Origin of the sequence: Nitratireductor aquibiodomus NL21 = JCM 21793, from assembly GCF_000615975.1 — a bacterium.
GTDB classification, from domain to species: domain Bacteria; phylum Pseudomonadota; class Alphaproteobacteria; order Rhizobiales; family Rhizobiaceae; genus Nitratireductor; species Nitratireductor aquibiodomus.
Genome location: NZ_BAMP01000010.1, coordinates 1 through 55624, shown reverse-complemented (window position 1 = coordinate 55624; position 55624 = coordinate 1). Strand labels below are relative to the sequence as shown.

At 61.1% G+C, this 55624-nt stretch carries 51 protein-coding genes, 13 pseudogenes and 1 riboswitch (1 of these 65 cut by a window edge); of the genes and pseudogenes, 28 read left to right on the top strand and 36 right to left on the bottom strand.

What is annotated here, in order from left to right; translation table 11 throughout:
* Positions 1 to 141, top strand: partial view of a CaiB/BaiF CoA transferase family protein gene (locus tag JCM21793_RS04800; protein WP_025029635.1) — the 3' portion only. It extends 1035 nt beyond the left edge of the window; 141 of the gene's 1176 nt are visible here — the last part of the coding sequence; its start codon lies off the left edge, out of view; the stop codon is at positions 139 to 141.
* Positions 138 to 1784, top strand: a complete 1647-nt coding sequence (locus tag JCM21793_RS04795; RefSeq protein ID WP_025029634.1) for a thiamine pyrophosphate-binding protein — start codon at positions 138 to 140, stop codon at positions 1782 to 1784. Before JCM21793_RS04800 ends, JCM21793_RS04795 begins: the two co-directional genes overlap by 4 nt.
* A 414-nt stretch (positions 1785 to 2198) precedes the next feature.
* Here JCM21793_RS04795 and JCM21793_RS30060 read toward each other — a convergent pair whose 3' ends face one another.
* The 6 genes and pseudogenes from JCM21793_RS30060 to paaA form a co-directional block, all read right to left on the bottom strand.
* Positions 2199 to 2651: a 2Fe-2S iron-sulfur cluster-binding protein gene (locus JCM21793_RS30060; protein WP_244439664.1), complete on the bottom strand. Its 453-nt coding sequence runs from the start codon at positions 2649 to 2651 to the stop codon at positions 2199 to 2201.
* A complete protein-coding gene (locus JCM21793_RS30055) occupies positions 2615 to 3277 on the bottom strand; it encodes an FAD-binding oxidoreductase (RefSeq protein ID WP_244439663.1) in 663 nt (220 codons plus the stop codon). Before JCM21793_RS30055 ends, JCM21793_RS30060 begins: the two co-directional genes overlap by 37 nt.
* Positions 3278 to 3299: 22 nt before the next feature.
* Positions 3300 to 3836: a 1,2-phenylacetyl-CoA epoxidase subunit PaaD gene (gene paaD / locus JCM21793_RS04785; protein ID WP_025029633.1), complete on the bottom strand. Its 537-nt coding sequence runs from the start codon at positions 3834 to 3836 to the stop codon at positions 3300 to 3302.
* Positions 3833 to 4606: a 1,2-phenylacetyl-CoA epoxidase subunit PaaC gene (gene paaC, locus JCM21793_RS04780; protein ID WP_025029632.1), complete on the bottom strand. Its 774-nt coding sequence runs from the start codon at positions 4604 to 4606 to the stop codon at positions 3833 to 3835. Before paaC ends, paaD begins: the two co-directional genes overlap by 4 nt.
* A complete protein-coding gene (paaB, locus tag JCM21793_RS04775; protein WP_007008364.1) occupies positions 4606 to 4893 on the bottom strand; it encodes a 1,2-phenylacetyl-CoA epoxidase subunit PaaB in 288 nt (95 codons plus the stop codon). The genes paaC and paaB overlap by 1 nt, the downstream gene beginning before the upstream one ends.
* A gap of 5 nt (positions 4894 to 4898) precedes the next feature.
* A pseudogene (gene paaA, locus JCM21793_RS24190) lies at positions 4899 to 5893 on the bottom strand (1,2-phenylacetyl-CoA epoxidase subunit PaaA).
* A gap of 117 nt (positions 5894 to 6010) precedes the next feature.
* Here paaA and JCM21793_RS04765 point away from each other — a divergent pair.
* Positions 6011 to 6445: a PaaI family thioesterase gene (locus tag JCM21793_RS04765; protein ID WP_025029631.1), complete on the top strand. Its 435-nt coding sequence runs from the start codon at positions 6011 to 6013 to the stop codon at positions 6443 to 6445.
* 100 nt (positions 6446 to 6545) lie between these two features.
* Positions 6546 to 6881, top strand: a complete 336-nt coding sequence (locus JCM21793_RS04760; protein WP_007008360.1) for a hypothetical protein — start codon at positions 6546 to 6548, stop codon at positions 6879 to 6881.
* A gap of 51 nt (positions 6882 to 6932) precedes the next feature.
* Here JCM21793_RS04760 and JCM21793_RS04755 read toward each other — a convergent pair whose 3' ends face one another.
* The 9 genes from JCM21793_RS04755 to JCM21793_RS04705 form a co-directional block, all read right to left on the bottom strand.
* Positions 6933 to 7421 carry a CreA family protein gene (locus tag JCM21793_RS04755; protein ID WP_025029630.1) on the bottom strand — a complete coding sequence of 163 codons (489 nt, stop codon included), beginning with the start codon at positions 7419 to 7421 and terminating at the stop codon, positions 6933 to 6935.
* A 100-nt stretch (positions 7422 to 7521) separates the two neighbouring features.
* Complete coding sequence (locus JCM21793_RS04750) at positions 7522 to 7740, bottom strand: DUF6500 family protein (RefSeq protein WP_025029629.1); 219 nt, start codon at positions 7738 to 7740, stop codon at positions 7522 to 7524.
* Positions 7741 to 7822: 82 nt separating this feature from the next.
* Positions 7823 to 8200 carry a DUF2019 domain-containing protein gene (locus tag JCM21793_RS04745; protein WP_025029628.1) on the bottom strand — a complete coding sequence of 126 codons (378 nt, stop codon included), beginning with the start codon at positions 8198 to 8200 and terminating at the stop codon, positions 7823 to 7825.
* A gap of 93 nt (positions 8201 to 8293) precedes the next feature.
* Positions 8294 to 8638: a DUF2019 domain-containing protein gene (locus tag JCM21793_RS04740; protein ID WP_025029627.1), complete on the bottom strand. Its 345-nt coding sequence runs from the start codon at positions 8636 to 8638 to the stop codon at positions 8294 to 8296.
* A gap of 207 nt (positions 8639 to 8845) precedes the next feature.
* Positions 8846 to 9217: a DUF2019 domain-containing protein gene (locus tag JCM21793_RS04730; protein WP_025029626.1), complete on the bottom strand. Its 372-nt coding sequence runs from the start codon at positions 9215 to 9217 to the stop codon at positions 8846 to 8848.
* Between the two features lie 700 nt (positions 9218 to 9917).
* Positions 9918 to 10286: a DUF2019 domain-containing protein gene (locus tag JCM21793_RS24185; protein WP_025029624.1), complete on the bottom strand. Its 369-nt coding sequence runs from the start codon at positions 10284 to 10286 to the stop codon at positions 9918 to 9920.
* Positions 10287 to 10324: 38 nt separating this feature from the next.
* Positions 10325 to 10702 carry a DUF2019 domain-containing protein gene (locus tag JCM21793_RS04715; protein ID WP_025029623.1) on the bottom strand — a complete coding sequence of 126 codons (378 nt, stop codon included), beginning with the start codon at positions 10700 to 10702 and terminating at the stop codon, positions 10325 to 10327.
* Entirely contained in the window at positions 10699 to 11433 is a 735-nt protein-coding gene (locus JCM21793_RS04710; RefSeq protein WP_155983377.1) for a hypothetical protein, read from the bottom strand. The genes JCM21793_RS04715 and JCM21793_RS04710 overlap by 4 nt, the downstream gene beginning before the upstream one ends.
* 231 nt (positions 11434 to 11664) lie before the next feature.
* A complete protein-coding gene (locus JCM21793_RS04705) occupies positions 11665 to 12159 on the bottom strand; it encodes a hypothetical protein (protein WP_155983376.1) in 495 nt (164 codons plus the stop codon).
* A 142-nt stretch (positions 12160 to 12301) separates the two neighbouring features.
* Here JCM21793_RS04705 and JCM21793_RS29125 point away from each other — a divergent pair, with 142 nt between their 5' ends.
* Positions 12302 to 12469, top strand: a complete 168-nt coding sequence (locus JCM21793_RS29125) for a hypothetical protein (protein WP_155983375.1) — start codon at positions 12302 to 12304, stop codon at positions 12467 to 12469.
* A 398-nt stretch (positions 12470 to 12867) separates the two neighbouring features.
* Here JCM21793_RS29125 and JCM21793_RS24180 read toward each other — a convergent pair.
* Positions 12868 to 13841, bottom strand: a pseudogene (locus tag JCM21793_RS24180) (IS1595 family transposase).
* 252 nt (positions 13842 to 14093) lie between these two features.
* A pseudogene (locus JCM21793_RS04695) lies at positions 14094 to 14710 on the bottom strand (TetR family transcriptional regulator C-terminal domain-containing protein).
* 245 nt (positions 14711 to 14955) lie between these two features.
* Between JCM21793_RS04695 and aptA the strand changes: the two are divergent.
* The 8 genes and pseudogenes from aptA (at position 14956) to JCM21793_RS04655 (ending at position 23154) form a co-directional block, all read left to right on the top strand.
* Complete coding sequence (gene aptA, locus JCM21793_RS04690) at positions 14956 to 16284, top strand: omega-aminotransferase AptA (RefSeq protein WP_025029619.1); 1329 nt, start codon at positions 14956 to 14958, stop codon at positions 16282 to 16284.
* A gap of 1 nt (position 16285) precedes the next feature.
* Positions 16286 to 16579 (top strand): cupin domain-containing protein, encoded by a 294-nt coding sequence (locus JCM21793_RS04685; RefSeq protein WP_025029618.1) that lies wholly within the window; start codon positions 16286 to 16288, stop codon positions 16577 to 16579.
* Positions 16580 to 16592: 13 nt separating this feature from the next.
* Positions 16593 to 17843 (top strand): Zn-dependent hydrolase, encoded by a 1251-nt coding sequence (locus tag JCM21793_RS04680; protein WP_025029617.1) that lies wholly within the window; start codon positions 16593 to 16595, stop codon positions 17841 to 17843.
* A gap of 51 nt (positions 17844 to 17894) precedes the next feature.
* Positions 17895 to 19346 carry a dihydropyrimidinase gene (hydA, locus tag JCM21793_RS04675; protein ID WP_025029616.1) on the top strand — a complete coding sequence of 484 codons (1452 nt, stop codon included), beginning with the start codon at positions 17895 to 17897 and terminating at the stop codon, positions 19344 to 19346.
* Between the two features lie 14 nt (positions 19347 to 19360).
* Entirely contained in the window at positions 19361 to 20185 is an 825-nt protein-coding gene (locus tag JCM21793_RS04670) for an ABC transporter ATP-binding protein (protein ID WP_025029615.1), read from the top strand.
* Positions 20186 to 20344: 159 nt separating this feature from the next.
* Positions 20345 to 21270, top strand: a pseudogene (locus JCM21793_RS24175) (ABC transporter permease).
* Positions 21267 to 22127: an ABC transporter permease gene (locus JCM21793_RS04660; protein WP_007010901.1), complete on the top strand. Its 861-nt coding sequence runs from the start codon at positions 21267 to 21269 to the stop codon at positions 22125 to 22127. Before JCM21793_RS24175 ends, JCM21793_RS04660 begins: the two are co-directional and overlap by 4 nt.
* Positions 22128 to 22170: 43 nt before the next feature.
* The gene (locus JCM21793_RS04655) at positions 22171 to 23154 is read left to right on the top strand and encodes an ABC transporter substrate-binding protein (RefSeq protein WP_025029614.1); all 984 of its coding nucleotides are present in this window, start codon (positions 22171 to 22173) and stop codon (positions 23152 to 23154) included.
* Positions 23155 to 23163: 9 nt separating this feature from the next.
* Here JCM21793_RS04655 and JCM21793_RS30050 read toward each other — a convergent pair whose 3' ends face one another.
* Together JCM21793_RS30050 and JCM21793_RS30045 are read right to left on the bottom strand one after the other, a co-directional pair.
* Positions 23164 to 23679: a helix-turn-helix domain-containing protein gene (locus tag JCM21793_RS30050; protein ID WP_244439662.1), complete on the bottom strand. Its 516-nt coding sequence runs from the start codon at positions 23677 to 23679 to the stop codon at positions 23164 to 23166.
* 227 nt (positions 23680 to 23906) lie between these two features.
* A complete protein-coding gene (locus tag JCM21793_RS30045) occupies positions 23907 to 24146 on the bottom strand; it encodes a hypothetical protein (RefSeq protein ID WP_244439661.1) in 240 nt (79 codons plus the stop codon).
* A gap of 29 nt (positions 24147 to 24175) precedes the next feature.
* Here JCM21793_RS30045 and pobA point away from each other — a divergent pair, with 29 nt between their 5' ends.
* The 5 genes and pseudogenes from pobA to JCM21793_RS31375 all read left to right on the top strand — a co-directional run bounded on the left by pobA (position 24176) and on the right by JCM21793_RS31375 (position 28225).
* A complete protein-coding gene (pobA, locus tag JCM21793_RS04645) occupies positions 24176 to 25348 on the top strand; it encodes a 4-hydroxybenzoate 3-monooxygenase (protein WP_025029612.1) in 1173 nt (390 codons plus the stop codon).
* A gap of 18 nt (positions 25349 to 25366) precedes the next feature.
* Positions 25367 to 25765: a 4-carboxymuconolactone decarboxylase gene (pcaC, locus tag JCM21793_RS04640; RefSeq protein ID WP_007007528.1), complete on the top strand. Its 399-nt coding sequence runs from the start codon at positions 25367 to 25369 to the stop codon at positions 25763 to 25765.
* Positions 25762 to 26501: pseudogene (gene pcaH, locus JCM21793_RS24170) on the top strand (protocatechuate 3,4-dioxygenase subunit beta). The gene pcaC and the pseudogene pcaH overlap by 4 nt, the downstream one beginning before the upstream one ends.
* Positions 26501 to 27115, top strand: coding sequence for a protocatechuate 3,4-dioxygenase subunit alpha (gene pcaG, locus JCM21793_RS04630; RefSeq protein ID WP_025029611.1), 615 nt, complete (start codon positions 26501 to 26503; stop codon positions 27113 to 27115). The pseudogene pcaH and the gene pcaG overlap by 1 nt, the downstream one beginning before the upstream one ends.
* A 142-nt stretch (positions 27116 to 27257) precedes the next feature.
* A pseudogene (locus JCM21793_RS31375) lies at positions 27258 to 28225 on the top strand (3-carboxy-cis,cis-muconate cycloisomerase).
* A gap of 110 nt (positions 28226 to 28335) precedes the next feature.
* Here JCM21793_RS31375 and paaZ read toward each other — a convergent pair.
* Positions 28336 to 30366, bottom strand: coding sequence for a phenylacetic acid degradation bifunctional protein PaaZ (gene paaZ / locus JCM21793_RS04615; RefSeq protein WP_025029608.1), 2031 nt, complete (start codon positions 30364 to 30366; stop codon positions 28336 to 28338).
* An 18-nt stretch (positions 30367 to 30384) separates the two neighbouring features.
* Entirely contained in the window at positions 30385 to 31623 is a 1239-nt protein-coding gene (locus tag JCM21793_RS04610; RefSeq protein WP_025029607.1) for a cytochrome P450, read from the bottom strand.
* Positions 31624 to 31738: 115 nt separating this feature from the next.
* On the opposite strand from JCM21793_RS04610, the gene paaI reads away from it, so the two are divergent.
* The 4 genes and pseudogenes from paaI to JCM21793_RS24155 all read left to right on the top strand — a co-directional run bounded on the left by paaI (position 31739) and on the right by JCM21793_RS24155 (position 34989).
* The gene (gene paaI, locus JCM21793_RS04605) at positions 31739 to 32176 is read left to right on the top strand and encodes a hydroxyphenylacetyl-CoA thioesterase PaaI (protein ID WP_025029606.1); all 438 of its coding nucleotides are present in this window, start codon (positions 31739 to 31741) and stop codon (positions 32174 to 32176) included.
* Positions 32177 to 32195: 19 nt separating this feature from the next.
* A pseudogene (paaK, locus tag JCM21793_RS24160) lies at positions 32196 to 33505 on the top strand (phenylacetate--CoA ligase PaaK).
* Between the two features lie 43 nt (positions 33506 to 33548).
* The gene (locus tag JCM21793_RS04595) at positions 33549 to 34145 is read left to right on the top strand and encodes a TetR/AcrR family transcriptional regulator (RefSeq protein WP_025029605.1); all 597 of its coding nucleotides are present in this window, start codon (positions 33549 to 33551) and stop codon (positions 34143 to 34145) included.
* A 40-nt stretch (positions 34146 to 34185) separates the two neighbouring features.
* Entirely contained in the window at positions 34186 to 34989 is an 804-nt protein-coding gene (locus JCM21793_RS24155) for a PaaX family transcriptional regulator (protein ID WP_244439660.1), read from the top strand.
* Between the two features lie 120 nt (positions 34990 to 35109).
* Here JCM21793_RS24155 and JCM21793_RS04585 read toward each other — a convergent pair whose 3' ends face one another.
* From JCM21793_RS04585 to JCM21793_RS04565, 5 genes and pseudogenes are all read right to left on the bottom strand, one after another.
* Positions 35110 to 36054, bottom strand: a complete 945-nt coding sequence (locus tag JCM21793_RS04585) for a DMT family transporter (RefSeq protein WP_244439659.1) — start codon at positions 36052 to 36054, stop codon at positions 35110 to 35112.
* Between the two features lie 92 nt (positions 36055 to 36146).
* Positions 36147 to 36521, bottom strand: coding sequence for a DoxX family protein (locus JCM21793_RS04580; RefSeq protein ID WP_025029603.1), 375 nt, complete (start codon positions 36519 to 36521; stop codon positions 36147 to 36149).
* A 57-nt stretch (positions 36522 to 36578) separates the two neighbouring features.
* Positions 36579 to 37046 (bottom strand): carboxymuconolactone decarboxylase family protein, encoded by a 468-nt coding sequence (locus tag JCM21793_RS04575; protein WP_025029602.1) that lies wholly within the window; start codon positions 37044 to 37046, stop codon positions 36579 to 36581.
* Positions 37047 to 37096: 50 nt separating this feature from the next.
* A pseudogene (locus JCM21793_RS24150) lies at positions 37097 to 37587 on the bottom strand (RrF2 family transcriptional regulator).
* A gap of 103 nt (positions 37588 to 37690) precedes the next feature.
* Positions 37691 to 38125 carry a MarR family winged helix-turn-helix transcriptional regulator gene (locus JCM21793_RS04565; RefSeq protein WP_025029601.1) on the bottom strand — a complete coding sequence of 145 codons (435 nt, stop codon included), beginning with the start codon at positions 38123 to 38125 and terminating at the stop codon, positions 37691 to 37693.
* Positions 38126 to 38228: 103 nt separating this feature from the next.
* Here JCM21793_RS04565 and JCM21793_RS04560 point away from each other — a divergent pair, with 103 nt between their 5' ends.
* Entirely contained in the window at positions 38229 to 38900 is a 672-nt protein-coding gene (locus tag JCM21793_RS04560) for a glutathione S-transferase family protein (protein WP_025029600.1), read from the top strand.
* Positions 38901 to 38942: 42 nt separating this feature from the next.
* Here JCM21793_RS04560 and preA read toward each other — a convergent pair whose 3' ends face one another.
* The 8 genes and pseudogenes from preA to JCM21793_RS24135 form a co-directional block, all read right to left on the bottom strand.
* Positions 38943 to 40253 carry an NAD-dependent dihydropyrimidine dehydrogenase subunit PreA gene (preA, locus tag JCM21793_RS04555; RefSeq protein WP_025029599.1) on the bottom strand — a complete coding sequence of 437 codons (1311 nt, stop codon included), beginning with the start codon at positions 40251 to 40253 and terminating at the stop codon, positions 38943 to 38945.
* A gap of 14 nt (positions 40254 to 40267) precedes the next feature.
* Positions 40268 to 41620, bottom strand: a complete 1353-nt coding sequence (locus JCM21793_RS04550; RefSeq protein WP_025029598.1) for an NAD(P)-dependent oxidoreductase — start codon at positions 41618 to 41620, stop codon at positions 40268 to 40270.
* 195 nt (positions 41621 to 41815) lie between these two features.
* The gene (locus JCM21793_RS04545; RefSeq protein ID WP_025029597.1) at positions 41816 to 42763 is read right to left on the bottom strand and encodes an SH3 domain-containing protein; all 948 of its coding nucleotides are present in this window, start codon (positions 42761 to 42763) and stop codon (positions 41816 to 41818) included.
* A gap of 97 nt (positions 42764 to 42860) precedes the next feature.
* Positions 42861 to 43118, bottom strand: coding sequence for a helix-hairpin-helix domain-containing protein (locus JCM21793_RS31690; protein ID WP_502685573.1), 258 nt, complete (start codon positions 43116 to 43118; stop codon positions 42861 to 42863).
* A gap of 261 nt (positions 43119 to 43379) precedes the next feature.
* Positions 43380 to 45478, bottom strand: a pseudogene (locus JCM21793_RS24145) (dipeptide ABC transporter ATP-binding protein); the annotation flags it as partial.
* Positions 45479 to 45500: 22 nt separating this feature from the next.
* Positions 45501 to 46658, bottom strand: a complete 1158-nt coding sequence (locus JCM21793_RS04535; RefSeq protein WP_025029596.1) for an ABC transporter permease — start codon at positions 46656 to 46658, stop codon at positions 45501 to 45503.
* A 12-nt stretch (positions 46659 to 46670) separates the two neighbouring features.
* Positions 46671 to 47707 (bottom strand): annotated as a pseudogene (locus JCM21793_RS24140) (ABC transporter permease).
* An 81-nt stretch (positions 47708 to 47788) separates the two neighbouring features.
* Positions 47789 to 49440, bottom strand: a pseudogene (locus JCM21793_RS24135) (ABC transporter substrate-binding protein).
* A 275-nt stretch (positions 49441 to 49715) separates the two neighbouring features.
* A riboswitch (cobalamin riboswitch) is annotated at positions 49716 to 49927 on the top strand.
* Between the two features lie 127 nt (positions 49928 to 50054).
* Between JCM21793_RS24135 and JCM21793_RS30040 the strand changes: the two are divergent.
* Positions 50055 to 50459 (top strand): annotated as a pseudogene (locus JCM21793_RS30040) (TonB-dependent receptor plug domain-containing protein); the annotation flags it as partial.
* A gap of 149 nt (positions 50460 to 50608) precedes the next feature.
* Here the strand turns inward: JCM21793_RS30040 and JCM21793_RS30035 are convergent.
* Positions 50609 to 50749, bottom strand: a complete 141-nt coding sequence (locus tag JCM21793_RS30035; protein ID WP_244439666.1) for a hypothetical protein — start codon at positions 50747 to 50749, stop codon at positions 50609 to 50611.
* Here JCM21793_RS30035 and JCM21793_RS31370 point away from each other — a divergent pair.
* The 4 genes and pseudogenes from JCM21793_RS31370 (at position 50723) to JCM21793_RS04495 (ending at position 54546) form a co-directional block, all read left to right on the top strand.
* A pseudogene (locus tag JCM21793_RS31370) lies at positions 50723 to 51915 on the top strand (TonB-dependent receptor plug domain-containing protein). The gene JCM21793_RS30035 and the pseudogene JCM21793_RS31370 sit on opposite strands and share 27 nt — an antisense overlap.
* Complete coding sequence (locus JCM21793_RS04505) at positions 51915 to 52784, top strand: ABC transporter substrate-binding protein (protein ID WP_025029592.1); 870 nt, start codon at positions 51915 to 51917, stop codon at positions 52782 to 52784. Before JCM21793_RS31370 ends, JCM21793_RS04505 begins: the two are co-directional and overlap by 1 nt.
* Entirely contained in the window at positions 52781 to 53761 is a 981-nt protein-coding gene (locus JCM21793_RS04500) for a FecCD family ABC transporter permease (RefSeq protein WP_025029591.1), read from the top strand. The genes JCM21793_RS04505 and JCM21793_RS04500 overlap by 4 nt, the downstream gene beginning before the upstream one ends.
* Positions 53761 to 54546 (top strand): ABC transporter ATP-binding protein, encoded by a 786-nt coding sequence (locus JCM21793_RS04495; RefSeq protein WP_025029590.1) that lies wholly within the window; start codon positions 53761 to 53763, stop codon positions 54544 to 54546. The genes JCM21793_RS04500 and JCM21793_RS04495 overlap by 1 nt, the downstream gene beginning before the upstream one ends.
* On the opposite strand, the gene JCM21793_RS04490 is transcribed toward JCM21793_RS04495, so the two are convergent.
* Positions 54543 to 55624, bottom strand: a 1082-nt coding sequence (locus tag JCM21793_RS04490) for a S8 family serine peptidase (protein ID WP_025029589.1), incomplete at its 5' end; no start/stop codon positions are given. The genes JCM21793_RS04495 and JCM21793_RS04490 overlap by 4 nt on opposite strands.

Sequence of the window (55624 nt, the reverse complement as noted above, 5' to 3'; positions counted from 1 at the left end):
GACGGACACGGCACGGCGCTGCCTTCGGTGCGCGCGCCCATCGCCCTTTCCAAAACCCCGCTTTCCTATGAACGGCCAAGCCCAAGGCTTGGCGAACACACAGCAGAGATCCTGCGCGAAATCGGAGACGACAGCGAATGAAGACCGGCGGCCAGCTCATCGTCGACAGCCTTGAAGCCAATGGCGTCGACCGCATTTTCAGCGTGCCGGGCGAAAGCTACCTGGCGGTGCTCGACGCGCTACACGATTCAAAAATCCGCAACATCGTCTGCCGTCAGGAAGGCGGCGCGGCAATGATGGCCGACTGTCACGGGCGGTTGACCGGCCAGCCCGGCATCTGCTTCGTCACGCGCGGCCCCGGCGCGACCAACGCTTCGCCTGGCATCCACATCGCCATGCAGGACTCCACGCCGATGATCCTGTTCATCGGACAGGTGGCGAGCCACGCGCGTGAACGCGAGGCGTTTCAGGAAGTGGATTACCGCGCCTTCTTCGGCCCCATCGCCAAATGGGCGACCGAAATCGACGATGCGGCCCGGATTCCCGAAATCCTGACGCGCGCCTTCTCGGTCGCCACCTCCGGTCGCCCCGGTCCAGTGGTGATTTCGCTTCCGGAAGACATGCTGACAGATATGGTGGATGCGCCCGCACCACAGCCCTTCACGCCGGTCGAAACACGTCCGGGCAACGCCGAAATGGAAGAGCTTGCGGCGCTTCTGAAGGACGCCAAGCGTCCCTTCGTCATTCTCGGCGGCTCACGCTGGAACGAGAAGGCCGTGGCCGACTTCCAGAAGGCGGCGGAAGCGTGGTCCCTGCCCGTTGGTTGCTCGTTCCGCCGGCAAATGCTGTTCGATCATCTGCATCCCTCCTATGCGGGCGATGTGGGCATCGGCGCGAACCCGAAGCTTGCGGCGGCAATCAAGGAAGCCGACCTGGTGCTGCTCGTTGGTGGCCGGTTCAGCGAAATGCCGTCCTCCGACTACTCGCTCATCAAGAGCCCCTATCCCGAACAGAAGCTGGTGCATGTGCACGCCGACGCCGGCGAACTGGGTCGCGTTTACCGCCCGACACTTGCGATCAACGCTTCGGCAGCCGCTTTCGCGGAGGCATTTGCCGCACTTGCGCCGAGCGACGCGCCATGGGCGGCGGAAACCGAGCGTCTGCATCAGGCCTATCTCGACTGGTCGACCCCGCCGAAGACCGGTCCCGGCGCGGTGCAGATGGGCCCGATCATGGACTATCTCGAAAGCGTTTTGCCGGACGATGCGATCTTCACCAATGGTGCGGGCAATTACGCCACCTGGGTGCATCGCTTTCATCGCTTCCGCCGTTTCGCCACGCAGGGCGCGCCGACCTCCGGTTCCATGGGCTACGGCACGCCGGCGGCCGTGGCCGCGAAGGCGCTCTTTCCCGAACGCCCGGTGCTGGCCTTTGCCGGCGATGGCTGCTTCATGATGAACGGTCAGGAATTCGCCACCGCCGTGCAGGAGAACCTGCCGATCATCGTGGTGGTGGTGAACAACGGCATTTACGGCACGATCCGCATGCATCAGGAGCGCGAATATCCCGGCCGCGTTTCCGGCACCTCGATCAACAACCCCGATTTCGCAGCCCTCGCCCGCGCCTATGGCGGGCATGGCGAGACGGTGGAAAAGACCGAGGACTTTGCAGCCGCCTTCGAGCGCGCGCAGGCGAGCGGGAAAGCGGCGCTGATCGAGATCAAGCTCGACCCGGAAGCTATCACGCCGGCAAAGACGCTCACGGATATTCGCGAGAAGCGCTGAGGTTGATGTGTGCTTCGGGCGTGAGCCTGTGGCACCGGCAGCGCGTGCCTTCTCCCCCGCCCTTCGACGAGCTCAGGATGAGGGAGAAGGCAGATCAACCGTTGTGGCTTCGAATGGGCGAGACTGTAATTAGGTTTCTGCATAGAGTGCGAAACGGGCTGGAAGATTGCTCAGCCTGTTTGAAACCATTCGTAATCTAAGAGCCGCTCTCAGCAAAGCTCATCCACCAACACAGCCCTCACCAACACAGCCCTCATCCTGAGCCTGTCGAAGGGCGGGGGCGGCATGGAGGGTGCAGCGTGAAATCAATAAGAGCAGACGCTTGTCCCTCATCCCCCTGCCGGGACCTTCTCCCCGCCAGCGGGGAGAACGAGCGTGTCATTGGCTGACACGCGGAACCCAGAAGCGCGCTGGTCAGGCGGCGTCGAAATCGAGGACCAGCTTTTTTGCCGTGGGGCGGGTCTGGCAGGCGAGCGTGAAGCCGGCTTCGACTTCCCAGGGTTCCAGCGAAAAGTTCACCGCCATTTCCGACTGCCCCTCCACCACGCGGCAGCGGCAGGTGCAGCACATGCCGCCGGCGCAGGAATAAGGCAGTTCGATGCCGGCCTTGTGGGCCGCGTCAAGCACGGTGCCATCGGCATCCTGCATGGAAAAGCTGCGGCGCACGCCATCGACCACGACTTCGACCGCAACACCTTCCTGAACAGCCTCACGCGCGGCCTTCGACGCCTTGCGCGGGGCCGGCGCTTCGCCCGACGGCGTGAAGCGCTCGAAGCGGATGCGGTCCCGCTCCACACCCATGGTCTGAAGCGTGCCGGATACCGCGTCGATCATCTCGCCGGGGCCGCACAGGAACACGCCATCCATGGCGGCGGGCTCGATGAGGCCGCCATCGGCGAGTTCGCCGACGCGCGAAGCTCGATGCGGCCGTTCAGAATGTCCACATCCTGCGTTTCGCGCGACAGAAGGTGGATCAGCGTGAAGCGGCCCATATAGCGGTCCTTGAGGTCATTCAGTTCCTCAAGAAACATGATCGTCTCGGTGGAGCGGTTGCCATAGACCAGCGTGATCGTGCTGTCGGGCTCATGGGCCAGAACCGTGCGGGCGATGGAAAGCATCGGCGTGATGCCGGAGCCGGCGGCGAAGAGAAGGTAATCGTGGCGCTCGCCCTTGAGCGCGGTAAAACGGCCCTGCGGCGGCATCACGCGGATCGTGTCGCCGACGGAAAGCACATCGTTGACGAAGGTGGAGAAGCGGCCGTCGGCAACTTTCTTCACGCCGACGCGCAGATAGGGATCGCCGGGCGCGGAACAGATGGAATAGGAGCGGCGGGCTTCCTTGCCGTCAATTTCGGTGGCAAGCGTCAGATACTGGCCGGGCGTGAAGGCAAACGCCTCCACCTGATCCGCCGGGATTTCAAAGGCGATCGCCACGGCTTCAGGGGTCTGCCGCTCGATGGAGGTCACTTTCAGATCGTGAAAACGCGGGGCCATGGTCACCTCGGTCTGGGGTCGGTCAGATACATTTGAAATAGTCGAAAGGCTCGTGGCAGCTCTGGCAGCGGTAAAGCGCCTTGCAGGCCGTGGAGCCGAATTCGGAAATGCGCGCGGTCTCAAGCGAGCCGCAGCGCGGGCACGCCACTTCCGTCTCGCCAAACAGCGCGCGAATGGAGTTGGAGGCTTTTACGGGTGGCGCGATGCCATAGGCGCGCAGCTTTTCGCGCCCCTCCTCCGTGATCCAGTCCGTCGTCCAGGCGGGCGAAATGACGCGCTCCACGCGCGGTTCGAAACCCGCTTCACGCAGCGCCGTTTCCACCGCCAGTTCAATGGCGAGCACCGCCGGGCAACCCGTATAGGTGGGCGTGACGCGGGCGACGGCCACATCGCCATCCATCTCGACACCGCGCAGGATGCCGAGTTCGGCAATGGTGACGGCGGGGATTTCCGGATCGACCACAGCGGCGGCGGCGCTATAGGCGCGCTCTTCCTTCTCCCCGCCTGCGGGGAAAAGGCGGCCTGAAGGAAAGGCCGTCACCACCGTTTCGCCGATCACCACGTCATCCCCGGATAGGTGCGCTGCATGTATTGCAGTTCTGCAAGCAGGAAGCCCAGCGCCTCGCCATGGCGGCCCTGCCGACCGCCGGTCTGGCCATAGGGCGTTTCCACCCAGTCGAGCCCCGCTTCGGCGAACACTGGACCGACGATGGCGTCGAAGGCAGGTCGCAAAGTGGACGGATCGGGCGCGATGCCAGCCTCGGCCACAGCCCGCGAAACCTCGTCGCTCTCGAACAGCTCGTCCACGTAGGGAGCGAGCGCCTCGACCGCCGCCTTCATGCGGCGCGTGCTTTCCTCAGTGCCATCGCCAAGGCGCACCACCCATTCGCCGGCATGGCGAATGTGATAGGCGACTTCCTTCTCGGCCTTGGCGGCAATGCCCGCCAGCCGCGCGTCGGTCGACGACATTATGGCCTGCCAGAGAGGCTGCATGAAGGCTGCGAAATAGAACTGGCGCAGCATGGTGTGCGCGAAATCGCCGTTCTGGCGCTCGGCCATCAGGCAGTTCACATATTCACGTTCGCGGCGCACATAGGCCAGTTGATCCTCGTCGCGGCCCTTGCCTTCAGCCTCGCCGGCATACTGGTAGAGCGACCGCGCCTGACCGATGAGATCGAGCGCCATGTTTGGCATGGCGAGGTCTTCTTCCAGCATGGGCGCGTGACCGCACCACTCCGAAAGCCGGTGACCTAAGATCAGATGATCGTCGGCAAGCCGCAGCAGAAACGCCGTCAGCATCTCGCCGGAAACGGGAGAAGCGGCGGCCATCACATATGCCCCACATCTTCAGGAATGTCGTAGAAGGTCGGGTGACGGTAGACCTTCGAGAGAGACGGCTCGAAATTCTCGTCCTTGTTTTCCGGGTCCGACGCGGTGATCGCAGACGACGGCACGACCCAGATGGAGGTGCCCTCACCCCGGCGCGTATAGACATCGCGCGCGGCCTGAAGCGCCATCACCTCGTCGGCGGCATGAACAGAACCGCAATGCTTGTGGGCCAGCCCGTTGCGCGGGCGGATAAAAACTTCCCAAAGGGGGATCAGGTTCTTCGTCATGTGGCTCACTCCGCCGCCATTTTCGCCGCTTCGCGGCGGGCTTTCCGTTTTTCCGCATGCGCGAGTGCCGCCTCGCGCACCCATGCGCCATCATCCCAGCTTTCCGCCGGGCCTCGATGCGCTCGCGGTTCATGGGCCCATGCCCCTTCACCACGCGCCAGAACTCGTCCCAGTCGATGGGGCCGAAATCGTAAGAGCCCTTCTCATCGTTCCACTTGAGGTCGGGATCGGGAAAGGTCAGGCCGATGAACTCGCCCTGCGGCACCGTCGCATCGACGAATTTCTGGCGCAGCTCGTCATTGGTGAACCGCTTGATCTTCCATTTCATCGACTGGTCGCTGTGCTGGCTGTCACCGTCCGAAGGACCGAACATCATGAGCGAGGGCCACCACCAGCGGTTCAGCGCATCCTGCGCCATCTCCTTTTGCTCGGGCGTGCCACGCGCCAGCGTCATCATGATCTCGTAGCCCTGGCGCTGATGGAAGCTCTCTTCCTTGCACACCCGGATCATGGCGCGGGCATAGGGGCCGTAGGAACAGCGGCAAAGCGGGATCTGGTTCATGATGGCCGCGCCATCCACCAGCCAGCCGATCGCGCCGATGTCGGCCCAGGTCTGCGTCGGATAGTTGAAGATGGAGGAATATTTTGCCTTGCCGGACAGAAGCTCTTCGGTCATTTCCTCGCGCGAGACGCCCAGCGTTTCGGCGGCGGAATAGAGATAGAGCCCGTGGCCGCCCTCATCCTGCACCTTGGCAAGCAGGGCCGCCTTGCGGCGCAGCGACGGCGCGCGCGTGATCCAGTTGCCCTCCGGCAGCATGCCGACGATCTCGGAATGCGCGTGCTGGCCGATCTGGCGAACGAGCGTCTTGCGATAACCCTCCGGCATCGGGTCGTTGGGCTCGATCTTCTCTTCGGCATCGACCCGCGCCTGAAAGGCGGCGAGAAAGGCCTCGTCTTCGGTGGTATCGGTTTTCGCGCCGATAAGCCCTTGGCTATACATCGCTCGTCCTCCATGCTCACGCGCGGCTCAGGGCGGGGCAAAGCCCACATTCGATATGTAACAAAAATTCTCTAAACTTGCAATATTTCGTAACGCTTTTTCGCGAATGGAGGACAGATGAGCGAAACGACCACCGGAGAGGCGGCCCTCAAGGCCGCGCGCGACACGCTTGCAACGGTGTTCGCACCATGGATCGCGGCCCTTGAAATAGAAGCGCTTTCAGCCGACGAAACGGGCGCGGACTTCCGCCTGCCGGAAAACGTGGACCTTGCGCATGCCGGCGGTGTCGTCTGTGGACAGGCGACCGCCTCGGCAGCCGATACATGCGCGGTGGCGGCCCTTTCCGCAGCCAATGGCCGCTTCCGCACCTGCACCACGGTGGACATGACCACGCATTTCATTCGGCCACTCAAACCCGGTCCGGTGGCGATCCGGGTCGAGGTTCTGTCGAACGGAAGGCGCATGGCCTATGTGCGGGTGGAGATGCGAGCCGAGGGCGACACCCGCCTCGCCTTCACGGCAACTGGTGCTTACGCATATCTTGACGGATAAACTTCCACGACCGCACGTTTTATTTCGAGTGACAGTTCAGTCAAAATTAAAGTAGCCTGACCTTGCAATTCTCACTGCAATTGCGCCGTGGAGGAAAGTTATGATCAGATCATTTGAAGATTTCGATGAATTTTGCGGGGACGACCAGAAGCTTGATTCATCGCACCTTTCGATCCTCAGCAATGAGGAAATCTCCTTCTTCCGTCATTGCCTGGATTTTGACGAAAACGGCTTTGTTTCAAAGATTTATTTCGGGGATCTTGCGAAAGCCGGGCTCAACGATTTTCAGATCGCCGAGGTGGCCGCCCTTTTCGGCATCGAAGAAAAGCGCTTCAAGCGCACCTATCACGCTTTTGGCGACGCACAGGGCAACTGTGTCTACCGCGCGTACTGGTGGTGCCCATACGACAGGCCTCGACTTGCCGAATCTCAATAGACGGCATTGACATCTGCGGGTGCGCAGACCGCACCCGCCTCCTGCGACAGCCTATTTCTCTTCTGTCCAGACCGCTTCCTGCGCGTAGAGTGGCACGGTCGAGATCGCCATCTTGGCCGAACCGTCCTGCACCTGGCGAGCGTGGGAAAGATAGATCAGCGTGTCATTCTTCTCGTCATAAATGCGCTTGACGACGACGGACTTCCAGATCAGCGACTGGCGCTGCTTGAACACCTCCTCGCCATCTTCGCCAAGATCGATGTCACCAACAACGATAGGACCGGTCTGGCGGCAGGAAATGGAGGAATTTGACGGATCCTCGAACCAGTTCCCCTTCTGCAGACGGTCGATCACACCCCGGTCGAAATAGGTGACGTGGCAGGTCACGCCCTCGACCTTGGGATCGCGCACGGCCTCGATGATAATGTCGTTGCCGAGCCAGTCGACACCGATTTCGCCCACCTGCTCGGCGGATGCGGGGGCTGCGATGAAAACGGACGCGATGAGTGATGCGGCAAGGGTCGGGAGGGAAAAACGCATGGCCTGTCTCAAACGGTTCAAACTCGGATGCCCCCAATATGGGGACTGACCGGCGCGAATGGAATGCGCCGGGGGCACGAACCATTCGGGAAAGCGGTGACTATTTGCCGGACCGGATCATGTCGCGAATTTTCACCGCCTTTTCGAAATGATCCAGCGCGTGCGTTCTGATCCACCATTCCGCCGCTTCCATGAGCAGTTCGGGATCGTCATTCCTGTTGGCGAAGAAGGCATAGAAAGAGAGCCCGACGCCCTCGCCCTTCTTCGCGATTTTCTCTTCGCAGATGGCAATGGCTTTCGCCCTGAGCGCTGGCCGCATGTGCGGTATCCTTCTGACCAGGATGGTGTTTTTTTCTCTGCTGATCCAAGACGAAGGCTGCGCCCACTGGATTTGCTGAAACTCATTCCGGAACGAAGATCCCTTCATCCAGCGCCCAGAGGCACATCCCGGCATCGCCAGCTTGTGGATTATGCTTCGATTCCGCGATCCACTCCAGGAGCGCCCGCGCCTCCTGCGGCGCAACGGCGAGGGTCGCCTTGGCGGAATTCAGACGCACCTGCATGTTTCGATGTTCATAGAGTTTGACGAACAGCCGCCGCCGATCTCCTGGCCGCGCACGCAGTTCTTCTTCGATTCCCATCAACTCATCGAAAAGTCTGTTGTAGCGGGCAATTTCATTTCCCAGCAGCGCATGGTCCTGTTCCGCACCAATTTCAGCGGCACGCGCGATGAGGCTATCGTCCGACTGGTTTGCAAGACGAGCGGCTTTGGACTTCATTTCAGCACTCCAAACTCTCTCAGTGCATATCGCCCCATCAATTCGCGTTCCTCCCGGCGGCTTTCTACCTTCGCCCAAACCGTGATCCATACATCAGAAATGAAAGTACATCCTTGGCATAGACTTCCTGCGGAAGCGCTTGGCATCAATGATGGATTGAACAATCTGAATGGCCTTATCCGGATAAAGAGGGTGGGCATGTTTGGCGGCGTTCAGCCGCACTTGAGGATTGTCGTGATCAAACAGTTCGATCAGCGCATGACGCTGATCGCCGGGGCGCGCTTCCAGTTCTTCAACCAGCTTTTTGATTTTCATATAAGCGCGATTGTAAGGCCCGGTCTCAAGATATAGCAGCGCCTCATGCTGCGTCAGGCTCAGTTCTATGAAGCGTTGCAGCATCTCGTCGACGGGAGCGTTATTCTTGCGTCTCGTCATCATTTGAAAATTCCAAGCCGCTGCAACGCAAAAGACCGGCCTCTACCCGCCCGCGCCCTGAAGCCCTCGAAGAAGTTGCTGAAACAAGAATCCTCCCAAATCATTGGATTTGGCAGCAGACCTATCCAAGCGTCCAACCCATCCAGCATGTTCAATGAACGGGCCTGGGTTTCGGTATGATGTCGAGATGTCATCTTCGCAACAACTCCATCATTCCGGTTCAAGAGGTCCATTGATCAAGTAGTCAAGCACGGTCCTGGCTTCCGCTTCCTGTGGATGTCTTTTGGCATCGATGATGGATTGAACGACCTTAATGGCCGGACCTGGGAAAAGGGGATGGGCATATATGGCTGCGCTCAAACGCACTTGCGGGTTTGGATGGTCGAAAAGATCGACCAGAACATGCCGCTGATCACCGGGGCGTGCTTCCAGTTCTTCCGCCAAACCTTTAATCTTAAGATAAGCGCGATTGTAGGGCCGTGTTTCGAGATATAGCACAGCCTCATGCTGCGTCAGGCTGAGGTCGATAAACCGCCGGATAATCTGATCGACGGAGAGCTCACTTCTCTTCTTCACCGTCATCTCAAAACTCCATGTTCCCTGAATGCCGACAGTCCTATCTCTACCCGCCTGCGCCAAGTGGCATTACGGAGAGCCTCTCGAGGAGAGAGGCCACCGAACTTGCCATTTCTTTTGGCGTACCATGCCGTGATCTCCCAATGCTTGTACCGTGGAACCAGCACCTTGTTGTCGGGGCTCTCGATCATCTCCCGCGAAAATCCGTCACGATATGCCGGCGTTTTCTCAACTATATGATGTATATCATAGCCCGAACTCGGTACAGTCGCACGTTCCTTAAGTTCCTCCAGCGCGCGCGGCTCGTCAGAGTAGGATCGGATCGTGTGCCCGGCTTCGTTCGCCAGCCAGCCGACCCGCGCGAGAAAGCGAAACTGCTGCCAAAGCGGAAGCGTCCGCAGATACCCGGCCGCAGCACGGCCGATCCGATTGCGCTCACGCGCCCGCGCTAGCCTTCTGTGGGGGATCTTCGGCTCGTCCGGATCGCCGCTGACGGCCACAATTTTCGCACGGCCATCGTCCCGTGCAGGTCCGCCCCAGTCGCCGCCCGGCCCAGTCCACCGCCCACCGTAGCGGTAACCACGCGGAACACGGGGTTGGTGCGGGTTGAAACTTGCTTATGCAATCTCAATATCCACCGCGCTCTCGCGGATGGATTGCCGTGGGTTCAGGAGCGACGTCCTACGTCAACAACGCTGGACAACCATCATTCTCGGGGCAATGGCCCGAACATCAGATAATCAAGCGCGCTCCTGGCATGCGCTTCCTGCGGGTATTTTTTGGCATCAATGATGGATTGAACGACTTGAATGGACTCCTCGGGGAAAAGAGGATGAGCATATTTGGCTGCGTTCAATCGCACTTGAGGGTTTGGATGGTCGAACAGATCGATCAGCGCATGACGCTGATCACCGGGGCGCGCTTCCAGTTCTTCAACCAGCTTTTTGATTTTCATATAAGCGCGATTGTAAGGCCCGGTCTCAAGATATAGCAGCGCTCCATGCTGCGTCAGGCTCAGTTCGATGAAGCGTTGCAGCATCTTGTCGACGGAAACATTTTCTCCCTTCTTCGCCACGCTACTCCCTTCTGCCAAGGCTGCCAATCCGGGATGCCTTATTCTGGAACGAAGATCCCTTCATCCAGCGCCCAGAGACACATCCCGGCATCGCCAGCTTGTGGATTATGCTTCGATTCCGCGATCCACTCCAGGAGCGCCCGCGCCTCCTGCGGCGCGACGGCGAGGGTCGCCTTGGCGGAATTCAGACGCACCTGCATGTTTCGATGTTCATAGAGTTTCATGAACAGCCGCCGCCGATCTCCTGGCCGCGTACGCAGTTCATTCTTAATCAACATCAGTTCGTCGAAGAGCTTGTTAAAACGGGAAATTTCATTTCCCAACAGCGCATGATCCTGTTCCATGCCAATTTCAGCGGCACGCGCGATGAGACTGTCGTCCGACTGGTTTGCAAAACGAGCGGCTTTGGACTTCATTTCAGCACTCCAAACTTTCTCAGTGCATATCGCCCCATCAATTCGCGTTCCTCCCAATTTCTTCCCCTAAGATACGCGCGAGGACTAACTCCACCCCACTCCTCATTCTTGCTGGCATACCAGGCCGTGATCTCCCAATGCTTGTACCGTGGAACCAGCACCTTGTTGTCGGGGCTCTCGATCATCTCCCGCGAAAATCCGTCACGATATGCCGGCGTTTTCTCAACTATATGGTGTATATCATAGCCCGGACTCGGTACAGTCGCACGTTCCTTAAGTTCCTCCAGCGCGCGCGGCTCGTCAGAGTAGGATCGGGTCGTGTGCCCGGCTTCGTTCGCCAGCCAGCCGACCCGCGCGAGAAAGCGAACCTGCTGCCAAAGCGGAAGCGTCCGCAGATACCGGGCCGCAGCACGGCCGATCCGATTGCGCTGACGCGCCCGCGCAGGTCTCCTGTGGGGGATCTTCGGCTCGTCCGGGTCGCCGCTGACGGCCACAATTCTCGCACGGCCATCGTCCCGTGCAGGTCCGCCCCAGTCGCCACCCGGCCCGGTCCACCGTCCGCCAAAGCGGTAACCACGCGGAACACGCGGCTGACCGGGATTAAAATTCGCCCGCGCCTCCAGCAAGGCCTGCAAATGCCAAGCCCGTATCAGAAACGCGCCTTCGGCATAGGCCGCGCGCAGCGCCGCATAATCCCTGGCAAGTTCTCGCTCGTCGCCTTCGCTGACCATCTGCCCCCGCCTCATTCAACGGGGCTATGATCGGGCCGCTGCGGGCAACGAGGATAAAATTCCTAATTATATACTTGACGTACTAAGGGATGATTCCTATGACTGGCGATGACAGGCCGGCGCTAAATCAGGAGGAAATTGAGATCACGCCCGAGATGGTCGAGGCGGGAGAGTTAGCCATGGTTGACGTTTTGTACGAGCCGTTGCCTGAAAAGCTTGGCCAAGAGCTCGTCATTCAGGTTTACCGTGCGATGACGCGCGCATCTCTTCGATCTGCTTGAGCGCTTCCGCGCGGCGCTCTTCCATCCTTTTTCTCATGTCTTTTTCGTGCCGAGATCGCGGGCCGTCGGGGAACGTGAGAGCAAGGTCTTCTTGTAGCAGACCACGTAATAAGATGGTTTCTTTGGTTAGCTTTTTTAGGCGAGATACGGGGAACACGAATTTTTCGAGCATGGAGTTTCCTTTTTGACCGCCATCCATGATCCGATCGAAGTGTGCGGAAGTAAGGCCCGACCAGAAGCGGGCGGGTTCTGAATCGAGAAGCCCCCAACTTGCGTGAACGATCTTGTTGCGCTGTACGCTTATGGTCTTGGCTGTACGAATATGTTCCGTGATGCGCGCGGCGTCAGCGTCATTTGGCATGAACTCCGCGAATTCAAGGAGCATTTCGATTTGCTCTTTGTTGCCAACATTATCGAAAATGATGGTAGAGATATTGGCGTCCAAGTCAGTGAATCTCCTGAAGAGGAATCCGCAAAGGACCTCGACTTGGGCCCAAGCGGTCATAAACCTGCCTAGGGCGACATTGCGTTCGTCATCGTCTATGTCGTCGTCAGGAAATGGGATGTTGTTGAGGTGGATGCTTGGCATGTCAAAAGACCCCAGAGACAAAGACCAGGAAAAAGGCGACGAGGTATTGCGCCGCCTGTTGAAGACCCCGCCTGATCCGAAAGGCGGGAAAGAGAAAGGCGACGACCGAAGTCGCCGCCCCCCTGTATTAAAAGAAGATCGAGAGAATGGCCGCGATGCCAAATAGGCAGAGCGAGACACTCACTTTCACCTCTATAGTTACCGTTAGTGATTTGCGCATTTGTGCATATCCCTAACGGGGAGTACCGGTACAACCCCGTAAGGTTGAAACCATCCGGTCCATCGAAGGTCTTACCCGGCCTTCATGGCAGCATCGGTGTACCGTCCGCGTCACGTGCCGTTTCTGGTACGTCCCATATGCCTCCGACTGATCGGTCAGGTTGTTGCGGTTTGAGCGCAATCCTTCGCGAGTTCGGCATGGGCTGTGGCGTGACCTTCCAGCGTTCTCCGATTGGCAGACGGGCGCGAGGAAGGGGCCACAGTGATTCGGATGGTATGCTGAACTATTTCAGGGAGTCGAATCGCTTCTTCTTGCGCCTGTGGAGAAGTCGTCGCGCCTTCTGCTTAGGCGTAATTGGCTTCACCAATCCGCCGATAGGTAAGGCGCTTATCGCGAGCCATGCGAAGCAAGTCTTCGGCGCGTTCTGCATCGCTGATCTTTAGCGCGGCACGGCGGTTATAGCGGAAATCAAATTCGGCAAGGTAGCGGTGAAGATGGGCTTCGCCGCAATGCTGATAGACGCCAATCATGCCGCGCTTGAACACTGAGAACACGTTCTCAATCGTGTTGGTGTGTACAACGGTATCGCCTTCGCGACGGGCATATTCCTTCGCGGAGTGCTTCACAGTGCCGTGCTTCGCGTACTCCTTACCCGTGGCCGGGTAGAGGTTGCTTTCGTCGGTGTAGAGGATGGATTTACGGTCAGCGTTGCGCACGAGAATATCGCGCACACTGCCTTTGGTTGCGTGCTTCACATGAAAGGTGCGAACACGGCCACCACGCTCCACCAGCCAACAATGGTGCGCTTGAGGGGCTTCTTGCGCTTTAGGTAGGGGCGGCCTTTACGCTGCGGTGAAACATAACCGTCTTCGCGGCGACCATGATAGGTCTCGTCGGCTTCAACGGTCTTGCCTTCACCGCCAAGCGGACCGGAGGTGTCGTTATCCTCTTTCATAGCTTCGCGGATGCGGTGAGCCATGAACCAAGCGGTTTTATAGGTAACGCCAAGCATACGATGAAGCTGGTGTGCGCTCATGCCCTTCTTGGAAGCGGCCATGAGATGCGATGCCAGAACCCATTTGTTCAGTGGGATTTTGGAGCGCTCAAACACTGTGCCAACGGTAACGGAAAATGGCTTGCGGCATTCATTGCACTTGTAGACGCCGGGGCGAGTGGATTTGCCCTGCATCTTGGTGATGCGTTCTGCATTGATGTTGCCGCAATGAGGGCAGACAGGGCCATTCGGCCAGTGAATGGCCTCCAGATGTTCACGGGCCTTGTCTGCGTCGGTGTAAATCTCGTTGGTGAGGTCAAACATCGCGGTAACTCCTTGGCTTTGTTATCGCAAATGCTCGATAGTACGTCAAGTATATAATTAGGATAAAATTCCTACATTTTTCTTGATGCGATGCGAGGAACGATGCGCGTTCCGAAGACAATTCAGATGCTTGGTCGGATGCTTGGGAAAAGAAAAAAGATCAGGATTGCGGGTATGAGCGCGGGTTTATCCCCGGACGGGGCCAGCCCTTATCGCATCCTCGTGACGAACCGTCTTGATAAGCGCCGTTCCTCAGGCCAGAAACAACCCCTCGAGAAACCGCGCAGCTCCTCGAAACGGCCCTCGCCACCGCGGTTTTCGCCCAGCACTGCACGCACCTGCACGTCGAAATCGGCATAGTGCTGGGTGGTCGCCCAGATGGCGAAGATGAAGTGGTAGGGATCGCTCTTTTTCAGGCGTCCCGCGCGCATCCAGGTGGCGATGATCGCGGCTTTCTCGTCCACCAGTTCCTTCAATTCGCCTTCCAACAGCGGCAGGATACGCGGTGCGCCCTGCAGAATCTCATTGGCAAACAGCCGGCTCTCGCGCGGGAAATCACGCGACATCTCGATCTTGCGGCGAATATAGGAGCGGATTTCGGTGTGCGGATCGCCTGTCGCATCCATCTCGCGCAGGGGGGCGAGCCAGGTCTCCATGAGACGGTGAATCAAAGTCGCAAAAATCTCCTCCTTGTTCTTGAAATAATAGAGGAGATTGGGCTTCGACATGCCCGCCGCATCGGCAATCTGGTCAATGGTCGAGCCACGAAACCCGTGCTGGGAAAAAACCTCCAGCGCGGCTTCGCCGATCAGTTCGCGCTTTTCGCGCTGGATGCGGGTGCGCTTTGGACGGGCGGCGGGCTTGTCCATCAGGTGGCCTCGCCCGCATGGCGGACATCGCCAGCCCATGGCGAAAGGCCACGCTGGTCTAGCCGATTAGTCCACTGTGGAATGCGCCAGCGCAAGGACATTTCCCCTACTATCCCCTTGACCGCCCACATGGCGGTGTTAACGTTTGTCCAAACGGTCAAAAATTGCGTAGCATATCTTCGCGCAAAGCACCAAGCATTGACCGGGACAAGCCGAGCGAAACAACAATCAGGGGAAGCTTGGTCATGCTCGACAGGCTCAACAAGAGGCCGAACGATCTGTCTGCGTTCTGGATGCCGTTCACCGCGAACCGGCAGTTCAAGGAAACGCCGCGCATGCTGGTCGCCGCCAAGGACATGCACTTCACGGCCGAGGACGGCCGCAAGATCATGGACGGCACGGCGGGCTTATGGTGCGTCAATGCCGGCCACTGCCGGCCGAAGATCACCGAGGCCATTCAGCAACAGGCGGCACAGCTCGACTATGCGCCCGCCTTCCAGATGGGGCACCCCATCGCGTTCGAATTCGCCAACCGGCTGGCAGCGATTGCGCCGGAAGGCATGGACCATGTGTTTTTCACCAATTCCGGCTCGGAGAGCGTCGATACGGCTCTGAAGATCGCGCTTGCCTATCACCGTGCCAAGGGCGACGGCTCCCGCTTCCGCCTGATCGGCCGCGAGCGCGGCTATCACGGCGTCAATTTCGGCGGCATCTCGGTGGGCGGCATCGTGGCCAACCGCAAGATGTTCGGCACTCTTCTGACAGGCGTCGACCACATGCCGCACACGCACCTGCCCGGCCAGAACGCGTTCACGCGCGGCGAGCCCGAGCATGGCGGCGACCTGGCCGACGAGCTGGAGCGCATCGTAACACTGCACGACGCCTCGACGGTGGCGGCGGTGATCGTCGAGCCGGTGGCCGGTTCCACGGGTGTCCTGATCCCTCCGAAGGGCTATCTGAAGCGCCTGCGCGATATCTGCGACAAGCACGGCATTCTGCTGATCTTCGATGAGGTCATCACCGGTTTCGGCCGTCTCGGCACGCCGTTTGCGGCGGATTATTTCGGCGTGGTGCCAGACATCATGACCACCGCCAAGGGCGTGACCAACGGCGTCATCCCCATGGGCGCGGTGTTCGTGAAGAAGGAAATCCACGACGCCTTCATGAACGGGCCGGAGCACCTGATCGAGTTTTTCCACGGCTACACCTATTCGGGCAATCCGATTGCCTGTGCCGCGGGTCTGGCGACGCTCGACACCTATCAGGAAGAGGGGCTGCTCACACGGGCCTCGGAGCTTGCCGACCACTGGGCAGATGCGCTGCATTCGCTCAAGGGCGAGCCGCATGTGATCGACATCCGCAACATCGGCCTTGTTGGCGCGGTGGAGCTGGAGGGCATCCCCGGCGAACCGACCAAACGCGCCTTCTCCGCCTTCCTCAAGGCCTATGAGCGCGGCTTCCTGATCCGCACCACGGGCGACATCATCGCGCTTTCACCGCCGCTTATCATCTCCCGCGGCCAGATCGACGAACTGATCGACAATCTGCGCGACGTTTTGAGGATGATTGACTGAGATGGCCACCGAACGCGAAAAGGCCACCCATGAGGTGCTGATCGACGACGAGCGCGTGCGCGTGACCCGCTGGGATTTCGCGCCGGGCGCGGAGACCGGCTGGCATCGCCATGGCATGGACTATGTCATCACCACGCTCACGCCCTGCGCCTTCCATCTGGAAATGCCGGGCGGCGAGACCGTGCACAACAACCTTGAAGCGGGTGTCTCCTACCGCCGCGACGAGGGCGTGGAGCACAATGTCATCAATGGCGGCGACAAACCGATGTCGTTCGTCGAAGTGGAATTAAAGTAAGGGACAACACAACATGGCCGCACCGGGCGAGAACCTGAAGATCAACGCCGACCGCCTTTGGGATTCACTCATGGAAATGGCGAAGATCGGGCCCGGTGTGGCCGGCGGCAACAACCGCCAGACACTGACCGACGAGGACGGCGAAGGCCGAAAGCTCTTTCAGAAATGGTGCGAGGAAGCCGGGCTCGAAATGGGCGTGGACGAAATGGGCACCATGTTCGCGACACGCGCGGGCACAGACCCGGACGCCCTGCCCGTCTATGTGGGCTCCCACCTCGACACCCAGCCGACGGGCGGCAAGTATGACGGCGTGCTCGGCGTTCTGGGCGGGCTCGAAATCATCCGCTCGATGAACGATCTCGGTATCAAGACCAGACACCCTATCGTGGTGACCAACTGGACCAATGAGGAAGGCACGCGCTTTGCGCCTGCCATGCTGGCGTCGGGCGTGTTCGCCGGCGAACATGAGCGCGACTGGGCCTATGACCGCACCGATGCGGAAGGCAAGCGCTTTTGCGACGAGCTGGAGCGCATCGGCTGGAAGGGCGACGAGCCCGTCGGCCAGCGCAAGATGAAGGCCTTCTTCGAACTGCACATCGAGCAGGGCCCGATCCTTGAAGACGAATTCGTCGATATCGGCGTCGTCACCCATGGCCAAGGGCTTTGGTGGCTGCAGGTGACGCTGACCGGCAAGGACAGCCACACCGGCTCGACACCGATGCCCAAGCGCCGCAATGCCGGGCTCGGCATGGCGCGGGTGACGGAGCTGGTGCATGAAGTGGCGATGGACCACCAGCCAAACGCCGTGGGCGCCATCGGCCATGTGGAGGTCTACCCCAATTCCCGCAACGTCATTCCGGGCAAGACGGTGTTTACCGTCGACATCCGCTCGCCTGACGAGAAGACGCTGAACAAAATGCGCGCGAAGATCGAGGCGGGCATCGAGACGATCTGCGACGCGCTCGACATCAAATTCGAGATCGAGCCGGTCGGCCATTTCGCCCCGGTCACCTTCGACGAAGGCTGCGTGAAGGCGATCCGCGACGCCGCCGAACGGCTTGGCTATTCGCATCGCGACATCGTTTCGGGCGCCGGACACGACGCCTGCTGGATCAATCAGGTGGCGCCGACCGCCATGGTGATGTGCCCCTGCGTCGACGGGCTTTCGCACAATGAGGCGGAAGAGATCACGAAGGAGTGGGCGCAAGCGGGTGCGGACGTTCTTTTCCATGCCGTGGTGGAAACGGCGGAGATCGTCGAATGATCTGACGATCCCCCAAATCCGCCGAGGACAACACAATAAGAGGGGAAACTCATGTCCAAGGTCATCAGAAACGGAACCATCGTCACGGCCGACCGGACGTGGAAGGCCGACATTCTCGTACAGCACGACAAGATCGTGGCGATCGGCCACGATCTTCACGGCGATCATGAGATCGACGCCACCGGCTGCTATGTGATGCCGGGCGGGATCGACCCGCACACCCATCTGGAAATGCCCTTCATGGGCACCTATTCGAGCGACGATTTCGAAAGCGGAACCCGCGCTGCCGTTTCCGGCGGCACCACCATGGTGGTGGATTTCTGCCTGCCCTCGCCCGGCCAATCCCTGCTGGAAGCCATCCAGATGTGGGACAACAAGTCGACCCGGGCGACCTGCGACTATTCCTTCCACATGGCCATCACCTGGTGGAGCGAGCAGGTGTTCAACGAGATGCCTGAGGTGGTGGAAAAGGGCATCACCTCCTTCAAGCATTTCATGGCCTACAAGGGCGCGCTGATGGTGGACGATGACGAAATGTATTCGTCGTTCCAGCGCTGCGCCGAGCTTGGCGCGCTGCCACTTGTGCACGCCGAAAACGGCGATGTGGTCGCGCAGCTTCAGGCAAAGCTTCTGGAGGAAGGCAACAATGGGCCGGAGGCGCACGCCTATTCGCGCCCGCCGGAGGTGGAGGGCGAGGCCACCAACCGCGCCATCATGATCGCCGACATGGCAGGCACGCCGCTCTATGTGGTGCACACATCCTGCGAGCAGAGCCACGAGGCGATCCGCCGGGCGCGGCAGAAGGGCATGCGCGTATACGGTGAACCGCTGATCCAGCATCTGGTTCTGGACGAAAGCGAATATGCCAATGCCGACTGGGACCATGCGGCACGCCGCGTGATGAGCCCGCCCTTCCGCAACAAGCAGCATCAGGATTCGCTGTGGGCGGGCCTGCAGGCGGGATCGCTGCAGGTGGTGGCCACCGACCATTGCGCCTTCACGACGGACCAGAAACGCTATGGCGTAGGCGATTTCACAAAAATCCCCAATGGAACCGGCGGGCTTGAGGACCGCATGCCGGTGTTGTGGACCTATGGGGTCAACACCGGGCGGTTGACGATGAACGAATTCGTCGCCGTCACCTCCACCAACATCGCGAAAATCCTCAATATGTACCCGCAGAAGGGCGCCATCGTTGAGGGCGCCGATGCGGACATCGTGATCTGGGATCCGGAAGCCACGAAGACGATTTCGGCCAAGAGCCAGCAGTCGGCCATCGACTACAATGTGTTCGAGGGCATCGAGGTGAAGGGCCTGCCGAAGTCAGTGCTGTCGCGCGGTGAGATCGTGGTCGAGGACGGCGTGGTCAAAGCGAAGCCGGGCCACGGAAAATTCGTGGCGCGCAAGCCGCACATGGCGGTGAACAGGGCGCTGTCGCAATGGAAGGAAGTGACCGCGCCCCGCAAGGTGGAGCGAACGGGCATTCCGGCGAGCGGGGTATAGGGAGAAACGATCCAGTGAACGCCAACCCAGCCATCCGCCAGGAAGCGTCCTCCCCTCAAACCAGCCAGCCCGTCGTGGAAGCGAAGGGGCTCGGCCTCACCTTCGAGACCAATGACGGGCCGGTGCGCGCGCTCGCCGATGTGGATCTCACCATCAACAAGGGCGAGTTTGTCTCCTTCATCGGCCCATCGGGCTGCGGCAAGACCACGTTTTTGCGCGTGATCGCCGATCTGGAGCAGCCCACCGCCGGCGAAATCCTCGTCAACGGATTGACGCCGGAAGAGGCGCGCCGCAAGCGGGCCTATGGCTATGTGTTTCAGGCGGCCGGGCTCTTTCCCTGGCGCACCATCGAGCAGAATGTCGCCCTGCCGCTGGAAATCATGGGCTATTCGAAGGCGGAGCAGAAAGAGCGCGTGCACCGCACGCTCGATCTCGTGAACCTTGCCGGCTTCGAGAAAAAGTTTCCCTGGCAGCTTTCGGGCGGCATGCAGCAACGCGCCTCGATTGCCCGCGCGCTGGCCTTCGACGCCGATCTCCTTCTGATGGACGAGCCGTTCGGCGCGCTCGACGAAATCGTGCGCGACCATCTGAACGAGCAATTGCTCGACCTTTGGGCCCGCACCGGCAAAACCATCGGCTTCGTGACACACTCGATACCGGAGGCGGTTTATCTTTCGACGCGCATCATCGTCATGTCGCCGCGGCCCGGCCGCGTGACCGATGTGATCGTGTCGCCATTGCCGAAGGAAAGGCCGCTCGACATTCGAGAATCGCCGGAGTTTCTTGAAATCGCGCACCGGGTGCGCGAGGGCCTGCGTGCGGGGCATGGCGATGATTGAGCCAATGATTGCCGTTTGCGCCCGCCCCTCATCCTCACCTTCTCCCCACATACGGGGAGAAGGAGGCATAGACGTCGCCGCTTCGTCCTTCTCCCCGCGTGCGGGGAGAAGGTGCCGGCAGGCGGATGAGGGGCAGCACCCCGCCCAGCAGGTGAAACTATGACGGCGGCGACGGACACAGCCCCGACCCGCACCACAACGCCCGTCTTCCGCCGGGCGGTGGAAGGCAAGACGCTGCCGATCCTGATCGTGCTCGGCGTCATTCTCCTGATCTGGTACGCCTTCACCGTGCATCTCAACGCCCCATGCAGATCGACGCCTATGAGCGGGCGGGGACGGAATGGACAGCCGCCGATCTGGTGCGCGATACGATGGCGCAGGAGCGGCCCGTGCTGCCCTCGCCGCATCAGGTGGTGGCGGAAATCTGGAAAACCACGGTCGGAACCCGGCTCACATCCAAGCGTAACCTGTTCTACCACGCCTGGATCACCCTCTCCTCCACCCTGCTCGGTTTCGTGATCGGCACCGCGCTTGGCGTGCTGCTTGCCGTTGGCATCGTGCACAATAGGGCGATGGACAAATCCGTCATGCCGTGGGTGATCGCCAGCCAGACAATCCCGATCCTGGCAGTCGCGCCGATGATTATCGTGGTGCTGAACGCCATCGGCCTGTCGGGCCTTCTGCCCAAAGCGCTGATCTCCACCTATCTTTCGTTCTTTCCCGTCGTCGTGGGCATGGTGAAAGGCTTCCGCAGCCCGGAAGCCTTCCAGCTCGATCTGATGCGGACCTACAATGCCAGCGGCGCACAGACCTTCTGGAAACTGCGCTGGCCGGCCGCCCTTCCCTATCTCTTCACCTCCATGAAGGTGGCGGTGGCGATCAGCCTTGTCGGCGCGATTGTCGGCGAACTGCCGACAGGGGCGGTTTCGGGTCTCGGCGCGCGGCTTCTGGCCGGCTCCTATTACGGCCAGACGGTGCAGATCTGGTCCGCCCTTTTCATGGCTGCCGCCCTCGCCGCCATTCTGGTGGGCGTGGTTGGCATCGGCCAGCGCATGGTTATGGCGCGGATGGGAGAAAAGCCATGAACTGGGCGTTGACCGGAGCACTTCTTTTCTGGGCGGCGGCGTGGGCGCTCAATGAGTGGCTTGCAAAGCTGAACCCGCGCTCGGCGCCAGCCAAACGCGCGCTCGGCATTCTGATCCCGGCCATTTTCGGCATCACGCTTCTGGTGGTCTGGGAAGGGCTGGTGCGTGGCTTCAACATCTCGCCCGTGCTTCTGACACCGCCGAGCGCCATATGGGCGCGGCTGGTCTCGTCCGTTCCAACCCTGTGGGCGGATTTTCAGCAGACCTTCCTGAAAGCGGTGCTGATCGGCTACGCCATCGGCTGCGGCGCGGGCTTCCTGACGGCTATCGCCATCGACCGCTCACCCTTCCTGCAGCGCGGGCTCCTACCGCTTGGCAATTTCGTTTCCGCACTGCCGATCATCGGCGTCGCACCCATCATGGTCATGTGGTTCGGCTTCGACTGGCCGTCCAAGGCCGCTGTCGTCATCATCATGACCTTCTTTCCCATGCTGGTGAACACCGTGCAGGGGCTGACCGCCTCGTCCGCCATCGACCGCGACCTGATGCGCACCTATGCATCGTCCTACTGGCAGACGCTCTTCAAGCTGCGCCTGCCGGCAGCAGCCCCCTTCATTTTCAATGCGCTGAAAATCAACTCCACGCTGGCGCTGATCGGAGCGATCGTTGCCGAATTCTTCGGCACGCCGATTGTGGGCATGGGGTTCCGCATTTCCACCGAGGTGGGGCGCATGAACATCGACATGGTGTGGGCCGAGATTGCGATTGCCGCACTCGCCGGCTCGCTCTTCTACGGTGCGGTTGCGCTTCTGGAGCGCGCCGTCACATTCTGGCATCCATCCATCAGGAGTGGATAATCACGGCCGTGAGGAGAACGGCCCAATCAAAGAGGGAAGCGAAATGAAACACGCAGTCACAGGCCTATTTTCCGGCGCGCTGATGCTCGCCGCTTCGCAAGCTCTTGCAGCCGACGACGTGACCCTGCAGCTCAAATGGGTGACGCAGGCGCAGTTCGCCGGCTACTACGTCGCCAAGGATCAGGGTTTCTACGAAGAAGAAGACCTCAATGTCGAGATCAAGCCCGGCGGTCCGGACATCGCGCCCGTTCAGGTGCTGGCCGGCGGCGGCGCGGATGTGATGGTGGACTGGCTCCCGTCAGCGCTCGCCGCGCGCGAAAAGGGCGTGCCGGTGGTCAACATCGCCCAGCCCTTCGCCCGCTCGGGCCTCACCATGGTCTGTCGCAAGGAGACCGGCATCGAGAGCCCGGAAGACTTCAAGGGCAAAACGCTCGGTACCTGGTTCTTCGGCAATGAATATCCGCTCTATAGCTGGCTGTCGAAGCTAGACCTGCCGCGCGACGGGTCCGAGAATGGCGTGACGATCCAGAAGATCGGCTTCAATGTCGACCCGCTTTTGCAGAAGCAGGCCGACTGCATCACCGCCATGACCTACAATGAATACTGGCAGGTGATCGATGCCGGGCTGAGCGAAGACGACATCGTGGTGTTCAACTACACCGACGAGGGCGTGGCCACGCTGGAAGACGGGCTCTATGTGCTGGAAGACAAGCTTCAGGACCCCGAATTCGTCGACAGGATGGCGCGCTTCGTGAAAGCCTCCATGAAAGGCTGGATGTGGGCGCGGGACAATCCGGAAGAAGCGGCCATGATCGTTCTCGACAATGACGCGACGGGTGCCCAGACCGAAAAGCACCAGACACGCATGATGGGCGAAATCGCCAAACTTCTGGGTGAGGATGCCACGCTCGACGAAGCCGCCTACAAGCAGACCGTGGACACGCTTCTGCAGGGCGGGTCCGATCCTGTGATCACGAAAGAACCGGAAGGCGCCTTCACCCATGAGGTTTCCAAGAAGGCGATGTAGCGACCGGCGTCAGGCTGCAAGCCTGCGCCGCTCCGTTTCACGATAGGTACCCGGCGTGGTGCCGGTCTGCCGACGGAAAAAGCGATTGAAATAAGCCGGGTCCTGAAAGCCGAGGGAATAGGCTATGGCCTGAACCGGCGTCGGTGTGAAGATAAGATCACGCCGCGCTGCATCAACGAGGCGGCGCGCCAGCAGATGCGAAACGCTGGCGCCCGCCTCCTGCCGAGCGATGCGATTGAGCTGGGCAACCGAAACACCAATTTTGCCTGCATAAAAACCGACAGGACGATGCTCGCGGAAATGTGCGGCAATCAGCGTTTCCAGTGCCTGCACCCGTCGGCTGTCAATTGTCATTGCTTTGTGAAGCGCCTGCAAGGTTGAGCGCGCACCTGCCCTCGCCAGGCGAACCAGTATTTCGGTGACATGCACATCAAGCAGCAGGTCCCGTCCCACCCTGCCATGCCTGCTGTGTTCCTCAAGCAGCCGATGAAACAGACGATCAAGGTCTTCTCCTTTGTCCGCCACGGGGTGTTCGACCGACACAATTCGGGTGTGTGACAGGAATTCGGCCAAAGTCCTGTCGCTCCCGCCTGGCAGGGCCAACCGATCTGCAAGAACCGTCGCGACAACGCCTTCAGAATGGCGGAAAAAGCGAAACCCGTGCGCTGCCCCAGGTGGGATGAATATGGCGCAGGGTGCCGAAAACGGCATCTCCGTTTTCCCATCGCCGAAAAGGGTTCCACCTCCTTCCGTCATCCAGAACATCTGGAAAAGCGCATTGTGGCGATGAACGTCGATTTGCCAATTGTGCAGCGCGCTTCTGGCAGAAAGCGTTTCGCAGTGAAGCCAGAAATCGGAAGATTCGTCTGATTTCTCTTCATAAAGTCTGAAATTCGGTATCCTGGAACGCATAGCTCACCCCAAAAAGCATGATCGAAAAGTGCAATTGTTTGCGGCAAATGTCCATTGTCGCGGCGTGCATCAATTTTCACTCTGTGCCCCCAAGGGAGGAACAATCAGCTTGCGAACTCAGGTCGTCATCATCGGCTCGGGCCCGGCAGGCCTGCTGCTCGGGCAGCTTTTGACCAATGCTGGAATCGACAATGTCATTCTGGAGCGAACGTCCAAAGTCCATGTCCTATCTCGCATTCGCGCCGGGGTTCTCGAGGAAGGCACCGCCGCCATGCTGGACGAAGCGGGCGTCGGCGAGCGCATGCGGGCCGAGGGCCTGCCGCATGACGGGTTTGACCTCGCCTTCGACAATCGCCGCCACCGTGTCAACCTGCACGGCCTCACCGGAGGCAAGCGCGTTCTTGTATACGGGCAGACCGAAGTCACCCACGATTTGATGGAAGGACGTGAGGCGTCAAACGCTGTCTCCATCTACGAAGCCGGAAACGTCCAGCCTCACGACTTCGACGGCGACCATCCCTTCGTGACCTATGAAAAGGATGGAAAGACCCATCGCATCGATTGCGATTTCGTTGCCGGTTGCGATGGCTTCCATGGCGTTTCTCGCAAGTCGGCACCGGAAGCCGCCATCGAAACGTTCGAGCGTGTCTATCCCTTCGGCTGGCTGGGCATCATTGCGGATGTGCCGCCGGTGGGCGAGGAACTGATCTACGCAAATCACCCCAGAGGCTTCGCGCTCTGCTCCATGCGCTCAAAGACGCGCAGCCGCTACTATGTTCAGGTGGGCGCGGAGGAGCGCGTGGAAGACTGGTCCGACCAACGCTTCTGGGATGAGATCCGCAGCCGCCTGCCCGGGCGTACGGCGGAAGCGATGATCACCGGCACTTCAATCGAAAAGTCCATCGCACCCCTGCGTTCCTTCGTGGCCGAGCCGATGCGCTTCGGTCGACTGTTCCTCGCCGGCGATGCCGCCCACATCGTTCCGCCCACGGGCGCCAAAGGCTTGAATCTCGCTGCGAGCGATGTGCGCTATCTCTTTGATGCGCTTCGGGAATTTTATCTCGAAAAATCCTCCTCCGGTCTGGACGACTACTCGAACAGGGCGCTTGCACGCGTGTGGAAAGCGGAGCGCTTCTCCTGGTGGATGACGAGCACGCTGCATCGGTTCCCCGATCAGGGTACATTCGGCCAGAGGATCCAGCATGCGGAACTCGACTATCTCTTCCAGTCACGCGCCGCACTCACCATGCTGGCTGAGAACTATGTGGGCCTGCCTTTCTGATATCCGAGGGAGACGATGATGTCCGACAGGGAAAAAAGCGAGCGCTACCGGCAGGGGATGGAAACCCGGCGCAGCGTTCTGGGCGATGCCTGGGTGGACGGGGCCGAAGCGCGCAAAACAGCCTTCGACGAACCGTTTCAGGACCTGATCACCGAAGCGGCCTGGGGCCATGTCTGGTCACGCAGCGAATGGAGCAAACGCGAGCGCTCCTTGGTGACCATCGCACTTCTGGCGGCGCTCGGACAGGACGAGGAACTTGCCCTGCATGTGCGCGCCACCGCCAACACGGGCGCGAGCGCAGAAGATCTGCGTGAAGCCATGCTGCATGTAGCGATCTATGCCGGCGTTCCGGCGGCCAATCACGCTATCAAGATCGTCAAGCAGGCACTGGCGGAGATGGAGGGGAGAGAGGCATGAAGAACGAACAGCACCATACAGAATGCTTCTTCCAGCGAGACCGCGGCTGGCATCCGCCTGCCCTGACCCCGCTTTACAAGACATCCGTTGCCCGCTCGCCGCGGCGGGCACCGGTCTCCTTTCCGCACACGCTTTCGGAGGTGACAGGCCCGGTCTTCGGCCACAGCATTCTCGGCGCACTGGACAATGACCTGACGGTGAACTTTGCCACACCCGGCGAAAGTGCCATAGGCCCGCGGATCATCGTATACGGACGTGTGCTCGACGAAAACGCCCGGCCCGTACCCAACGTTCTCGTGGAATTCTGGCAGGCCAATGCAGGCGGTCGCTACCGGCACCGGAAAGATGGCTATCTGGCGCCACTCGACCCTAATTTCGGCGGATGCGGGCGCACCATAAGCGATTCGGAGGGCCACTATTTCTTTCGCACCATCGTGCCGGGAGCTATCCATGGCCGAATGGCATCAATGACTGGCGGCCCGCGCACATTCATTTTTCCATTTTCGGACACGGTTTCGTCCAACGCCTTATCACACAGATGTATTTCGAGGGCGATCCGATGATCTGGCGCTGCCCGATCGTCTCCACCATCCCAGACCGTCAAGCCGTGGAGGGTCTGATTGCCGCGCTCGACATGGAGGCCGCGGTGCCGATGGATGCACGCGCCTACAGGTTCGACATCGTACTGCGCGGCCGGCGTTCGACCCTGTTCGAAAACCGCATGGAGGGAAACTGATGGCTCAGTCGGTCGGACGCCTGAAGGAAACTGCCTCGCAGACCGCAGGCCCCTATGTGCATATCGGCCTTACGCCGAATTTCGGTGGCATCGCGGGCGTCTACCCTCATGATCTGGGTTCCGGGCCGGTGGATGCGAAAGCGCGAGGCGAACGCATCACCATCAAGATGCGCATCTTCGACGGAACCGGCACGGTGCTCGGGGATGCGCTGGTCGAAACCTGGCAGGCAGACGCCGACGGGCTATACAATTCGCCTTCTGAAACCCGTGGCAAAGCAGATCCAAACTTTCAGGGCTGGGGGCGTTTCCCCTCCGATATGGAGACCGGCGAGATCGCAATCGAAACCATCAAACCGGGCCGCGTCCCCTTCCCAGACGGGCGCCTGATGGCGCCGCATATCAGCCTCTGGATTGTCGCCCGTGGCATCAATCTGGGGCTGGCGACGCGCCTTTATTTCAGTGACGAGGAAACGGCCAACGCCGAAGACCCGGTGCTGACGCGGCTCGAGCATCAGAACAGAGTGGAGACCCTGATCGCACGGAAGGAAAGCGCGCATTACCTCTTCGACATCCATCTCCAGGGTGAATGGGAAACAGTGTTTTTCGATATATGATCGGCCATAACCGATCCTTCGGGCGTCAATCAGGCACGAGAAACCCATGACCATTTCCGCCTTCGACCATCCCATCCTTTCAGGGCTCCTCGGGGACGAGGAACTGGAGCCGCTCTTTTCGGCGCGGGCTGAGATCGAGGCGATGCTGCGTTTTGAGGCGGAGCTTGCCCTGGCACAGGCCGATCAGGGTGCGATCCCGCAGGAGGCGGCGCAGGAGATTGCCGATTTGCTTGCCGGCTTCAGCCCCGACATCGCCGCTCTGAAGGCAGGTGTAGCGCAGGATGGGGTCGTGATCCCCGCCCTCATTGCGCAGATCCGTGCCGGTCTGTCTGAAGCGTGGCGTGCCCACCTGCACCTCGGCGCGACGAGCCAGGATGTGATCGACACGGGCTTTGCGCTGCGCGCACGGGAGGCGATTGAAATTCTCGGCAAGAGACTGGGCAGGCTCATCCAGTCCCTTGAATCTTTGGAAAAACGCGATGGCCAGATCGAGGTCATGGCGCACACGCGGATGCAGGCCGCCATCCCGGTATCCGCCAGCCGGAAAATCCGCTCCTGGCGCGCGCCGCTCCTGCGCCATGCGGAGAGGCTTGAGAAGGCACTGGACGAGGTTGTGGTGCTGCATTTCGGCGGCGCGGCCGGTACGCTCGACAGGCTTGGCGAGAAGGGGGAACCCGTTGCCGGGCGACTTGCGGCGAGACTTGACCTAGCTCTGCCCGAACACCCCCGCCACAGTGAGCGCGACGGAATTGTCGCCTTTGCCTCCGTCCTTTCGCTCATCACCGGCAGCTCGGCAAGATGGGGCAGGACATTGTGCTTGCCGCACAGAGCGAGGTTGGCGAGGTCGAACTGGCTGCAGGCGGCGGATCTTCCGCCATGCCGCACAAGAAGAACCCGGTCGCCGCCGAAACGCTGGTGGCGCTTGCCCGCTTCAACGCGGCGCTTGTGGGCGGAATGCATCAGGCGCTGGTGCACGAAAACGAACGCTCCGGCACGGCATGGACGCTGGAATGGATGCTCCTGCCGCAGATGATTGTCGCAACGGGTACGGCAACGCTTAAAGCCTCGGAACTGGTGGACGGGCTGACGTTCAAGACCAGGAGCATTTAGCGGGGCGCTCGCCCCTCATCTTTACCCTCTCCCCGCAAGCGGGGAGAGGATGCCGGCAGGCGGATGAGGGGCCTGCGCCGTGCCGTCAAAATGCCAAACCGCTTCAGAAGCTACATGGCATTCATGGTCAGGAGTTCGTAGGCGGCAACCTGCTCGCCGTCCTGATTGTAGACGCCGACATCCCAGCGCACTTCGCCATATTCGTCCTTGCGGCGCGTCTTCTGCTTGACCGTGAGCCGCACTTTCAGCGTATCGCCGGGCGAAACCGGCTTCATGAAACGCAGATTGTCGAGGCCGTAGTTGGCAAGCACCGGGCCCGGCGCCGGCTCGACGAACATGCCCGCTGCAAAGGACAGGATAAGATAGCCATGGGCGACACGGCCGGGGAAGAACGGATTGGCGGCAGCCGCCTCCTCGTCCATATGCGCGTAGAACGTATCGCCGGTGAACTCGGCGAAATGCTCGATGTCCGCCAGCGTCACCTCGCGCGGACCGGCCCAGAGCGTGCGGCCGGGCTCCAGCTCGCCAAAGGTCAGGCGGAAGGGATGCGGCTCTATCTCTTCGGTCGAAGCGCCCGCCACATAGCGGTTGGTGATGCCGGCGATCAGATCGGGGCTTGCCTGGATCGCGGTGCGCTGCATGTAGTGCATCACGCCACGGACACCGCCAAGCTCCTCGCCACCGCCGGCGCGGCCGGGGCCGCCATGCACCATGTGCGGCAGCGGCGAACCGTGGCCGGTCGCCTCCTTGCCGGTGTCGCGGTTGGCGAAATAGAGCCGGCCATGGAAGGCACCGGCCTCCAGAACCGCCTGCCGGGCCACCGCCGGATCATGCGTGAAGACCGAGGCGACAAGCGAACCCTCGCCGCGATTGGCGAGTTTCAGCGCATGGCCGAGATCGCGATACGGCATGATGGTGGACACGGGGCCGAACGCTTCGACGGAATGCAGCTTCTGAGCGCCATCGGGATCGCCGCAGGAGAACAGCATGGGCGGCACGAATGCGCCCGCAGCCGCATCGGCATCGGTGACCGAAAAGGCATCCGGATCGCCAAACACACGGCGGGCCTCGGTGGCGAGAATGCCGGCCTTCTCAAGAACGTCGTCGCGCTGGGCGAGGCTTGCGAGCGCGCCCATCCGCACGCCTTCGCTGCGCGGATTGCCAACCACGGTCTTCTCAAGCCGGGCGATGAGCGCGTCGGTGACCGCGTCGCGGTGCGCGTCGGGCACGAAAATGCGGCGCACGGCGGTGCATTTCTGGCCGGCCTTGGCCGTCATCTCGCGGTGCACTTCCTTGAGGAAGGCATCGAATTCTGGGGTTCCTGGCGCAGCGTCCGGGCCAAGCACCGAAGCGTTGAGCGAATCCTGCTCGGCCACGAAACGCACTGAATTGCCGATAATCTTCGGGTTGGCGCGCAGCATGGATGCGGTGGAGGCAGAGCCCGTGAAGGACACCACGTCCTGACCGGTCAGGCGGTCAAGCAGGTCTCCGGTGGAGCCCGCGATGAACTGCACCGTGCCTTCCGGGAACAGGCCCGATTCCACGATCATGCGGAAACAGGCTTCGGCGAGCCATGCGGTGGCGGAGGCCGGCTTGACGATGGCCGGAACGCCGGCGATCAGCGTCGGCGCAAGCTTTTCCAGCATGCCCCAGACGGGAAAGTTGAAGGCGTTGATGTGGACGGCCACGCCCTGAAGCGGCGTCGCCACGTGCTGGCCAACGAAGTTTCCGGAGCGGGAAAGCTGCTCCAGCACGCCATCCACATAGACGTGATCGTCCGGCAGCTCGCGCCTTGCCTTGGACGAATAGACGAACAGCGTGCCGATGCCGCCATCGATGTCGATCATCGAGTCAGGCTTGGTCGCGCCGGTCTCGTAGGAAAGCTCGTAGAGCGCTTCGCGGCGGTCGTTCAGATACTGCGCCAGCGCTTTGATGGCGAAGGCGCGGTCGTGGAACGTCATCGCGCGCAGCGCCGGCCCGCCCACCTGGCGGGCATGGTCGGCCATGCGGACGAAGTCCAGCTTTTGCGAACCGAGTTCGGCAACGACATCGCCGGTGACCGCACTCCGCAGGGGTTTGAGGTCACCGGAAGGCGCAACCCACGCCCCTGCCGCATAGCTTTCAAGCCGCATCACGCTCATGGAAAACTCCTTTACTGGTCAGCGCACCCGCGCCGGCAGCCGGGCGAAGCCGCGAAAGCGCACACGTCCGGTGCGCTCCGGTTCTCCTGTCAGCCGGTAGTCGGGGAAACGTTTGAGAAAATGCGAAATGCCGATGCGTCCTTCCATCCGCGCAAGCGAGAAGCCCGCGCACAGATGAGGACCACCGGCAAAGGCCAGATGCCTGTTGGGCTTACGCCCCACGTCGAGTCGGTCCGGATCGGCGAACTGGCGCGGATCGCGGTTGGCAGCACCAATGCAGAGATGGATCGGCGTGCCCGGCTCCACGGTTTCGCCATGGAACTCCACCGGCTCCACCGCCATGCGGTTGCCGAGCTGATTGGGGCTCTGGAAGCGTAAGAACTCATCGACGGCCGTTGCGATCAGGTCCGGGTCGGCTTCAAGCCGCGCTTTCTCTTCGGGCCAGTGCAACAGCTCGTAAAGGGCGTTGCCGATCAGGTTCGTGGTGGTCTCGTGACCGGCATTGAGGATGAAGATGCAGTTCTGCAAAAGCTCGACCTCGGAGAGCTCTTCCCCCTCATTGCCGTTGATGAGACGGGTCAAAACGTCGGTCGCCGGGTCGCCGGGATTGCGGCGCCGGTCGTCGGCGATCGCCTTGAGATAGGCCTTGAAATCGGTGACGGAGGTATTGCCCCATTGCTGCTGTTCGTCGGTGAGGACCGGCTCCAGCGCACCGAGAATGGCGAGGGACCAGTCGCGCAGCGGCTCGCGTTCCTCGTGGGGGATGTCGAACAGGTTACCGATGACTTCGACGGGGATCGCGGCGGCGAAATCCTCGATGAGATCGACCGCGCCCTTCTCTTCCATACGGTCGAGCAGGCCATCGACCAGCGTGACCAGGCCCGGCTCGAGGGCCGCCAGCGCGCGCGGCGTGAGCGCGCCCATCATGATCTTGCGCACCCGCGTGTGAAGCGGCGGATCGTTGAAGACGAGGCTCGTCGTGTGATGCTCGTAAAGCGGCGTGTCGCCGAACTTCGGCAGGAATTCGGCCTTCTTGTCGGAGGAAAAGGTTTTCGTGTCGCGATAGACGCGGTCGAGATCCTCATAGCGCGACAGCATGACCGAGCCGTCGGCGAAACGCTTCAGGGGCGCGTGCTCCAGAAGTGCGTGATAGGCCGGAAACGGGTCGTCCACGAAGCCCTCTGGCAGCGCCGTCAATTCAAAGTCCTCCGCCAGTTTCTCGCCATTCGTTGCAGCGTTGTCTGCCGTTTTTGCCATGCTCTCCTCCCGGAAGCGGCCCCACCGCCTCCTCTCAACAGTATTATTGACCGACCGGTCGGTTTATGCAAGTCTGCTTTCACCGACGCCGTTGGGAGGAGCCTAGATGTCACAAATGCAACTGTCTCCACAGGAGATCGCAGAGCGCAGCGCGCAGGCCATGTGGGCGCGCGACGATGCATCCAAATGGCTGGGGTGCAGCCTCGATGCCGTGGCGCCGGGCAGCGCGATCCTGTCGATGACGGTGGAGAAGCATCACACCAATGGGCACGACATCTGCCATGGTGGCTACATCTTCACGCTGGCGGATTCGGCCTTTGCCTTTGCCTGCAACTCCTACAACCAGATCGTTGTCGCACAGCACAATTCCATCACCTTCGTGGCACCCGGCACGCTCGGCGACCGGCTTACGGCAGTCGCGCGGGAGGTCGCGCGGTTTGGTCGCTCCGGCATTTATGATGTGCGGGTTGAAAATCAGGACGGCAGGCTGATCGCGGAGTTTCGTGGCAATTCTCGCGTGATCAGCGGCAAACATTTCGAGGAGGAGGCCTGAGAGCTTCGGGAGAGAAAAAATGAAAGACCTGACCCCAAGAAAAGAAGAGCTGGATCCCATTGAAATCGCCTCACGCGACGAAATCCAGGCGTTGCAGCTGGTGCGTCTCAAATGGTCGTTGAACCATGCCTATGAGAATGTGCCACACTACAAAAAGAGTTTCGACGCTGCCGGCGTTCACCCCGACGACCTGAAAGAGCTCTCCGACCTCTCGAAGTTCCTCTTCACCGTAAAAACGGATCTGCGCGACAATTATCCGTTCGGCATGTTCGCGGTACCGCGCGAGAAGGTGGCGCGCATTCACGCCTCGTCCGGCACGACCGGCAAGCCGACCGTTGTGGGCTACACCGCAAAGGACATCGACACCTGGGCCGAGGTGATGGCGCGCTCGATCCGCGCGTCTGGCACGCGGGCGGGCGACATCGTTCACGTGGCCTATGGCTATGGGCTCTTCACGGGCGGTCTGGGTGCGCATTACGGCGCAGAGCGGCTGGGCGCAACGGTTGTGCCAGCCTCCGGCGGCATGACGGCACGCCAGGTCACGCTGATCGAGGATTTCCGGGCCGACACGATTATGGTCACGCCCTCCTACATGCTGTCGATCCTCGACGAATACCGCGCGCGCGGCCTCGACCCGCGCAAGAGCCCGCTCAAGGTGGGCATTTTCGGTGCGGAACCATGGACCAACGCCATGCGCGCCGAGATCGAATACGCATTCGACATGCATGCGGTCGACATTTACGGCCTGTCGGAGGTGATGGGGCCGGGCGTGGCGAACGAATGCGTGGAAACCAAGGACGGGCTGCACATCTGGAAGATCATTTCTATCCCGAGATCATCGACCCGGAGACCGGCGAAGTGCTGCCGGATGGCGAAATGGGCGAACTGGTGTTCACCTCGCTCACCAAGGAAGCCTTCCCCATCGTGCGCTACCGCACCCGCGACCTGACGCGACTTCTGCCGGGCACGGCGCGCTCCATGCGCCGGATGGAAAAGATCACCGGCCGCTCGGACGACATGATGATCCTGCGCGGCGTCAATGTGTTCCCCACCCAGATCGAAGAGCAGATCCTTACCGTTGACGGGCTCGCGCCGCATTTCCAGATCGAGCTCACGCAGGAAGGCCGCATGGATGCGATGACGATCCATGTGGAGATGGAAACGCTCGAGGCCGGCGAGGAAGTGCGGCTTGCCGCCTGCCGCCAGCTCGGCGAACGCATCAAGGATGTGGTCGGCGTGACGGTGCGCGTCCACGCGACCGATCCCGGCGGCGTCGCCCGCAGCCAGGGCAAGGCCGTGCGCATCGTCGACAAGCGGGTGAAACAGTGACATTGCCGCACATTCACAAGCATCCACTCTGTGAGAGCTGCTAATGGCCCGCACCCGCGCCAAGGACTATGACGACAAGCGCGACGCCATGCTGCATGGCGCAGCGCGCATATTCGCGCGCGACGGCTATGACCGCGCCTCGATGAACCAGCTTGCAACGGAGCTGGGTGTCTCGAAGGCCCTTCTCTATCACTACTACACCTCCAAGGAGGCCCTGCTTTTCGACATCATCGAAACGCATCTGCAGGAACTGGTGGAAGCCGTGGAAGAGGCTGATCAGCCGCATGAAGCTCCGCAGGCGCGGCTGGAAGGGCTGGTGACGGCCCTGCTCGAAGCGTATCGCGATGCGGACAATGAGCACCGCGTTCAGCTTTCCGGTCTGCAGCTTCTGCCGGATGCGCAGCAGGAAGAGCTGAAGGCGCTGGAACGCCGGCTGGTGGCGATCTTCGCGGAGGCCATACGGCAGGTGAACCCCGACGCCTTCGACAACAGGCCACTTCTGAAACCGGTCACGATGAGCCTTTTCGGTATGCTCAACTGGTTCTACATGTGGTTTCGCGAGGATCGCGGAATTTCGAGACAAGACTATGCGAAGCTCACCGCCCACCTGCTTGTGAGCGGCGTAAAGGAGCTTCCCTGACAATCTTGCCCGTCCGGCGATCCCGTGGCATTTGGAAAAGATGGATGTACCGACAGAACCTCCCGAAACCGCCCTTGCCGGCCTGATCGATCGCCTGCACCGGCGCGGACGCGTTCGGGTCTGGTCTCTGGTGATCACCCTTTTTGGTGACGCCATCGTGCCGCGCGGCGGCGAAGCACCGCTGGCGGTGCTTCAAGCGGTGATGGCGCGGCTCGGCATCGAGGCGGGAGCACTCCGCACCGCAATGTCGCGGCTCGCCAGCGATGGCTGGGTGGTGCGCGAACGGCGCGGTCGCAACTCGTTTTTCTCCCTCGACCGGCATGGCCAGCATGCCTTCGACCTGGCGACACGGCGCATCTATGCAGCCGGCGCGCCCGACTGGGATGGTTCATGGACTGTCGCTATCGCAGCACCCGGCAGCAACGGCGTGCACGAAGAGACACTAAAGGAACACGGCTTTCTGAAGATCGCCGATGGTGTCTATCTCCTGCCCCGCACCCCCGGACCAGATGACGGCCCGACTTCCGGCGCCGCGCCACTGAACGACATGCTTATTATCCACGGTTCCAGCGCCGAGCATCCCGAAATGCTGCGGAGCCTGTGGCCCTCTGACGAGATTGCCGAAGCCTATCGCGAACTCATTGTCGAATATTCGGCCCTTGCCGGTAGCCTTGCTGTGTCCCCGCTTCCCGCCCCGGTGGACGCCATGGCCGCACGCACCCTGCTCATCCACGACTGGCGGCGGATTGTCCTGCGCGATCCCGGCCTGCCCATGGCCCTCCTGCCGAAGGACTGGCCCGGCGAAGAAGCACGAAGCTGGTACGCGAAGTCTATCGACGCCTGATGGAGCCGAGCGAAAACTGGCTCGATCATGCCGGCCTGCCGCCCCTTGCGAATACGGACAGTTTCCAGCGCCGTTTCGGCCGGTGAAGCATTTCCCTGAAACGGAGAGTTGCGCGGGGCCTCACATTTCGGGCGAAAGCGCCAGAATGACCAGACCAAGAATGGTGAGGACCGCGCCTGCCATGACCGAAAGGCTCGCCCATCCATGGCCGAGCAGCCCTTCAAACATGATGATCAGTGTCGGCGTCAGATAGTTGTAGGCCAGCACCTTGGAGGCCGGCAATCGCAGGGCGGCAAACTGCAGCAGGAAGAATGTGCCGGCCGTTGTGAAGATGGCAAGATAGAAGATTGCGACCCAGGTGATGGAGGGCAATGCAGTCCAGTTCGTCGCAGCGATTTCGCCGATGCCGTAAAGAGCGATCAGAACGCCGGTCGCCAGAAGCGTCCAGAAGGTAAAGGCGATCACCGGTTCGCCGCGATTGTAAAGCCGGACGAGCGACGCATAGGCTGCGTGTCCGACGACACCGGCGAAGAAAATGAGCTCGCCCTCGCCAATGTCGAAACGGCGCATCGCCTCGAAATCCCCGTCGAAAATGACCCACACGGAACCGAGCCCGGCCAGAACGAGGCTTGGAATAACCAGCCCACGCGGCACCTGCCGCAGAAAAACAAAGCCGAAAAACGCGCTGAGCAGCGGCATCAGCGTGAACACGGCCCCGGTGGAAACGGGGCTTGTCATGCCGAGCGCCATGAACATGGTGACGAAATAGAACGCCATCAGCCCACCCAGGACCAGAAAGCGCCACGGGGCTTTTGGAAAGGGGAGAGGCTGGCGCAGCACGAAACGCACCACCAGCCCCATGAAAAGGATGCCTATCAGAAAGCGCGCCGCATTGAGCGCGACCGGGCCAATATGTGGCGCGGCAAGCGACCCCAGTGAGAAGGAACCAGCCACGAGCGTGGCAAAGCCAAGCATGGCCAGATGCCCCAGCCGCTTCTCCACGCCTGTTGCACTAGCGCGATGCGCCTCACGCCGCGCCGCTTTCAACTCTGCGGTGTCCGTCAAGCCGGCCTCCCCATTGTGCCTGCTTGTTTAAAGAAAAAGCCCGCAAACCGAAACCGGTTTCCGGACTCTTCTCGAGAATGACGGACGCTGGATCAGCCATTGGCCATGATCAGCAGAAACCCACCGGCAAGTGCCACATTGGAGACGACGCCGTTGATCCGCGCCACGCGGTCCGCCCCTTCATGATCCCAGAAATTGTGAAAGATCAGGGTTGCGGTGACGAGGAAGACAATCAATGCAGCCGCCGCATAGACGGGAAAAACGCCCGCCGCCAGCAACGCACCTGCGCCGCACTGAAGCGCAATCCCGGCGAAAAGCATCACCTTTGCCAGAGGCACCCCGCGGGCTGCGAGAGCGCCGGTTAAAAAGGAGACGTTGGCGAGATTACGCAATCCTGCGAAGACGAACGCCCCACCAAGGAGCAGGCTCCCCAGAAAAGGCAGAAGCATGAATTCGGAATGGAACATGGCTTTCTCTTTCAAAAGCCCCACCCACGGCGGGTGGGGCTGTTGTGCCCAGCGTGATCAGGCGGCGGCTATCTCCTGATCGCTGACGACCGGATGAACGGAGCGGAACGGGATCGCAATCCGATTCCACACATTGATCAACCCAACGAGCACGGAGAGCTGCACCAGCTCCTCCTCGCTAAAATGCTCCAGCATCTCCGCATAAAGCGCATCTTCGACCGGACCGTCGGAAATATTCGTCAGGCGCTCGGTCCAGGCGAAAGCGGCGCGTTCGCGCTCGGTGTAAAGCGGCGATTCCCGCCATGCCGAGACGAGATGCACGCGTTGTTCGCTCTCGCCGTCCCGCCGCGCTTCGCGGGTGTGCATGTCGACGCAGTAGCTGCAGCCGTTTATCTGCGAGGCGCGGAGGTTCACCAGATGGATCAGCCGATGGTCGAGACCCGATCTGTCCACGGCCTTCTTCAGGTTCAGCACAGCGCCGATCAGTTCCGGGGCGATCTTCATGTAGTTCAGACGTTCCTGCATGATCATATCCTTTCTCTGCGGGAAACCGGTTTCGGCCTAGGGTCCTGACCCTAGGGGCGCTGATGGCGCTCCACAAAGGCACAGCCGAATGCGAGCGCGCGGGGATCAGCGCCTGCTTGATAATTGGCGATCACATCTGAGAGCCGCGTCTTGCGCAGCTCGGCGCGATAGGCCTGCTCGGCCCGCAGCATCGCAGCTTGATGCCGCATGGCCGCGTGTAAGCCCGGGGCTCCAGCGCCCCCGGCCCGCGCTGGCGGATTTCCGCACAGCGAAAAGCCGGCTTCGGCCCTTCAATGGCCAGCACCACGTCGAGCAGGGTGATCGCATCGGGCGACAGCGCCAGCCGATAGCCGCCATGCGGGCCGGGCACGGATTCCAGAATCCCTGCCGCCGCGAGCGTCTTCAGATGTTTCAGGAGATAGCTCGGCGAAAGCCCGTGATATTCGGCAAGCGCGCTGGCGGGCATGGCTCGCCCCTCCTCCAGCTGCGCCAGAAGCGTGGCGCAGTGGATTGCCGCTTCAACACCTTCGCTCAGTTTCATTTCGCTCTCCTTATTGTAGATAAAATATATCCCGGATATTTTATATCTACAATAAGGAAACAACAGACTTCTGACTCTTCCTGACAAAGGAGCGAAGGGAGACCTATCCGAGCTTGCGCAAAAGATCGGCGAGCAACCGCAACTCCCCGTCATCAAGCCGGCCTCCGATGGTCTCCGCAAGCGCCTCCCCATAAACGCGCCACATGCGTGCGCGCGTTGCCTTGCCTTCAGCGGTGATGGACAGAACCTGACCCCGCCGGTCTTCCGGGCATGCGCAGCGCTCCACAAGACCGACCCTGGCCAGGCGTTCCACCAGCCGGGAGAGATTGTACTGCTCAAAGAGCATTGCCTGCTCAAGCTCGAACGGGCGGAGACCCGCCTCACCTGCCTTTTCCAGCTCCCAAAGCGCATCGTACCAGGCCATCGGCGGCAGGTTCTCCGCCTTCAGCCGTGCCTCGAAGGTCGCGAAAGCCAGTCGATAAGCGCGCGCCAGCGCGAGCCAGGCGGAAACGGCGGCGTCATCAGGTGTGGAGGTCATGCTTCACCAAAACGTTATTAGATGCAATTGCATCAAGTTTGACAATCCTAAACCGGCAATATAAATGCAATTGCATCGACATCAACCATGAACGAGCAATCCAATGTCTCAAACGCCCACATTGATCTCCTTCGACCTCTGCCCCTATGTGCAGCGTGCGGCCATCGTCCTTGCCGAAAAGGACGTGGCATTCGAACGCGTCGACATCGATCTTGAAAACAAGCCCGACTGGTTCCTGAAGATATCGCCGCGCGGCAAGGTGCCCGTCCTGCGGGTCGGTGATGACGTGCTGTTCGAAAGCGCCGCGATCGTCGAGTATCTGGACCAGACCGAAACACCTCGCCTCCACCCCGAAAATCCCGTCACCCGCGCCCGGCATCGCGCCTGGATGGAGTTCGGTTCCGCTACCCTCTCTGACATCTGGACGCTCGAGACGACGAAGGACGAGGCCGCTTTCGACGCCGCCATCATCGCGTTGAAAGAGAAATTCGTACGCATCGAAAACGAACTCGGCGAAGGGCCTTTCTTCGCCGGTGACCGCTTCACCATCGTCGACGCGGTGTTTGCACCGGCGTTCCGCTATTTCGATGTCTTCGACGAGATTGCTGATCTGGGTGTTTTCGATGATCTCCCCAGAACACAAAAATGGCGCAAAACGCTCGCCGAGCGCGCTTCGGTGCGCGAAGCCGTGGTGCATGACTATCCCGAACGGCTGAAACGCTTTCTGGAGAGGAAAGATGGCGTGATCCTGCGTCGGCACACAGTCACCGCCTGAGCCCAAACGGGAGCGGCGGCATCCCGCCGCCGCTCACCAATGCTATTCGGCAGCCACCCTGGACGGGTTGTTGGGATGTGTCGTCCAGTTGGCATAAGAAGGCTGAACTTCTTCATCCGTGCGCCTGTCGAGCGCGCCGGCGGCCAGTGGCACCATGTCGATGCAGCCTTCTACCGGACAGACATTGACGCACAGATTGCAGCCGACGCACTCCTCTTCGATCACCTCGAAATGGCGCTTTCCGTCCACCATGGCGGTGATCGCCTGATGCGACGTGTCCTCGCAGGCGATGTGGCAGCGACCGCATTTGATACATTGATCCTGATCGATCCGCGCCTTGGTGACGTAGTTTAGATTGAGATACTGCCAGTCGGTCACGTTTGGTGTTGCCCGGGCGATCACATCATCGAGTGTGGCGTGCCCCTTGGCGTCCATCCAGTTTTCCAGCCCCTCGATCATCTCCTCGACGATCTTGAAGCCATAGGTCATGGCGGCGGTGCAGACCTGAACTGTCCCGGCCCCAAGCGCCAGGAACTCGGCGGCATCCCGCCATGTGGTGACACCGCCAATGCCGGAGATCGGCAGACCGGCAGTTTCAGGATCACGGGCGATCTCGGCCACCATGTTGAGCGCAATCGGCTTCACCGCCGGGCCGCAATAGCCGCCATGAGAGCCCTTGCCATCAATGGTGGGCTCGGGCGCAAAGCTGTCGAGGTCCACTCCCGTGATCGAGTTGATCGTGTTGATCAGCGACACCGCATCCGTGCCGCCGGCATGAGCGGCGCGGGCCGGTTTGCGCACATCGGTGATGTTCGGTGTCAGCTTGGTGATGACCGGCATTCGCGTGGTCTGCTTGCACCAGCGCACCACCATCTCGACATATTCGGGCACCTGCCCCACGGCGGAGCCCATGCCGCGCTCGCTCATACCGTGCGGACAACCGAAATTGAGCTCAATCCCGTCGGCTTCGGTTTCCTCCACCAGTGGCAGGATCGCCTTCCAGGCCTGTTCCTCACAGGGCACCATGAGCGAAACCACCAGTGCCCGGTCAGGCCAGTTCTTCTTCACCTGCTTGATCTCGCGCAGGTTCAGATAAAGATCGCGGTCGGTGATGAGCTCGATGTTGTTCAAGCCGAGAAGCCGGCGGTCAGCCCCCCAGATCGCGCCATAGCGCGGCCCATTGACATTGACGACCGGTGGGCCCTCCTCGCCAAGCGTCTTCCAGACGACACCGCCCCAGCCCGCCCTGAAGGCGCGTTCAACATTGTAGGCCTTATCCGTGGGCGGTGCGGAAGCGAGCCAGAACGGATTGGGAGACTTGATACCAACGAAATTGCTGCGAATGTCTGCCATGGGTTTCTCGCTCCTCAGCCGGCCAATGCGCGGTGGATGCTCTCGGCCGCGTCACGCCCCTGCGCGACCGCCGAAACGGTGAGATCGTCGCCACCGGCGATACAGTCGCCCCCGGCCCAGACCTTCGGCATGGAGGTTCGCCCTTCTTCGTCCACCTTGATGCGACGCCCCTCAAGCGCAATCGATGCGCTGGAGCCGTTCAGAACCCCGACCTCGAAAGACTGCCCGATGGCCTTGAACACCTGGTCGGCGCGCAGGGTCAGTGCCTCACCGGTGCCTGAAAGCTTTCCGTCCTTCAGCACCGTGTACTCGAGCTCGATCCCCGTGACCCTGCCCTTGTCGGCAAGAATGCGCCGGGGCTGCAGCCAGTGCCGGATGACAACGCCTTTGGAGGCGGCCAGATCCTGCTCGAACTCCGATGCGTTCATGTGTTCCTGGCCCCGGCGATAGCAGATCGTGACCTCCTCGGCGCCAAGAAGCCTTGCCTGCACCGCAGCATCAATGGCCGTCATCCCACCGCCGATCACGACGACACGGCGACCAACCGGCATGCTGGCAAGATCCTGCGCCTGGCGCAGATGTGCGATGTAGTCCACCGCCCTCTCCACACCTTCAACATCTTCACCCTCAGCACCGAGCGCGTTGACGCCGGCCAGCCCCATGCCCAGGAACACGGCGTCGAAATCCCGGCTGAGATCACCGAGCGAGAAATCCCGCCCCAGCGCCTTGCCTTCCTCAAGCGTGATGCCGCCAATCGCCATCACATAATCCACCTCGGCCTGGGCAAACCCGTCCGGCGTCTTGTAGGCGGCGATGCCGAACTCGTTGAGGCCGCCGGGCTTCGGCCTTGCCTCAAAGATCGTGACGTCATGCCCGTGCACGGCCAGACGATGCGCGCAGGCAAGTCCCGCCGGTCCGGCCCCGACGATGGCAACCCGCCTGCCGGTTGGCGCGGCACGCTCATAAAACTGTGCGCCTGCGGCCATCGCCGCATCGGTGGCATAGCGTTGCAGGCGGCCGATCTGCACCGGCTTGCCCTCCGCTTCTTCACGCACGCAGGCTTCTTCGCACAGCGTCTCCGTCGGGCAGACGCGGGCGCACATGCCACCAAGAATGTTCTGGTCGAAGATTGTTCTGGCAGACCCCAGCGGATTGTCCGTGGCGATCTGGCGGATGAACATGGGTATGTCAATCGATGTCGGACACGCCGTCATGCACGGCGCATCGAAGCAGAAGTAGCAGCGATCCGCCTCCACGGCCGCCTCGTGGCGGTCGAGCGGTGGATGCAGGTCGGAGAAGTTCCTGTCGTACTCCTCACCGGAAAGGCGGCCGGCGGCGATGCCGTCCGCATAGAGACCATCAGCCATTCCGTATTCCCCTTTTATTATTGGGGAAAGGCTAACGCAGTTTCATTTTTTTATCAATCGGTCAAATTTTGACGCGCCGCACATCCCTTTGAAAAGAAAGATGAATTTAATTGTCATGTTTTAAGTTTCAGATATTTCTTGCAAAAACGCCCATGTGCAGGCCGGTGTTCTGAAGGATCCGCTGCCGATCCTCACTCAGTAGACCTCAATGGAGCGAATGTCGTCGGTGTAGTAATCGCGCAGGCGTCGCATGCTGCGTTCAATCGTTTCACACCAGCCCGTCAAATTGCGCCGCTCGCAGATGCGCGCCTCGGCCCCGCCCTCAAGACGGACGGACGCAATGCGACCGATCCATTCACGCGGCAACCGTGGGCTTCCGTCACCTGCATCGAAACAGAGGCTCGCCCCGCGAAAATCCACCCCTTCATAGAAACAGGCCCGGCTCATGGGCTCAAAGTCCTGCTCATCCCCTGCCCGCCGGCGAAGAACGCGAAAACTGGAAGCCGCGTCACCCCGGCGAAGCAAAGGCACATCGCGCGTGAGCAGGCTGCAGCGCCCGTCACGATCAGGCCACGAACAGATCTCGACCGATGTGCGCTCTCCAACCCGGATCGAAGCGATGCGCCCGCGCAAGCCGCGCACGTCATCTCCGATCCCCGCACAATACCGGCGGCCCTTGAAATTCGGGCGATCGTAGAAACAGGCATTGCGCGGCGTGGGGCGTCGATCTCCGCCAGCCCCTCCGGCCTCTTCAAACGCCCTGCCGCGGTCGCGCTCATCCAATTCACGCATCACGAAGTCAAAGATCTCAAGACCAATCAGGGCACCGACATCCGAAATCGGTCGTTCCCCATAATGCGGACGAGTGTCACGCAGATACTGCGCGGAAACCCAGCCGCTGCGCCCTGCATAGCCAACCTCGCACCAGGCGTAGCGGCGCGTGCACCGCAGTGTCGCAACACGCGCGCCGCGCGGGATGGTGAGAACGGCTCTATGGCGCAGGCCCGGCCCCTCGCGCAGCTTCAAATCAGCCGTCGCCTCGGCTTCCACGCCACGCCGTGCGTGGGCGTCATCCGAAAAAGAAACCGACAAACCGGCAAAGATCAGCAACACAAGCAAAATCTGAACGATCCGGGCAGGCACGCGACTCTCCTTCGCACATCGACTGGCCGGCGCAAAGTGCTGCAAAGTCGTAACGATATCCAGAAGAGATCGCTTAAAATACCAGACGGGACCACGCTCAGCGCGGCTTCTTGCCGAACACCCGCATATATTCCTCAACACCGCCCCTGGCGAGTGCTTTGGCCTGTTTCACCCAGTCGTCTCGTTCGATGTGTCCCTTGAAGCTCAGATGATCGTCCACCCAGTCGCGCTCAGCCTTTTTCCAGGCCGCGATCTGCGCAAAGGTGTAGACGCCGAGATCGTTGAGCCGCGCCTCCAGCTTCGGCCCCACGCCGGAAATCAGCTTCAGATCATCCGGCTGCTTCGGTTTGCGCATACGGGCGGGCTTCGCATCTTTCCCGATCTTCGCGGTGGCCGGCTTCACGCGGGTAGATGCCGCCTGACGCCCGCCGCCGGCCTCCGCCTGAACACGTTTCGGCGAGGAGGAGCCCGGCACCGCTGACAGGCCCGCCGCGGAAGCCCTGACCGGCTTTCGACCTCCGGCAATCGGCCGGATTTCGCCCTTTGCCTTCGGTTTCTGACTGGCCGCCTTTGCCTTCCCCTGCCGGCGCGCCGGTTTGCCGGTTTTCCGCGGCGCGTCGAAACTGATCACCGGCTCCATGGATTTCAGAACGTCATCGTCCAGCCAGCAAAGGCTGAAATGCCCGTCGCCGAGGTCCTTCAACGGCGGCACCTCCCGCTCGCACTTGCCGCCCGGAACCTGGTCCTTGTAACGGCATCGTGTCTGGAACGGACAGCCCGAGGGCGGATTCATCGCCGAGGGAATGTCGCCTTCAAGCACGATATGCTTCTTGCGGACAGACGTGTCGGCAATCGGGATCGCCGAAAGGAGCGCTTCTGTATAGGGATGATAGGGCGGCGCGAATATCTGGTCGGTCGTCCCCTGCTCCACGATATGGCCGAGATACATGACCACCACACGGTCGGCCAGATAGCGCACGACGGACAGGTCATGGCTGATGAACAGCATGGTGGTCTTGTTCTTGCGCTGAATGTCCATCAACAGTTCGGTCACCGCCGCCTGCACGGAAACATCAAGCGCGGAGACGGGCTCGTCCGCCACCACCACCTTGGCGTTGCCGGCAAAGGCACGGGCAACACCGATGCGCTGCTTCTGCCCGCCGGAAAGCTGTCGCGGCATACGTTCTGCGAAGGCCCGTGGCAGCTTCACGAGATCGAGCAGTTCCAGCATGCGCTGCCTGCGGTCGGCCAGCGTCTTGCCGACGTTGAACTTCTCCAGCGTCCGCACAATCTGCGAACCCACGGAATGGCTCGGATTGAGTGTGTCGAACGGGTTCTGAAACACCATCTGGATACCGGCGACCGTGCCCGTATCCCGGTCCTCGACCGCCGTGGACTGAATGGGCTCGTTTGCCAGCACCACTTCGCCATCCGTCGCTGTCTCCAGCCCGAGAAGCACCTTGGCCAGGGTCGATTTTCCGCAGCCGGATTCGCCCACTATTGCGACGGTTTCCGATTCCCGCGCCTCAAAGCTGATCTGCTCATTGGCCTTGACGGTCTTGGTATCGCCGCCGCCGAAGATGCTGTTGGCAGCCACGTGATAGTATTTTTTCAGATTTTCGATGCGGAGCATCGGCTTGCCGGGCTCGATAGGCTGTTTGTCTGCGAGCGCGCCTTCCGGCAGCGCATTCCAGTCGATCTCATCAAAGCGCAGGCAGCGGGAATGGTGCCGCTCATGCCCTTCAATCGGCAGCATCGGCACCTCTCCGGCATCGCAGAGACCTTCCTTGAAATGCTGGCAGCGCGGGCCGAAATTGCAGCCCTTCGGGCGCTCATGCGGCAGCGGCAACTGGCCGGGGATGGCAATCAGGGGCCTCTCATTCTTGTCGGCACCCGGCAGCGGAATGGAGCGGAACAGCCCTTGCGTATAGGGATGGCGCATCCGGTCGAACACGTCTTCAACGCGGCCCGTTTCCACCGCCTCGCCCGAATACATGACCGTCACGCGATCGCAGGTTTCAAGGATAAGGCCCAGATTGTGCGACACGAAGATCATCGACGTGCCGTATTTCTTGCCCAGCCCCTTCACCAGTTCGACGATGCCCGCCTCGACTGTCACGTCGAGCGCGGTTGTCGGCTCGTCGAGAAGAAGCAGGGCCGGCTTCGACAGAAGCGCCATGGCGATGACGATGCGCTGCTGCTGGCCGCCGGAGAGCTGGTGCGGATAAGACCGCATCATGCGTTCGGGATCGGGCAGCCGCACCGCCTCCACCATCTCCAGAGCGCGGCGCCACGCCTCGCCCTTCGAGACATTGTCGTGAATGAGCGGCACTTCCATGAGCTGCTGGCCGATCTTCATGGCCGGGTTGAGGCTCGCCATCGGCTCCTGATAGATCATGCAATCTCATTGCCGCGGATCTGGCGCAGTTCCTCCTCGCTCATCTCGGCCATGTCACGGCCCTTGAACCTGATGCGGCCACCGACGATCTGCCCGACATTGGACAGGTCGCGCATGATGCCGAGTGAAACGGTCGACTTGCCGCAGCCGGATTCGCCCACAATGCCCATCGCCTCGCCGGGCATGACCTCGCAGGAGAAATCCATCACAGCCGGGATCTCGCCGGCACGCGTGAAGAAGGAAATGGAGAGGTTTTCAATTTCGAGGATCGGCTTACCGCTCTTCTGGCCGCGTGTGATGCTGATGGCTTCGTTCATGGCGTCGCTCTCAGTGTTCATCTCAATCCTTCAGTGACTGCTCACGCAGCGCATCGGCAAGCAGGTTCAGCCCGAGCACGAAGGACATGAGGGCAAAAACGGGGGGCAGCGCCGGGTGCACATAGGCCCTGAGCAGGCGGCTCGATTCCTTGATGCCGGTACCCCAGTCCGGGCTTTCGGGCGCAAGACCGAGGCCAAAATAGCCGAGTGTTCCAAGAAGGATGGTCGTGTAGCCAATGCGCAGGCACACATCGACAATGAGCGGACCGCGCGCGTTGGGCAGCACTTCCCACAGCATTATGTACCAGGGCGTCTCGCCGCGCGTCTGCGCAGCCGCCACATAGTCACGCGTCTTGATGTCCATCACCAGCCCGCGAACGATGCGGAAAACGCCCGGGGACGAGGCAAAGACCACGGCCACGAAAATGTTGAGCTGATTGGAGCTGATCGAGATGATGCCGAGCGGATCGGCATCGAACACGAGGCCCAGATAGGCCCAGCCACCAACCAGCAATGTCACGGCAAGCTGTATAGCCAGAAGCTGAGGGCGGCTTCGATAGCGCGTCCAGAAGAGTGTCACGAAAAACACGATCGGGAAGATGAAGAAAACACCCGCCATCCATTGCGGAATAGGCGTCTCGCGGATGCCCGGCGTCACCAAAAGATAGAAGAGCAGAATGACCGGGAAAGCGAGGACCAGATTGGCGAGGAAGGAGAGAAAACTGTCGATCCGCCCGCCATAATAACCGGCTGGCAGGCCGAGCGTGGTGCCCACCATCAGCGCGAAGAGCGTCGCGGCAGGCGCGATGATGAGAACGATCTGGCTGCCATAGACCATGCGCGAAAAAACATCGCGTGCCAGCCTGTCACCGCCGAAGAGAAAAGCCTGCCCGCTTTCCGGTTCGATGGCGCCGGGCAGGACATTCTTCATAATCGGGAACTGCGCCAGTGGGTCGAACGGAGCGACCGTTGCGGCGAAGAGCGCCGTGAACAGCCAGAAAAAGCAGATCAGAACACCGGCGACGCCGACGCCCGTCTCAAAGAGCTGACCGTAGAGGCCGATGCGTTCACGAAAACGCAGGCTGAAGAACAGAATGACCGCCAGCGCGATCCACACCGGCCAGAAGCGCGCCAGCACGCCGAAGATGATGCCGAAGGTTCCAAGGGTTTCTACCTGCATCGCGCGTCCTCCTTACTGCACGCGAATGCGCGGGTTAAGATAGGCATAGCCCACATCCGAAATAAGCTGCGTGGACAGGACGACGAAGACCGACACCAGAGAACAGCCTAAAAGCAGATCGATGTCGTTGTTGCTGGCCGCCTCTACCAGCGTGAAGCCAAAACCCTGATAGCGGAACATCACTTCGACGATGACGACACCCGTCAAAAGCCAGGGAAACTGCAGCATGATGACCGTGAAGGGCGCGATCAGCGCATTGCGCAGCGCGTGCTTGATCACCACGGCGCGAAAGCCCAGCCCCTTGAGGCGGGCGGTGCGGATATATTGCTGCGTCATCACCTCCACCATGGAGGCCCGTGTCATGCGCGCGATATAGCCGATGCCGTAAATCGCCATCGTCATCACCGGCAGGGTGAAATTGTAGAAGGAGATGCCCTGCCGCGTGGCTGTCGCGGCCGAGCCGTTCAGCCAGCCGAGCCATGAGGCGAAGATGACCGCAAAGATCACGCCGGACACATATTCCGGTGTTGCCGTGGTGGCGATCGAGGCGACGGAAAGCGTTCGGTCCGTTCGCGTACCCTCCCGCATCCCCGCAAGAACGCCGATCAGAAGTGCGACGGGAACCATCACCACCATGACCCAGAACATCAGGATGCCGGTGGCGCCTAGCGCCGGAAAGAGCTTTTCGGCCACAGGCACCTTGAACTTGGTCGAACAGCCAAAGTCGCCCTGAAGTATGCCGCCGTAATAGGGTTCCGCCGGTTCGTCGCAATAGGAAAACCGCGGTGAAGCCACCCCGGTTTCCGGATCGATATTCGCTGTTTCTGCACGACGCCAAGCCACTGGCCATAACGCACGAAGAAATTCTGGCGATAGCCGTTTTTCTGCAGCCAGCTCTCGAGTTGCTCCGCCGAGGAGCGCATGTCGAGCTGGCTGATCGCGAGCTTTTTGAGGTTCGGCTCCAGATTGACCAGAAAGAAAACGACAAGGGTCAGACACAGCATCGTCAATGCCATGACGCCCAGACGTCTCAGAATAAACCCAAGCACGGTTTCCCCTTCCCCCGTTGACGGAGGTTGTTATTGATTGCCTGCGCAAAAGGGGCCTTTCGGCCCCTTCAGGTTCTTGTCTCAGCCCTCGTCGAGCCAGACCTTTTCGAGATCGATCTCAAAGGTCTGGTGCATGCCGTGGTTTTTCACGGCCTCCACCGAGTGATTGTAGAGCTTGCGCCAGTAGGGCTGGAGAATGATGCCCGAACCCTGGATGATCTCCTCGATCTGCTTCATCACCTCGCGGCGATTGTCCGGATCCGGAATGGCCAGCGCCTCCTCGATCAGCTTGTCGAGCTCCGGATTGGAATAGGCGGATTCGTTCCACGCCTCGCCCGTGCGGTAAGCGAGCGCCACCACCTGGATGCCCAGCGGACGCATGTTCCAGTTGGTCATGGAGAAGGGATACTTCGTCCAGTCGTTCCAGAAGGTGGAGCCGGGCAGCACCGTGCGCTTCACCTTGAAGCCGGCCTCGCGCAACTGGGCGGCGATGGCGTCGCCCGTATTCTTGTGCCAGTCCTCGTCCACGGTGATGAGTTCGTGCTCATGGTCCATCTGGCCGGCTTCTTCCATGAGCGCCTTGGCCTCGTCCAGATTGCGCTCAAGCTTCGGCAGCTCCGCATATTCAGGATGGATCGGGCAGACATGGTGGTTCTCGGCCACCTCGCCGGCATTGTTGTAGCCAAGCGCCAGAACGGTCGTGTTGTCCACGGCGCGCTGCAGCGCGCGGCGCACCTTGTCGTCATCATAGGGCTTGTTGTTGACATTGGTGCGGGCCACGATCGTTGTAGCGGTTGTGACCTCTGATTTCACCAACCCCAGGGAATCGAGAATATCCACGAAATCGGCAGTGGTCTCGTAATTCGCGTGGATTTCTCCGGATTCAAACGCGCTGACGGTCGCGGACGGATCCGTGCCGTAGTCAATGAACTCGATGCCATCGAGATAGGCTTCGCCGCCCCACCATTTGCCGTCGGCCCGCTTCTTCAGCTCAACCCGGTTGCCGACCTCGTAGGACACGAGCTCAAAGGGACCGGTGCCGATGGGATTGGCGACAAAATCGCGGCCCGTCTCGTCAAAGCTCGGATGAACGATGAGGGCCGGATAGTCCGACATGCGGGAATGATCGAAATATCAGGCGCCGACAGGTTAAGCTTCACCGTCATGTCGTCGACCTTTTCGATCGCGCCTTCGCGCGCCTTCTTGGTCTCAGGATCGACGAGCGAGGCCATACGGGCCGGCATGGAATTGCCTTCCACGGTCTGGTCGCACCAGCGGTTGAAATTGTAGATCACGTCATCTGCCGTGAAGGCATCGCCATTGTTCCAGGTCACGCCCGGGCGCACGTGGAGAATGTATTCGGTCGCATCCTCGTTGACTTCCCAGCTTTCGATAAGCTTGCCCTCGAAGGTGAAATCGCGCGTGTACTTCACCAGCGGCTCAAGCGTCTGGCGCATGGCGTTTGCGATCTCCGACCAGTCGGCCGTGCGCGGGTCTTTCGGGTCCTTGATGAACATGGCGACACGCAGCGTGCCACCCATTTTCGGCTCCTGCGCCATGGCCTGCTCGGGAGCGGCCAGGCCCAGCATTCCATAGGCTGCCGCCGTCGATGCGCCGAGTGCGCTTGCGAGCGCAAGAAACTCACGCCGGTCCATTCGGCCGGCTCGTGCCTCATCCGCCATTTCGGCAACGCGGGCCGGCACCTTCTCGCCATTGCTCTTGAAAAACGTCATCGACGCACTCCCGTTATCTACCGTTTTCGGTTCTCGATTAGCATTTCCCATCCCGCCCCCGATGTCAAAATTCACCAGGGTTTGGAAAGCGAATTCTGCAACTTTTTCGACAATTCCAATGACGGATTTGCGACAGTATTGCCGCAAAAACTACACGAAGAGCCGATTCTGCAACAAGAGCCACCTTACCCTCATGACAAGCACTGACCCGAAGCAGCACACTTGGCAGACCTGCGCGCACCTGCCGATTGACGCTGCCGGAGCCAGTTGCTAAGCGATTTCGGTTCGCTTGAGGTGCTCCGGCAGGTGTCCGCCCGCCGGAGGAAAAGGGAACACGGAACGGTCATTCTTCATGTGACCGCAGCCGTGGCTGCTCCCGCAACTGTGAGCGCTGAGGCTCCTCCAATGCCACTGGGTGCAAGGCCCGGGAAGGCGAGGCAGCCGACGAAGCGCGAGCCAGGAAACCTGCCTCAGGCCGTCACCGACCGGATGCGGGACGCTTCCGGGGCTGTGTTTCTCGCAGTGGTGGCGATTGTCATCGCTGGCGGGGGGATTGAAGTCAGGCGTCTGTCGCTCTCCAGCAAACCGGAAAAACTTGGTTCTGGAGCACACGCATGCGTTCAAATCGACACCGAAACTCTATCCTGTCCAGCACGACCGCGCTGATACTGGGCTTCTCCACGCTCACCACGCAGGCTGAAGACTTCGAGCTCGACACACTGGTCATCACCCCCAGCCGCACGCCAACAGAGGCTTCCAAAGTGGGCTCCACGGTGGAAGTGATCAGGCGCGAAGAGATCGAAGAACAGTCTCTGCCACTTGCGGTGGAATATCTTGACCTTCTGCCGGGTGTAAGCCTGTCATCGCCAGGGGGCGCGGGCGCGGAGGGCAGTCTGTCGATCCGCGGCGCGCCCCGCCGCTACGTGAAAACCCTCTACAACGGCATCGACATTTCCGACCCGACCAGCACCCAGGTGCAGACATCCTACCAATATCTCCTGTCCGGTGGGCTGCAGAGCATCGAAGTCCTCAAGGGCTCACAGAGCACCCTCTACGGCTCCGACGCCATTGCGGGAGTGATAAGCCTGTCGACACTGGACGACGTCGAGCCCGGCATCACCCACATCCTTCACGGCGAAGGTGGCTCGCATGGCACGTTTGGTGGTTCCTACGGTTTCAGAGCTGGCAGCGAGCAGTCGAAACTCTCCATCAACGCCACGGGCTTCCGCACCGACGGCATTTCGGCCGCAGCTCCGGCACCGAGCGCGACGGCTACGAGAACATCACGTTCGATGCAAACGCCGAACATGCGTTCTCCGAAGTCTTCTCCGTCTTCGGGTCGGCGCTTTATATCGACGCAGAGGCCGAGTTCGACAATCAGGGTTTCGGCACTCTTCTGCCGAGTGACAATCCAACGGCCACCAACCACAGCAGACAACGCGCAGGCCGCGCCGGTTTCAATCTCGACCTCATGGACGGCCGCTTCCGCAACACGGTCTCCGTGCAGGCCTTTGACCTCGAACGGTCGATTACCGGTACGGGCTTCGATGGAAGCTATAATGGCCGCCGCTACAAGGCCGACTATCAGGGCGCTTTTGACGTCAATGAATGGCTGGTCGTTCAGGGCGGCGCAGATTACGAGCGCCAGAACGCGGTCTTTCCTGCCGGCCTGTTCAATCCCGAGATTGATTCCAGTTTCTGGATTGCCGGTGTCTGGGGTGAAGCCATCGCCACACCGCTGGAAAACCTGACGCTGACCGCCGGTGTCAGGCAGGACGAACACAGCGAATTTGGGGGGCACACCACATATCGCGCGACCGCGTCCTATCTTTTCAATGAGACCGAGACGCGCCTGCACGGCTCCGTGGGAACCGGCTTCCGCGCCCCCAGCCTCAATGAACTCTTCGGTCCCTTCGGCGCAAACCCCAGCTTCGGCCCGAAACCAGCTTCGGCTTCGACATCGGCGTTGAGCAACGTTTCTGGAATGGAGCGGTGGTTGCCGATCTCACCTACTTCCAGCTCGAGATAGACGATCTGATCGGCTACACGACGCACTATGAGCAGATCGCGGGCACGTCGCGCCAGCGCGGCGTCGAGGCTTCGCTCCGCTATGCCGCGACCGACTGGCTGATCCTCACCGGCGCCTACACCTATACACACTCGGTGGATCAGAACGACGTTCGCCTGACGCGCGTGCCACGCCACGAAATCGGCCTGACCGCCAGCGTGAAGCCCGCAGAGAAGTGGACAATATCGGCATCTGCCAGGGCGGCTATGGATACGGTCGATACCGGCGGTTTCGAGCTTGACGATTATCTGCTTGTCAACGCCAGGGTCGCCTACAAGCCGACCGAGGACACCGAACTCTATGTCCGCGCGGAAAACCTGCTTGATCAGGATTATCAGACGGTACGCGGCTACAACACACCGGGCTTCGGGGTCTTCGCTGGCTTCCGGGCAAAGTTCGCTCCCTGATGCTGCGGAGTCGGAGAAGCCTCCCTCGCCTTTCCGGCCTTGCTTTTCTGGCCGGCGCGCTTCTTGTTGCGCCGGTTTCGGCCGCGCCAAAACGCGTCATGTCGCTCAATCTGTGCACTGACCAGCTTGCCATGACGCTGGCTGGGCCGGATCAGCTCGTCTCCGTCTCCTTCCTTTCGCGCGAGCCGAGCCTCTCAATGCTGCATGAAGAAGCGCAGGCCTACCCGGTCAATCGCGGACTTGCCGAAGAGGTATTCCTTGAAAAGCCCGACCTCGTGGTCACCGGCACCTACGCGCTCCACAACACGACCGCCCTCTTGAAAAGGCTGGACTTTCATGTCGAGGAGTTTTCGTTCGCGCAGACCCTCGAGACCATTCCGGGCGAAATCCGCCGTATGGGCGCGCTCCTCGGTCAGGAAGAGAAGGCCGAAAGAATAGCAGGCGATTTCACAGGCGAACTCGAAGCAATTGCCGCACGCCAATGCGACAGGCGCCCCACCATGATCGCCTACGATCAGAACGGCATCGCGCCCGGCAGCAGCACGCTGGCCGATTCCGTGATGCGTGCCGCGGGCTTCGCCAATCTGGCCGCCGATCTCGGTGTCGTCGGTATGGCACCCTTCCCCCTGGAACAGGTGATCGCCGCCCGGCCCGACGTCATCAGCATCAGCAGAAAACAGGACGCGCCGACACTCGGCGAACACGTGCCGCGCCATCCGGCGATTGCCGCCCTTCCCGAAACCCGCATCGGTGCATTCGTGCCCGAAGGCTCCCTGTCGTGCGGTGCCCCGGGAGTGATGGAAGCCGTGCGCGCGCTGGCCGCACTCCGCGCCGAGATCGCCCCCTGCCCGCAGGACGCGACGCAATGAAGCTCTCCGCGTCGCTTGCACTCCTCGCACTCGCGCTATTCGTCGTGTCGCTACTGGTCGGTCCCGCCGAACTGGGCCTCGGGAACAGCATAACCGGCCTTTTCGCCGGCGGCGGCGAGGCGGCGGCCATCATCATGCGCGAAATCCGCCTGCCGCGCGCCCTGCTCGGCCTTGCCATCGGCATATCGCTCGGGCTTTCCGGCGCGGTGCTTCAGGGGTTTTTGCGCAATCCGCTGGCGGAACCCGGCGTGATCGGCGTGTCCTCCATGGCAGCGCTCGGCGCGGTGGTGGTGTTTTACTCAGGCCTTGCCGGAAGTTCGCTCTATGCCCTTCCTGCCGGCGCGCTGATCGGGGCGCTTATCGCCGTTCTGATCCTGCTCGCCATCGCCGCGCGCCAGGGCTCGACGCTCACGCTCATCCTCGCAGGTGTGGCGCTCTCCAGTCTCGCGGCAGCGCTCACCTCGCTGGTTCTCAACCTCTCGCCCAATCCTTTCGCCGCCTATGAGATCATCTTCTGGCTGCTGGGTTCTCTGAAGGACCGATCCATGGAGCATGTGGCCCTCGCCCTGCCTCTCATGGCCTGTGGCTGGCTCCTGATCGCACTGTCGACCCGAGCCATCGATGCGCTCTCACTGGGCGAGGAAGCGGCCTCCAGCCTCGGCATTCACATGGGCCGCGCACGCTTCCTGATCGTCGCCGGTGTGGCGCTCTCCGTTGGCGCGGCAACGGCGGTCGCCGGCACCATTGGCTTCATCGGCCTCGTGGTTCCGCATCTCATCCGCCCGCTGACCAGCCGACTGCCAAGCAGCCTCCTTCTGCCTGCCGGCCTCGGCGGTGCCGCACTTCTGCTCGCCGCAGACATCGCCGCGCGGATCGTCCTGCCGGCCGGCGAGCTCAATGTCGGCGTTCTGACAGCACTGATCGGCGCGCCCTTCTTCCTGTGGCTCGTTGTCCGCGCCCGCCGGGAGATGCTTTGATGAACCTCCACATCGACAGTTTGAGCGTGAAGCTCGGAAAGAGGCAGGTTCTTGATGCCATCAGCTTCGACATTGAACCCGGACAGGTGATTGGCCTTCTGGGGCCGAATGGCGCCGGCAAATCCACGCTCATGCGCGCGCTGAACGGGCACATTGCCGCCGAGGGCGCCATGCAGCTCGGCGAACACGATCTAGCGGCGATCGGCCCAGCCCAACGCGCCCACCTCATCGCCTATCTGCCGCAGCAGAGAACCATAGGCTGGCGTCTTTCCGTTCGCGATCTCGTGGCGCTCGGTCGCCTGCCATGGCGTGGCTTCGGCCAGCGCCCGAATGCCCGGGACGAAACCGCGATCGCCCGCGCCATGGCAATGGCCGACATTGCGCCGCTTGCCCGCCGGGTCGCCACCGAGCTGTCGGGCGGCGAGCAGGCCCGCGTTCTGATGGCGCGTGCAATCGCGCAGGAAACACCGCTCCTCATCGCCGATGAACCGGCCTCTGGCCTGGATGCCGCGCATCAGATCATGCTGATGCAATCGTTGAAACGGCTCGCTGCCGAAGGAAGGACCGTGCTGGTCTCGCTCCACGATCTGACGCTCGCTGCCCGCTGGTGCGATGAGGTCATACTTCTGAACGAAGGGAAGCTTGCAGCGCTCGGTAAACCCGAAGCCGTGCTGTCGCAGGAGAATCTGGCAAGGATCTACGGTGTGACCGCCCACCGCGCCCATGACGAAAACGGCCTGATCATCGCACCGGTCGGGCTTACGGACACGTCCTCGTCCGGTTAATCGGCCACGCGTTTTTCCATCGCTGCCCTGGCGTTGAGGAGCCCGTCGCCAAAATCCTCGTCACGACCCGGATCGCCAAGGTCCACCGCAGTGGTCCGCAACAGTTCCGAAAGCGTCTCCGGGGCCGCGTCTCCGCCAGCGTGGATAAGGTTGGCAATCGCTCCAGAGACAACCGCCGCTGCAAAAGACGTGCCCGTGACGACATCCATGCCGCCGGGTATGGGGGCCACCACATTCACGCCCGGCGCCGAAAGATCAATGTAGCGACCGCGATTGGCCTTTCCCATCACCCGGTCATGCACATCCGTTGCCGTCACGGCGATCACACCATCATAGGCCGCTGGATAGCCGAAAGGCGCGCCGGGGCCGTTGTTGCCAGCAGCGGCAACAAGCACGACACCCCGCGCCATCGCATTGCGGCAGGCGGACGAGAAAAGCGGGTTCTCCGGCCCGACAAAGCTCATATTCACGATCTGCGCGCCCTCTTCCACCGCCCAGTCGAGTGCGGAGAGAAGCACATTCGTGCTGGAGATACCGCCCTCGAAAGCCCGTGCATGGAGAAGCCGCACGCCGGGCGCCATGCCGCGAAACGGCCCGCCGCCAGCAATCAGACCAGAGATGGACGTGCCATGCTCCCGGTCTTTCACCGCCATGTCGGGAAGCGCGTCAAACACGCTTGCCACACGATCGACAAGGGCCGGATGCGCCCCATCCAGCGCCGTGTCGATAACGGCTACGCTCACATTCTCGCCGCTCACCGATCCCGCATCGAGCGCAATCCGCTCGAAGGCGTAGTTCACGACGCCGGCGGCCTGCTGAAGCTGAAACACGTGGTTCGGCACACGATCTGCCAGCCGGCCGTCACCCTCGAGCTGTGCAAGCACAAAGGCCACCGGACGCCCGTCCGGGATGCCGAACCGGGCAATGGTGCGCCCGAGCAACCCGGAGGCACGGGCCGAGCGCAGCTCCAGACCGAACTGGGCGGCCACGGCGGCAGCCACATCCGCATCGCCGTCAAGAGTGACAAGCACCTCGTCCGGCACAAATGCCCCGGAGATGGCGCGTTGCGGCGCGACAG

Excerpts from the sequence above, each read along its gene's own strand:
- JCM21793_RS04795 (WP_025029634.1), top strand. The coding sequence starts at position 138 with ATGAAGACCGGCGGCCAGCTCATCGTCGACAGCCTTGAAGCCAATGGC.
- JCM21793_RS30060 (WP_244439664.1), bottom strand. The coding sequence starts at position 2,651 with ATGGATGGCGTGTTCCTGTGCGGCCCCGGCGAGATGATCGACGCGGTA.
- JCM21793_RS30055 (WP_244439663.1), bottom strand. The coding sequence starts at position 3,277 with ATGGCCCCGCGTTTTCACGATCTGAAAGTGACCTCCATCGAGCGGCAG.
- paaC (WP_025029632.1), bottom strand. The coding sequence starts at position 4,606 with ATGGCCGCCGCTTCTCCCGTTTCCGGCGAGATGCTGACGGCGTTTCTG.
- paaB (WP_007008364.1), bottom strand. The coding sequence starts at position 4,893 with ATGACGAAGAACCTGATCCCCCTTTGGGAAGTTTTTATCCGCCCGCGC.
- JCM21793_RS04765 (WP_025029631.1), top strand. The coding sequence starts at position 6,011 with ATGAGCGAAACGACCACCGGAGAGGCGGCCCTCAAGGCCGCGCGCGAC.
- JCM21793_RS04760 (WP_007008360.1), top strand. The coding sequence starts at position 6,546 with ATGATCAGATCATTTGAAGATTTCGATGAATTTTGCGGGGACGACCAG.
- JCM21793_RS04755 (WP_025029630.1), bottom strand. The coding sequence starts at position 7,421 with ATGCGTTTTTCCCTCCCGACCCTTGCCGCATCACTCATCGCGTCCGTT.
- JCM21793_RS04750 (WP_025029629.1), bottom strand. The coding sequence starts at position 7,740 with ATGCGGCCAGCGCTCAGGGCGAAAGCCATTGCCATCTGCGAAGAGAAA.
- JCM21793_RS04745 (WP_025029628.1), bottom strand. The coding sequence starts at position 8,200 with ATGAAGTCCAAAGCCGCTCGTCTTGCAAACCAGTCGGACGATAGCCTC.
- JCM21793_RS04740 (WP_025029627.1), bottom strand. The coding sequence starts at position 8,638 with ATGATGACGAGACGCAAGAATAACGCTCCCGTCGACGAGATGCTGCAA.
- JCM21793_RS04730 (WP_025029626.1), bottom strand. The coding sequence starts at position 9,217 with ATGACGGTGAAGAAGAGAAGTGAGCTCTCCGTCGATCAGATTATCCGG.
- JCM21793_RS04715 (WP_025029623.1), bottom strand. The coding sequence starts at position 10,702 with ATGAAGTCCAAAGCCGCTCGTTTTGCAAACCAGTCGGACGACAGTCTC.
- JCM21793_RS04710 (WP_155983377.1), bottom strand. The coding sequence starts at position 11,433 with ATGGTCAGCGAAGGCGACGAGCGAGAACTTGCCAGGGATTATGCGGCG.
- JCM21793_RS29125 (WP_155983375.1), top strand. The coding sequence starts at position 12,302 with ATGTCAAAAGACCCCAGAGACAAAGACCAGGAAAAAGGCGACGAGGTA.
- aptA (WP_025029619.1), top strand. The coding sequence starts at position 14,956 with ATGCTCGACAGGCTCAACAAGAGGCCGAACGATCTGTCTGCGTTCTGG.
- JCM21793_RS04685 (WP_025029618.1), top strand. The coding sequence starts at position 16,286 with ATGGCCACCGAACGCGAAAAGGCCACCCATGAGGTGCTGATCGACGAC.
- JCM21793_RS04680 (WP_025029617.1), top strand. The coding sequence starts at position 16,593 with ATGGCCGCACCGGGCGAGAACCTGAAGATCAACGCCGACCGCCTTTGG.
- hydA (WP_025029616.1), top strand. The coding sequence starts at position 17,895 with ATGTCCAAGGTCATCAGAAACGGAACCATCGTCACGGCCGACCGGACG.
- JCM21793_RS04660 (WP_007010901.1), top strand. The coding sequence starts at position 21,267 with ATGAACTGGGCGTTGACCGGAGCACTTCTTTTCTGGGCGGCGGCGTGG.
- JCM21793_RS04655 (WP_025029614.1), top strand. The coding sequence starts at position 22,171 with ATGAAACACGCAGTCACAGGCCTATTTTCCGGCGCGCTGATGCTCGCC.
- pcaC (WP_007007528.1), top strand. The coding sequence starts at position 25,367 with ATGTCCGACAGGGAAAAAAGCGAGCGCTACCGGCAGGGGATGGAAACC.
- pcaG (WP_025029611.1), top strand. The coding sequence starts at position 26,501 with ATGGCTCAGTCGGTCGGACGCCTGAAGGAAACTGCCTCGCAGACCGCA.
- paaZ (WP_025029608.1), bottom strand. The coding sequence starts at position 30,366 with ATGAGCGTGATGCGGCTTGAAAGCTATGCGGCAGGGGCGTGGGTTGCG.
- JCM21793_RS04610 (WP_025029607.1), bottom strand. The coding sequence starts at position 31,623 with ATGGCAAAAACGGCAGACAACGCTGCAACGAATGGCGAGAAACTGGCG.
- paaI (WP_025029606.1), top strand. The coding sequence starts at position 31,739 with ATGCAACTGTCTCCACAGGAGATCGCAGAGCGCAGCGCGCAGGCCATG.
- JCM21793_RS04595 (WP_025029605.1), top strand. The coding sequence starts at position 33,549 with ATGGCCCGCACCCGCGCCAAGGACTATGACGACAAGCGCGACGCCATG.
- JCM21793_RS24155 (WP_244439660.1), top strand. The coding sequence starts at position 34,186 with ATGGATGTACCGACAGAACCTCCCGAAACCGCCCTTGCCGGCCTGATC.
- JCM21793_RS04580 (WP_025029603.1), bottom strand. The coding sequence starts at position 36,521 with ATGTTCCATTCCGAATTCATGCTTCTGCCTTTTCTGGGGAGCCTGCTC.
- JCM21793_RS04575 (WP_025029602.1), bottom strand. The coding sequence starts at position 37,046 with ATGCAGGAACGTCTGAACTACATGAAGATCGCCCCGGAACTGATCGGC.
- JCM21793_RS04565 (WP_025029601.1), bottom strand. The coding sequence starts at position 38,125 with ATGACCTCCACACCTGATGACGCCGCCGTTTCCGCCTGGCTCGCGCTG.
- JCM21793_RS04560 (WP_025029600.1), top strand. The coding sequence starts at position 38,229 with ATGTCTCAAACGCCCACATTGATCTCCTTCGACCTCTGCCCCTATGTG.
- preA (WP_025029599.1), bottom strand. The coding sequence starts at position 40,253 with ATGGCAGACATTCGCAGCAATTTCGTTGGTATCAAGTCTCCCAATCCG.
- JCM21793_RS04550 (WP_025029598.1), bottom strand. The coding sequence starts at position 41,620 with ATGGCTGATGGTCTCTATGCGGACGGCATCGCCGCCGGCCGCCTTTCC.
- JCM21793_RS31690 (WP_502685573.1), bottom strand. The coding sequence starts at position 43,118 with ATGCGCAAACCGAAGCAGCCGGATGATCTGAAGCTGATTTCCGGCGTG.
- JCM21793_RS04535 (WP_025029596.1), bottom strand. The coding sequence starts at position 46,658 with ATGCAGGTAGAAACCCTTGGAACCTTCGGCATCATCTTCGGCGTGCTG.
- JCM21793_RS30035 (WP_244439666.1), bottom strand. The coding sequence starts at position 50,749 with ATGTTCGGCGTTTGCATCGAACGTGATGTTCTCGTAGCCGTCGCGCTC.
- JCM21793_RS04505 (WP_025029592.1), top strand. The coding sequence starts at position 51,915 with ATGCTGCGGAGTCGGAGAAGCCTCCCTCGCCTTTCCGGCCTTGCTTTT.
- JCM21793_RS04500 (WP_025029591.1), top strand. The coding sequence starts at position 52,781 with ATGAAGCTCTCCGCGTCGCTTGCACTCCTCGCACTCGCGCTATTCGTC.
- JCM21793_RS04495 (WP_025029590.1), top strand. The coding sequence starts at position 53,761 with ATGAACCTCCACATCGACAGTTTGAGCGTGAAGCTCGGAAAGAGGCAG.